Origin of the sequence: Pseudomonas sp. NFACC37-1 (assembly GCF_900101575.1) — a bacterium.
Taxonomy (GTDB): Bacteria; Pseudomonadota; Gammaproteobacteria; order Pseudomonadales; family Pseudomonadaceae; genus Aquipseudomonas; species Aquipseudomonas fluorescens_AA.
The window spans coordinates 286,237-335,700 of the sequence record NZ_FMUZ01000004.1 but is presented as its reverse complement, the minus strand read 5'-3'; the positions used below and the strand labels follow the sequence as shown (position 1 = coordinate 335,700).

The 49,464-nt window shown below is 61.6% G+C and carries 48 protein-coding genes and 1 tRNA gene (1 of these 49 only partly in view); 22 read left to right on the top strand and 27 right to left on the bottom strand.

What is annotated here, in order from left to right:
• Positions 1–440: 440 nt before the first annotated feature.
• From BLP82_RS07765 to BLP82_RS07735, 7 genes are all read left to right on the top strand, one after another.
• Positions 441–1,355 carry a glutamate/aspartate ABC transporter substrate-binding protein gene (locus tag BLP82_RS07765; RefSeq protein WP_060740928.1) on the top strand — a complete coding sequence of 305 codons (915 nt, stop codon included), beginning with the start codon at positions 441–443 and terminating at the stop codon, positions 1,353–1,355.
• 190 nt (positions 1,356–1,545) lie between these two features.
• Entirely contained in the window at positions 1,546–2,292 is a 747-nt protein-coding gene (locus BLP82_RS07760) for an amino acid ABC transporter permease (RefSeq protein ID WP_014339891.1), read from the top strand.
• Positions 2,292–2,963, top strand: coding sequence for an amino acid ABC transporter permease (locus BLP82_RS07755; RefSeq protein WP_092166460.1), 672 nt, complete (start codon positions 2,292–2,294; stop codon positions 2,961–2,963). Before BLP82_RS07760 ends, BLP82_RS07755 begins: the two co-directional genes overlap by 1 nt.
• A complete protein-coding gene (locus BLP82_RS07750; RefSeq protein WP_003204983.1) occupies positions 2,960–3,694 on the top strand; it encodes an amino acid ABC transporter ATP-binding protein in 735 nt (244 codons plus the stop codon). The genes BLP82_RS07755 and BLP82_RS07750 overlap by 4 nt, the downstream gene beginning before the upstream one ends.
• Before the next feature lie 158 nt (positions 3,695–3,852).
• On the top strand, positions 3,853–5,754 hold the full coding sequence (locus BLP82_RS07745) for a two-component sensor histidine kinase AauS (RefSeq protein WP_092166455.1): 1,902 nt from the start codon (positions 3,853–3,855) through the stop codon (positions 5,752–5,754).
• Positions 5,751–7,079, top strand: a complete 1,329-nt coding sequence (locus BLP82_RS07740) for a two-component response regulator AauR (RefSeq protein ID WP_053124572.1) — start codon at positions 5,751–5,753, stop codon at positions 7,077–7,079. The genes BLP82_RS07745 and BLP82_RS07740 overlap by 4 nt, the downstream gene beginning before the upstream one ends.
• Positions 7,080–7,103: 24 nt before the next feature.
• Positions 7,104–7,433 (top strand): GlpM family protein, encoded by a 330-nt coding sequence (locus BLP82_RS07735; protein ID WP_170842284.1) that lies wholly within the window; start codon positions 7,104–7,106, stop codon positions 7,431–7,433.
• 20 nt (positions 7,434–7,453) lie between these two features.
• Here BLP82_RS07735 and BLP82_RS07730 read toward each other — a convergent pair whose 3' ends face one another.
• Together BLP82_RS07730 and BLP82_RS07725 are read right to left on the bottom strand one after the other, a co-directional pair.
• A complete protein-coding gene (locus BLP82_RS07730; protein WP_092166454.1) occupies positions 7,454–8,068 on the bottom strand; it encodes an NAD(P)-dependent oxidoreductase in 615 nt (204 codons plus the stop codon).
• A gap of 202 nt (positions 8,069–8,270) precedes the next feature.
• Positions 8,271–9,149 carry an MBL fold metallo-hydrolase gene (locus BLP82_RS07725; RefSeq protein WP_092166450.1) on the bottom strand — a complete coding sequence of 293 codons (879 nt, stop codon included), beginning with the start codon at positions 9,147–9,149 and terminating at the stop codon, positions 8,271–8,273.
• A 113-nt stretch (positions 9,150–9,262) separates the two neighbouring features.
• On the opposite strand from BLP82_RS07725, the gene BLP82_RS07720 reads away from it, so the two are divergent.
• The 8 genes from BLP82_RS07720 (at position 9,263) to BLP82_RS07685 (ending at position 19,489) form a co-directional block, all read left to right on the top strand.
• Positions 9,263–10,168, top strand: a complete 906-nt coding sequence (locus BLP82_RS07720; protein WP_092166449.1) for a LysR family transcriptional regulator — start codon at positions 9,263–9,265, stop codon at positions 10,166–10,168.
• 216 nt (positions 10,169–10,384) lie between these two features.
• Positions 10,385–11,893 carry a sigma-54-dependent transcriptional regulator gene (locus BLP82_RS07715; protein WP_092166448.1) on the top strand — a complete coding sequence of 503 codons (1,509 nt, stop codon included), beginning with the start codon at positions 10,385–10,387 and terminating at the stop codon, positions 11,891–11,893.
• A 430-nt stretch (positions 11,894–12,323) separates the two neighbouring features.
• Positions 12,324–12,707: a glycine cleavage system protein GcvH gene (gene gcvH, locus BLP82_RS07710; RefSeq protein WP_060740920.1), complete on the top strand. Its 384-nt coding sequence runs from the start codon at positions 12,324–12,326 to the stop codon at positions 12,705–12,707.
• 10 nt (positions 12,708–12,717) lie between these two features.
• Positions 12,718–15,567, top strand: a complete 2,850-nt coding sequence (gene gcvP / locus BLP82_RS07705; RefSeq protein WP_092166447.1) for an aminomethyl-transferring glycine dehydrogenase — start codon at positions 12,718–12,720, stop codon at positions 15,565–15,567.
• A 199-nt stretch (positions 15,568–15,766) separates the two neighbouring features.
• Positions 15,767–17,143, top strand: coding sequence for an L-serine ammonia-lyase (locus tag BLP82_RS07700; RefSeq protein WP_092166446.1), 1,377 nt, complete (start codon positions 15,767–15,769; stop codon positions 17,141–17,143).
• 31 nt (positions 17,144–17,174) lie between these two features.
• Positions 17,175–18,299: a glycine cleavage system aminomethyltransferase GcvT gene (gcvT, locus tag BLP82_RS07695; RefSeq protein WP_092166445.1), complete on the top strand. Its 1,125-nt coding sequence runs from the start codon at positions 17,175–17,177 to the stop codon at positions 18,297–18,299.
• 394 nt (positions 18,300–18,693) lie between these two features.
• Positions 18,694–18,906 (top strand): cold-shock protein, encoded by a 213-nt coding sequence (locus BLP82_RS07690; RefSeq protein WP_003175786.1) that lies wholly within the window; start codon positions 18,694–18,696, stop codon positions 18,904–18,906.
• A gap of 94 nt (positions 18,907–19,000) precedes the next feature.
• Positions 19,001–19,489, top strand: a complete 489-nt coding sequence (locus BLP82_RS07685; RefSeq protein ID WP_060740916.1) for an RDD family protein — start codon at positions 19,001–19,003, stop codon at positions 19,487–19,489.
• A 203-nt stretch (positions 19,490–19,692) separates the two neighbouring features.
• Here BLP82_RS07685 and nadA read toward each other — a convergent pair whose 3' ends face one another.
• Positions 19,693–20,751: a quinolinate synthase NadA gene (nadA, locus tag BLP82_RS07680; RefSeq protein WP_003205010.1), complete on the bottom strand. Its 1,059-nt coding sequence runs from the start codon at positions 20,749–20,751 to the stop codon at positions 19,693–19,695.
• A gap of 307 nt (positions 20,752–21,058) precedes the next feature.
• On the opposite strand from nadA, the gene BLP82_RS07675 reads away from it, so the two are divergent.
• The 6 genes from BLP82_RS07675 (at position 21,059) to BLP82_RS07650 (ending at position 27,625) form a co-directional block, all read left to right on the top strand.
• Complete coding sequence (locus tag BLP82_RS07675; RefSeq protein WP_092166444.1) at positions 21,059–22,867, top strand: copper resistance system multicopper oxidase; 1,809 nt, start codon at positions 21,059–21,061, stop codon at positions 22,865–22,867.
• A 10-nt stretch (positions 22,868–22,877) separates the two neighbouring features.
• On the top strand, positions 22,878–23,780 hold the full coding sequence (locus BLP82_RS07670; protein ID WP_092166437.1) for a copper resistance protein B: 903 nt from the start codon (positions 22,878–22,880) through the stop codon (positions 23,778–23,780).
• Between the two features lie 42 nt (positions 23,781–23,822).
• The gene (gene copC, locus BLP82_RS07665) at positions 23,823–24,200 is read left to right on the top strand and encodes a copper homeostasis periplasmic binding protein CopC (RefSeq protein ID WP_092166436.1); all 378 of its coding nucleotides are present in this window, start codon (positions 23,823–23,825) and stop codon (positions 24,198–24,200) included.
• A 4-nt stretch (positions 24,201–24,204) separates the two neighbouring features.
• Complete coding sequence (gene copD / locus BLP82_RS07660) at positions 24,205–25,116, top strand: copper homeostasis membrane protein CopD (RefSeq protein ID WP_092166434.1); 912 nt, start codon at positions 24,205–24,207, stop codon at positions 25,114–25,116.
• Positions 25,117–25,397: 281 nt separating this feature from the next.
• Entirely contained in the window at positions 25,398–26,585 is a 1,188-nt protein-coding gene (locus tag BLP82_RS07655) for a cyanate transporter (protein ID WP_092166433.1), read from the top strand.
• A gap of 128 nt (positions 26,586–26,713) precedes the next feature.
• A complete protein-coding gene (locus BLP82_RS07650; RefSeq protein WP_060740910.1) occupies positions 26,714–27,625 on the top strand; it encodes a DMT family transporter in 912 nt (303 codons plus the stop codon).
• Between the two features lie 5 nt (positions 27,626–27,630).
• Here BLP82_RS07650 and BLP82_RS07645 read toward each other — a convergent pair whose 3' ends face one another.
• Genes BLP82_RS07645 through BLP82_RS07620 form a run of 6 tightly spaced genes read right to left on the bottom strand, consistent with a single transcriptional unit; the run spans position 27,631 to position 34,535 of the window.
• Complete coding sequence (locus BLP82_RS07645) at positions 27,631–29,046, bottom strand: amidase (protein ID WP_092166432.1); 1,416 nt, start codon at positions 29,044–29,046, stop codon at positions 27,631–27,633.
• Positions 29,047–29,048: 2 nt separating this feature from the next.
• On the bottom strand, positions 29,049–30,389 hold the full coding sequence (locus BLP82_RS07640) for an aspartate aminotransferase family protein (protein ID WP_092166431.1): 1,341 nt from the start codon (positions 30,387–30,389) through the stop codon (positions 29,049–29,051).
• The gene (locus BLP82_RS07635; RefSeq protein WP_092166420.1) at positions 30,367–31,491 is read right to left on the bottom strand and encodes an aminotransferase class III-fold pyridoxal phosphate-dependent enzyme; all 1,125 of its coding nucleotides are present in this window, start codon (positions 31,489–31,491) and stop codon (positions 30,367–30,369) included. Before BLP82_RS07635 ends, BLP82_RS07640 begins: the two co-directional genes overlap by 23 nt.
• Positions 31,492–31,499: 8 nt before the next feature.
• Entirely contained in the window at positions 31,500–32,381 is an 882-nt protein-coding gene (locus BLP82_RS07630) for a TauD/TfdA family dioxygenase (protein WP_092166419.1), read from the bottom strand.
• Positions 32,356–33,921, bottom strand: a complete 1,566-nt coding sequence (locus BLP82_RS07625; RefSeq protein ID WP_092166417.1) for an AMP-binding protein — start codon at positions 33,919–33,921, stop codon at positions 32,356–32,358. Before BLP82_RS07625 ends, BLP82_RS07630 begins: the two co-directional genes overlap by 26 nt.
• A complete protein-coding gene (locus BLP82_RS07620) occupies positions 33,918–34,535 on the bottom strand; it encodes a thermostable hemolysin (RefSeq protein WP_060740904.1) in 618 nt (205 codons plus the stop codon). Before BLP82_RS07620 ends, BLP82_RS07625 begins: the two co-directional genes overlap by 4 nt.
• 171 nt (positions 34,536–34,706) lie before the next feature.
• On the opposite strand from BLP82_RS07620, the gene BLP82_RS07615 reads away from it, so the two are divergent.
• The gene (locus BLP82_RS07615; RefSeq protein WP_092166415.1) at positions 34,707–35,642 is read left to right on the top strand and encodes a LysR family transcriptional regulator; all 936 of its coding nucleotides are present in this window, start codon (positions 34,707–34,709) and stop codon (positions 35,640–35,642) included.
• A 117-nt stretch (positions 35,643–35,759) separates the two neighbouring features.
• Here the strand turns inward: BLP82_RS07615 and BLP82_RS07610 are convergent.
• The 18 genes from BLP82_RS07610 to BLP82_RS07525 form a co-directional block, all read right to left on the bottom strand.
• Positions 35,760–35,835: transfer RNA gene (locus BLP82_RS07610), tRNA-Lys, on the bottom strand.
• A 63-nt stretch (positions 35,836–35,898) separates the two neighbouring features.
• Positions 35,899–36,573: a 7-cyano-7-deazaguanine synthase QueC gene (gene queC, locus BLP82_RS07605; protein ID WP_170842283.1), complete on the bottom strand. Its 675-nt coding sequence runs from the start codon at positions 36,571–36,573 to the stop codon at positions 35,899–35,901.
• A gap of 19 nt (positions 36,574–36,592) precedes the next feature.
• Positions 36,593–37,240: a 7-carboxy-7-deazaguanine synthase QueE gene (gene queE, locus BLP82_RS07600; RefSeq protein WP_072348921.1), complete on the bottom strand. Its 648-nt coding sequence runs from the start codon at positions 37,238–37,240 to the stop codon at positions 36,593–36,595.
• Positions 37,241–37,406: 166 nt separating this feature from the next.
• Positions 37,407–38,240 (bottom strand): tol-pal system protein YbgF, encoded by an 834-nt coding sequence (gene ybgF, locus BLP82_RS07595; RefSeq protein WP_092166411.1) that lies wholly within the window; start codon positions 38,238–38,240, stop codon positions 37,407–37,409.
• 6 nt (positions 38,241–38,246) lie between these two features.
• A complete protein-coding gene (gene pal, locus BLP82_RS07590) occupies positions 38,247–38,744 on the bottom strand; it encodes a peptidoglycan-associated lipoprotein Pal (protein WP_003178634.1) in 498 nt (165 codons plus the stop codon).
• Positions 38,745–38,796: 52 nt separating this feature from the next.
• Positions 38,797–40,098 carry a Tol-Pal system beta propeller repeat protein TolB gene (gene tolB / locus BLP82_RS07585; RefSeq protein WP_063324614.1) on the bottom strand — a complete coding sequence of 434 codons (1,302 nt, stop codon included), beginning with the start codon at positions 40,096–40,098 and terminating at the stop codon, positions 38,797–38,799.
• Positions 40,095–41,171, bottom strand: a complete 1,077-nt coding sequence (gene tolA, locus BLP82_RS07580; RefSeq protein ID WP_072408783.1) for a cell envelope integrity protein TolA — start codon at positions 41,169–41,171, stop codon at positions 40,095–40,097. Before tolA ends, tolB begins: the two co-directional genes overlap by 4 nt.
• On the bottom strand, positions 41,171–41,623 hold the full coding sequence (gene tolR / locus BLP82_RS07575) for a protein TolR (protein WP_161798348.1): 453 nt from the start codon (positions 41,621–41,623) through the stop codon (positions 41,171–41,173). Before tolR ends, tolA begins: the two co-directional genes overlap by 1 nt.
• 23 nt (positions 41,624–41,646) lie before the next feature.
• On the bottom strand, positions 41,647–42,342 hold the full coding sequence (gene tolQ, locus BLP82_RS07570) for a protein TolQ (RefSeq protein WP_014339916.1): 696 nt from the start codon (positions 42,340–42,342) through the stop codon (positions 41,647–41,649).
• On the bottom strand, positions 42,332–42,799 hold the full coding sequence (ybgC, locus tag BLP82_RS07565; RefSeq protein ID WP_003205037.1) for a tol-pal system-associated acyl-CoA thioesterase: 468 nt from the start codon (positions 42,797–42,799) through the stop codon (positions 42,332–42,334). The genes tolQ and ybgC overlap by 11 nt, the downstream gene beginning before the upstream one ends.
• Before the next feature lie 127 nt (positions 42,800–42,926).
• On the bottom strand, positions 42,927–43,988 hold the full coding sequence (ruvB, locus tag BLP82_RS07560; RefSeq protein ID WP_092166409.1) for a Holliday junction branch migration DNA helicase RuvB: 1,062 nt from the start codon (positions 43,986–43,988) through the stop codon (positions 42,927–42,929).
• Positions 43,989–44,597 carry a Holliday junction branch migration protein RuvA gene (ruvA, locus tag BLP82_RS07555; protein WP_053124616.1) on the bottom strand — a complete coding sequence of 203 codons (609 nt, stop codon included), beginning with the start codon at positions 44,595–44,597 and terminating at the stop codon, positions 43,989–43,991.
• A 114-nt stretch (positions 44,598–44,711) separates the two neighbouring features.
• Positions 44,712–45,236 (bottom strand): crossover junction endodeoxyribonuclease RuvC, encoded by a 525-nt coding sequence (ruvC, locus tag BLP82_RS07550; protein WP_014339919.1) that lies wholly within the window; start codon positions 45,234–45,236, stop codon positions 44,712–44,714.
• 253 nt (positions 45,237–45,489) lie between these two features.
• On the bottom strand, positions 45,490–46,236 hold the full coding sequence (locus BLP82_RS07545; protein ID WP_018614256.1) for a YebC/PmpR family DNA-binding transcriptional regulator: 747 nt from the start codon (positions 46,234–46,236) through the stop codon (positions 45,490–45,492).
• A 120-nt stretch (positions 46,237–46,356) separates the two neighbouring features.
• Entirely contained in the window at positions 46,357–48,132 is a 1,776-nt protein-coding gene (aspS, locus tag BLP82_RS07540; protein ID WP_092166408.1) for an aspartate--tRNA ligase, read from the bottom strand.
• Between the two features lie 75 nt (positions 48,133–48,207).
• Positions 48,208–48,429 (bottom strand): FmdB family zinc ribbon protein, encoded by a 222-nt coding sequence (locus BLP82_RS07535; protein ID WP_003178589.1) that lies wholly within the window; start codon positions 48,427–48,429, stop codon positions 48,208–48,210.
• 230 nt (positions 48,430–48,659) lie between these two features.
• Positions 48,660–49,001 carry a ribbon-helix-helix domain-containing protein gene (locus BLP82_RS07530; protein ID WP_060740898.1) on the bottom strand — a complete coding sequence of 114 codons (342 nt, stop codon included), beginning with the start codon at positions 48,999–49,001 and terminating at the stop codon, positions 48,660–48,662.
• 219 nt (positions 49,002–49,220) lie between these two features.
• Positions 49,221–49,464, bottom strand: partial view of a Dps family protein gene (locus tag BLP82_RS07525; RefSeq protein ID WP_060740897.1) — the 3' portion only. 227 nt of this gene lie beyond the right edge of the window; 244 of the gene's 471 nt are visible here — the last part of the coding sequence; its start codon lies beyond the right edge, outside the window; the stop codon is at positions 49,221–49,223.

The following is a 49,464-nucleotide window of genomic DNA, read 5'->3' as shown; positions in this document are numbered from 1 at the left end:
TCTCCCACGGTCTGTACTGCGGCTAACAGTCAGAATCGAGCTTTGTCCCTCCTCCTCCCTTCAAGTCCTACCATACAAGCGAGCTTGCTCGCGATGAGGCCAGCACATTCAACATCCATGGGACTGACACACCGCTATCGCGAGCAAGCTCGCTCCCACAATGAATCGGGGGCAAGCTCAAGCCATTCGGTTTTCCGAACACGACCCGCCAGTCAGTTCGGCTAACCGGATAAAACAGTCCGCCTAAAACCTGAAACAAAACATTAATCACCATCTAAAACAACAAGTTAAACAGGCCGACCTGGTCTGGCACGAGTCATGCTCTACACTTCTCGAGACGAATGCCTGTACGCCAACACACCAGGAGCTGCCAGGTATCTCGAAGTACTCAGGGCCGACAAACCGGCCGAAATAAAAAAAACAATGTCGAGGAAACATCGATGCGTATCGTTCCCCATCTCCTGGGCGCAGCCATTGCTGCCGCTCTGATCAGCACTCCGGTTTTCGCAGCCGAACTGACCGGCACACTGAAAAAGATCAAAGAGTCCGGCGTCATTACGCTTGGGCATCGCGACGCTTCCATTCCGTTCTCCTACATCGCGGACGCTTCCGGCAAGCCGGTCGGCTACTCCCACGACATCCAGCTGAAAGTCGTCGAAGCGATCAAGAAAGACCTGGACCTGCCCAACCTGCAGGTCAAGTACAACCTGGTCACCTCGCAAACCCGTATCCCGCTGGTGCAGAACGGCACGGTGGACCTGGAATGCGGCTCCACCACCAACAACGTCGAGCGTCAGCAGCAGGTTGACTTCTCCGTTGGCATCTTCGAGATCGGCACTCGGCTGCTGACCAAGAAAGATTCCAAGTACAAGGATTTCGACGACCTCAAGGGCAAGAACGTCGTGACCACCGCCGGCACCACGTCCGAGCGCCTCCTCAAGTCCATGAACGCCGACAAGCAAATGGGCATGAACGTCATCTCCGCCAAGGACCATGGCGAGTCCTTCCAGATGCTCGAAGGCGGCCGCGCCGTTGCTTTCATGATGGACGATGCCCTGCTGGCCGGCGAAGCCGCCAAGGCCAAGAAAGCCGACGACTGGGCCGTGACCGGTACACCACAGTCCTACGAAATCTACGGCTGCATGATGCGCAAGGGCGACGAGCCGTTCAAAAAGGCTGTGGATGACGCCATCAAGGCCACCTACGCTTCGGGCGAGATCAACAAGATCTACGAAAAATGGTTCATGCAGCCTATCCCGCCAAAAGGCCTGAACCTGAACTTCCCGATGAGCGACGAACTCAAGGCACTGATCGCCAAGCCGACCGATAAAGCGGCTGACGACAAGAAATCCTGATTTCTGACTAACCTTATCTCCTGAAGGGGCCCGGCCCTTTCAGGGGATGGTCACTCCCTGCTGGCAAATCTGGAAACACTCGAACCGGTGGCTGTCGAGCCGATCGCGTGTGCCTGGCCTCCAAGCCGGGCGGGAACGGAGTTTCCCCAGGCGGGCATTTGTATATCGAACGATCTGAGGGGAGACCCTAATGAATTACAACTGGGACTGGGGCGTGTTCTTCAAGTCCACCGGCGTGGGCAGCGAGACCTATCTCGACTGGTACGTAGCCGGCCTGGGCTGGACCATTGCTATCGCCGTCGTGGCCTGGATCATCGCCCTGCTGCTGGGCTCGGTGCTCGGCGTGATGCGCACCGTGCCGAACCGGCTGGTGTCGGGGATCGCCACCTGCTACGTGGAACTCTTCCGTAATGTGCCACTGCTGGTTCAGCTGTTCATCTGGTACTTCCTGGTGCCGGACCTGCTGCCCGCTGATATGCAGGAGTGGTACAAACAGGACCTGAACCCGACCACCTCGGCCTACCTGAGCGTCGTCGTATGCCTGGGCCTGTTCACCGCCGCCCGGGTCTGCGAACAAGTGCGCACCGGCATCCAGGCGCTGCCCCGCGGCCAGGAATCCGCCGCCCGAGCCATGGGCTTCAAGCTGCCGCAGATCTACTGGAACGTGCTGCTGCCCCAGGCCTATCGGATCATCATTCCGCCGCTTACCTCGGAATTCCTCAACGTCTTCAAGAACTCCTCGGTGGCCTCGCTGATCGGCCTGATGGAGTTGCTCGCGCAGACCAAGCAGACCGCCGAGTTCTCCGCCAACCTGTTCGAAGCCTTCACCCTGGCGACGCTGATCTACTTCACCCTGAACATGAGCCTGATGCTGCTCATGCGCATGGTCGAGAAGAAAGTCGCGGTGCCCGGCCTGATCTCCGTGGGGGGTAAATAATGGAATTCGACTTCACTGGCGTCATACCGGCCATTCCCGGCTTGTGGAACGGCATGGTCATGACCCTCAAGCTGATGGCTCTGGGTGTCGTCGGCGGGATCATCCTGGGGACGATCCTGGCGCTGATGCGCCTGTCCCATAACAAGCTGGTCTCCAACATCGCCGGCGCCTACGTCAACTATTTCCGTTCGATCCCGCTGCTGCTGGTGATTACCTGGTTCTACCTGGCCGTGCCATTCGTGCTGCGCTGGATCACCGGCGAAGACACGCCGATCGGGGCGTTCGGCTCCTGCGTCGTGGCGTTCATGATGTTCGAGGCGGCGTACTTCTGCGAAATCGTGCGGGCCGGCGTGCAGTCGATCCCCAAGGGCCAGATGGGCGCGGCACAGGCACTGGGCATGAACTATGGCCAGACCATGCGCCTGATCATCCTGCCCCAGGCGTTTCGCAAGATGACCCCGCTGCTGCTGCAACAGAGCATCATCCTGTTTCAGGACACCTCGCTGGTCTACACGGTCGGCCTGGTGGACTTCCTCAATGCTTCGCGGGCCAATGGCGACATCATCGGCCGCTCCAATGAGTTCCTGATCATCGCAGGTCTCGTGTACTTCACAATCAGCTTTGCCGCCTCGCTGCTGGTCAAGCGTCTGCAAAAAAGGTTCGCCGTATGATCTCTATCAAGAACATCAACAAGTGGTATGGGGACTTCCAGGTACTGACCAATTGCAGCACCGAGGTCAGCAAGGGTGAGGTTGTGGTGGTGTGCGGGCCATCGGGTTCGGGCAAATCCACGCTGATCAAGTGCGTGAACGCCCTGGAACCGTTCCAGAAAGGCGACATCGTGGTCGATGGCACCTCCATCGCCGACCCGAAGACCAACCTGCCGAAGCTGCGTTCGCGGGTGGGCATGGTGTTCCAGCATTTCGAACTGTTCCCGCACCTGACCATCACCGAAAACCTGACCATCGCGCAGATCAAGGTGCTGGGCCGCAGCAAGGAAGAAGCCACCAAGAAAGGCCTGCAACTGCTCGAGCGGGTCGGTCTCTCGGCCCACGCCCACAAGCACCCGGGCCAGCTCTCCGGCGGCCAGCAGCAACGGGTGGCGATTGCCCGTGCCCTGGCGATGGACCCGGTGGTGATGCTGTTCGACGAACCGACCTCGGCCCTTGACCCGGAAATGGTCAACGAAGTGCTCGACGTGATGGTGCAGCTGGCTCACGAAGGCATGACCATGATGTGCGTGACCCACGAAATGGGCTTCGCCCGCAAAGTGGCGAACCGGGTGATCTTCATGGACCAGGGCCAGATCATCGAAGACTGCAAGAAAGAGGAGTTCTTCGGCGACATCAGCGCCCGCTCCGAACGCGCGCAGCATTTCCTTGAGAAAATCCTGCAGCACTAAAACACCGCTCCCCACTGTGGGAGCGAGCTTGCTCGCGAATAGGGCAGCACATTCAACATCAATGTGGCTGACACACCGCTTTCGCGAGCAAGCTCGCTCCCACAAGGGATCGGAGTTGGCTTGTAGATTTGTGTTGTGGTTGACCCAAGGCTTCTGTGATGAAATGCGACCCCACCCTCTATCGCGCCGCGCCGCCATCACTCGCCGTGAAACCCCGCCTGATCCGCCATCTGTTCCTGCCGCCCCTGGTCATTGCGCTGATGATCGGCCTGGGTTACCTCGGCTTCTGGATCAGCGAGCACTATGGCGTACGTGGCCTCGCCGAGAATGGCGAGCGCCAGTTGGAGCTGCACGCCCGTGCGGTCGAGAGCGAGATCAGCAAGTACACCTACCTGCCCAGCCTGCTGGAGCTTGAATCGAGTGTCTCGCAATTGCTCGACGACCCCACGCCCGAGCATCGCAAGACCGTCAACGAATACCTCGAAGGCCTGAACCGGCGTAGCCGCAGCCGGGCCATCTACGTGATGGACACCACCGGTCGGGTGATGGCCACCAGCAACTGGCGCGATGTCGACAGTTACCTGGGCGAAGACCTGTCCTTCCGCGCCTATTTCCAGAACGCCGTACGCGGCCAGCCGGGACGGTTCTACGGCATCGGCAGCACCAATGGCGAACCCGGCTACTACCTGGCCCATGGCTTGGAGCAACAGGGCAAGATCATTGGCGTGGCCGTGGTCAAGGTGCGCCTAGAAGCCTTGGAAGAGCGCTGGCAGAGAGCGCGGCTGGAGGCGTTCGTCAGTGATGAGAACGGCATCATCATCCTGTCCAGCGACCCGGCGCGACGACTCAAGTCGGTGCGGCCCCTGAGCGACGAGACCAAGGAACGCCTGGCCCGCAGCCTGCAATATTATTGGTTCCCGCTCAATGAACTGGTGCCCCTGGCCCGGGAACGCCTGGCCGAGGGCATGGAGAAGCTGACCTTCCCGGCCAACACCGAACTGGTGTCCGACGAACGCGCCATCAGCTACCTGTCGCAGACCCGGCCCTTGAGCGATACCCCGTGGAATTTCACCTTGCTGACGCCCCTTGAAGACCTGCGTCGCCAGGCGATCAACCAAGGCATCCTGGTGGCCGTGGCCTTCGCCCTGGTGGCGTTCCTGCTGATCGCCTGGAACGAACGACGCAAGGTCATCGCCACCCGCCTCGCCGCCCGGGAAGCCTTGCAGGAAGCCAACAACCAGCTCGAGCGTCGGATTACCGAACGCACCACTGACCTGCGCGCCAGCAACGAACGACTCAAGGGCCAGATCCGCGAGCGGCGCCAGGCCGAAGAGACCTTGCGCCGGGCCCAGGACGAACTGGTCCAGGCCGGTAAACTGGCGGCCATCGGCCAGATGTCCACCAGCATCGCCCATGAACTCAACCAGCCGCTGGCGGCGCTGCGCACCTTGTCCGGCAATACCGTGCGTTTCCTGGAGCGCGGCCAGCTGGACATCGCCAGCACCAACCTCAAGACCATCAACGAATTGATCGACCGCATGGGCCGGATCACCGCCAGCCTGCGCGCCTTCGCCCGGCGCGGCGATGACCAGGGCCGGGCGAGCCTGGGCAAGGCCGTCGAGGCCGCATTGCAATTGCTGGGCGGGCGCCTGGAAAACCTGGACATCCAGATCCACAGCGGTTTCGATGACGTCCAATTGCAAATCGACCAGACCCGCCTCGAACAGATCCTGGTGAACCTGATCGGCAACGCCCTGGACGCCATGCAAACGCAACCCGAGCCGAAACTGTGGCTCGACGGCCAGGCCGCCGATGGCAAATATCGCCTGCGGGTGCGGGACAATGGTCACGGCATCGATGCCGAAGCCCGCAAGCATTTGTTCGAACCGTTCTTCACCACCAAACCTGGCGAACAGGGCCTGGGCCTGGGCCTGACGCTCTCGGCGAGCCTGGCCGCCGCCGCGGGTGGACACCTGGGCGTCGAGTACCCGCTTGAGCGTGGCACTACGTTTGTCCTCAATCTACCGTTGGTCAGCCTTTCACCTGCCGAGCCGCTATGAACCACGACCTGAGCGTACTGATCGTCGAAGACGACCCCCACGTCCTGCTGGGCTGCCAGCAGGCCCTGAGCCTGGAAGACATTCCCTGCATCGGCGTGGGCAGCGCCGAAGAGGCCTTGGAGCGAGTCGACGATAACTTTGCCGGCATCGTCATCAGCGACATTCGGCTGCCGGGCATCGACGGCCTGGAACTGCTGACTCGTCTCAAGGCGCGGGACCGCAGCCTGCCGGTGGTGCTGATCACCGGCCACGGCGACATTTCCATGGCCGTCGGGGCCATGCAAAAAGGCGCCTATGACTTCATGGAGAAACCCTTCTCCCCTGAGCGCCTGGTGGACGTCGCCCGTCGCGCCCTGGAACAGCGCAGCCTGGCCCGGGAAGTGTCATCGCTGCGTCGGCAACTGGCCGAACGCGATTCCCTGGAAGGCCGGATCATTGGCCGCTCGCCGGCCATGCAACATCTGCGCGCGCTGATCGCCAACGTCGCCGACACCTCGGCCAACGTCCTGATCGAAGGCGAAACCGGCACCGGCAAGGAACTGGTCGCCCGCTGCCTGCATGATTTCAGCCGACGCCACGACAAGCAGTTCGTCGCGCTGAACTGCGGCGGCCTGCCGGAGAACCTGTTCGAAAGCGAGATCTTCGGCCACGAGGCCAACGCCTTCACCGGTGCCGGCAAACGCCGGATCGGCAAGATCGAGCACGCCGATGGCGGTACGCTGTTTCTCGATGAAGTGGAAAGCATGCCCCTGCCCTTGCAGATCAAGTTGCTGCGCGTGTTGCAGGAACGCACCCTCGAACGCCTGGGCTCGAACCAGAGCGTGGCGGTGGATTGTCGGGTGATCGCCGCCACCAAGTCCGACCTGGACGAAATGGGCCGGTCCGGACAATTCCGCAGCGACCTGTACTACCGCCTCAACGTGGTGACCCTGGAACTGCCGCCCTTGCGCGAGCGGCGCGAAGACATCCTGCAATTGTTCGAGCATTTTCTCCAGCAGTCGTCCCTGCGCTTCGACCGCACGGTGCCGGAGCTGGACAACCAGACCCTGTCGAACCTGATGAGCCACGACTGGCCGGGCAACGTGCGCGAACTGCGCAACGTCGCCGAGCGCTACGCCCTCGGCCTGCCGGCGTTCAAGAGGTCTGGTGCCAGCAGCGGCAGCCAGGGCCTGGCCTTCGCCGAAGCGGTGGAAGCGTTCGAGCGCAATCTGCTGGTGGACGCCCTGCAGCGCAGCGGCGGCAACCTGACCCAGGCCAGCCAGGAACTGGGCATGGCCAAGACCACGTTGTTCGACAAAGTCAAAAAATATGGCCTGAGCCATTAACCGGATGGTGAACGTGTGGACCTGATTTTCAAGGCGGCGCTGGGTGCAGCCGTGGTGGTCATCCTGGCGATGCTGGCCAAGACCCGGAATTACTACATCGCCGGGCTGGTGCCGCTGTTTCCCACCTTCGCCCTGATTGCCCACTACATAGTTGGCAAAGGCCGCTCGGTGGACGATCTGAAGACCACCATCGTGTTTGGCATGTGGTCGATCATTCCGTACTTCGTCTATCTCGCAACGCTGTACGTCATGGTCGACCGCCTGCGCCTCGAAGCCTCATTGGCCGTGGCAGCCGTCGCCTGGCTGATGGCAGCGACGGTGCTGGTCACCGTTTGGGTGCGGGTGCACGGCTGATCCCTGTAAAAACCTACGGCTCAATAGCCGACGGTAAATCGCGTCCGCGAAAACTGCGGCGTTTCCACTTCATCGATCATCGCAATGGCGTAGTCGGCAAAGCTGATCCAGCTACGCCCGTCGGCGTCGAACAGCAGATGATCCTTGCCGACACGGAACTGGCCCGTGCGCTCGGTTTCCACGAACTCCGCCGAAGGCGAGAGGAAGGTCCAGTCCAGGTCCTGTTCCTTGCGCAGCACATCCAGGAACAAGGCACCGGCGCTGGCTTCGGCCAGGTACTCCTCCGGGAAGCCGTCGCTGTCGATCACCCGGCTGTTATCCGGCAGCAGCAACGAACCGGCCCCGCCGACCACCAGCAAGCGCTTGACCCCGGCGGCTTTCACCGGTGCGATGACCTTGTCGGCCGGCACGCTGGCAAAGTGCGTGGCACTGATCACCACGTCATGCCCGTCGATCGCGGCGATCAGCGCCTCGCTGTCCAATACGTCCAACTGTTTGCTGACCACCCCGGCCCTTTCGCCGATTTTCGCGGTGTTGCGGGCAATGGCCGTCACGCTGTGACCGCGGCGCAAGGCCTCTTCCAACAGTTGGCTACCCGCACGCCCGGTGGCGCCGATGATTGCGATTTTGCTCATGGTGTCTCTCCAGTGATTAGCGATGTTGAAATACATGCTCTTGTGGCGAGGGGATTTATCCCCGCTGGACTGCGAAGCAGTCCCCTAAATGCATCACATGCCACAGGCCTGATATAACTTGGTCAGCCTTCTTAGGACCGCTTCGCGGCCCAGCGGGGATAAATCCCCTCGCCACAACGGTGCTCCGATCACAGATCGGTATTCACCACTTCATCTCGCCCTTCGCCACCTTGGCACTGAGCTCCAGGGAGTTGTCTTCACCCAGGTCCGGATAGCGTAGTTTCATGGCATGGATCAGCGCGGCGGAATCCTTGGCCTTGGCGGCCTCCTCGTCGAAGGCCTTGATGTAATCGGCGGTGAATTTCACCGGGACCAGGGAGCGGGCGCTTTCGCCCAGGTAATGGCCGGGGATGACAGTGGCCGGTTGCAGCTTTTCGATAGTGTCCAGCGTCGCCAGCCAATCCTTGTGAGACTGCGGCGTCTGGGTATCGGCCATCCACACATGAATGTTCTCGGCCACCACGACACCGCCCACCACGGCCTTGATCGATGGAATCCACACGAAACTGCGGTCCGGCTGCGGACCATCGAGGCCGACGACCTGCAAGCGCTGGCCTTCCAGGGTCAGGCTGTCGCCCTTGAGCACCTGGGGCACGATGGCCTTGGCCGGCGCATCGGTTTTCAGGATCGGCCCCCAGTATTTCAGTTTGCCGTCCATGGTGTGCTTGATGTGTTCGACGGTCGGCGCCGACGCCAGCACCTTGGCCTCAGGGAACGCGGCGGTGAGGGTCTCCAGACCAAAATAGTAGTCTGGATCGCCATGGCTGATGTAGATCGTGGTCAATCGCTTGCCACTGGCGCGGATTTTTTCCACCACCTCGGCGGCCTGAGACATGCCGAATTGGGCGTCCACCAGAATCGCCTCTTTTTCACCGCTGACTAACACCGAAGTCACCGGGAAAACCGCCGCCGCGCCAGGGTTGTAGACGTCGAGCGTCAAGCCGGCGGCCCAGCTCTGGGCCGTGAAAGCCAGGGCGGCAGTTGCCAGCAGCAGGCGTTTGAGTGGGATAAAGCCGGTCATGTGTGCTCCGTTGTCGAAAAACCCGCCAGGGGAATGAGACGGAGCTTAGTTACCTGACTCGTTTCAAAAAATGCGATGCTGGAACATAGTTTGTTTCTGAAATCGGGCAAATCATGGATCGTCTACAAGCAATGCGGGTGTTCGTCACGGTGGTCGACCTGGGCAGCCAATCGGCGGCGGCCGAGCATCTGGACCTGTCGCGGCCGGTGGTATCGCGCTACCTGGCGGAGCTGGAAGATTGGGTCGGCGCCCGGCTGATGCACCGCACCACCCGCAAGCTGAGCCTGACGGCCGCAGGCTCCGAGATCCTACCGCGCTGCCGGCAGATGCTGGAGCTGTCCGGCGACATGCAAGCCGCCGTCGGCACCCCGGACGGCGCGCCACGGGGCCTGTTGCGCATCAGCGCCAGCACCTCGTTCGGCCAGGCCCAACTGGCGAGCGCCATGGCCGAGTACGTCAAGCGCTACCCAGGGGTGAGCATCGACCTGCAGATGCTCGACCGCACCGTGAACCTGGTGGACGAGCGCATCGACCTGGCGATCCGCATGAGCAACGACCTGGACCCGAACCTGATCGCCCGCCGCCTGACGGTCTGCCGCTCGGTGATCTGCGCCTCGCCGCGGTATCTGCACGAGCATTCGACACCGCTGCGCGTGGAAGACCTGAGCCGGCACAACTGCCTGACCCACTCCTACGTCGGCAAGAGCCTGTGGCATTTCGAGCAGGACGGCGAGCAGGTCTCGGTGCCAGTGCAAGGCAACATCAGCGCCAACGAAGCCAGCACATTGCTTCAAGCCACGATAGCCGGCGCAGGCGTGGCGATGCTGCCCAGCTACCAGGCCGGCGCCCACATCAAGCGCGGCGAATTGATCCGCCTACTGCCCCATGCCGAACCGCGCCGGATGAACATGTACGCGGTGTATGCCTCACGCAAGCACATGCCCTCGGCGCTGCGCAGCCTGCTGGATTTTCTGGTGCTGAAGTTTCCCGAGACGCCGGAGTGGGATGTGGGGTTGTAGCCAGTATTGGCCTCACCGAGCCCCCCTGTGGGAGCGGGCTTGCTCGCGAAGACGTAGTGTCAGCAAAGCAGATGTCGATTGATACACCGCTTTCGCGAGCAAGCCCGCTCCCACAGGAGTTCGATGTATTTCTCAAGCCTTGCACCAGGATTTCACCAACAGCCCGCCCCAAGGCATACTGGCCACCCTCCGCAACCCAGAACCCAAAACCGCCCCATGCGTATCCACGTCAGTTTCATCGACCGCGTCGGCATCACCCAGGAAGTCCTGGCCTTGCTCGGTGGGCGCAATCTCAATCTGGATGCGGTGGAGATGGTGCCCCCCAACGTCTACATCGACGCGCCGACCCTCAGCCCGCAAGTGCTCGACGAGCTGCGCGAGGCGTTGTTCAGCGTGCGCGGCGTGCAGGCGGTCACTGTGGTGGACATCTTGCCGGGCCAGCGTCGGCACTTGCAGCTCGATGCCTTGCTCGCCGCCATGACCGACCCCGTGCTGGCCCTGGACAGCGTTGGCAAGGTGTTGCTGGCCAATCCGGCGCTGATCGCCCTGTATGGTCGTGAACCGGCCGGGGAAAGCGTGGCCGAGCTGTTCAGTGACGAGGCATTGCTCGGCGCCCTGCTGGAAAATGGTTTCCGCCTGCCCTTACGGGAGGTCACCCTCAACGGCCAGACCTTGCTGCTGGACGCCACCCCCATCACCGACGCCGGCGCGCTGCTGACGCTCTATCAGCCCAATCGCATCGGCGAGCGTCTGTCAGCACTGCACCACGACCACGCCGAAGGTTTCGACGCACTGTTGGGCGAATCCCCGGCGATCCGCACCCTCAAGGCCCGGGCCCAGCGGGTCGCGGCCCTGGATGCACCGCTGCTGATCCAGGGCGAAACCGGCACCGGCAAGGAACTGGTGGCCCGGGCCTGTCACGCCATCAGCGCCCGTCACAGTGCGCCGTTCCTGGCCCTGAACTGCGCCGCGCTGCCGGAGAACCTGGCGGAAAGCGAGCTGTTCGGCTACGCCCCCGGCGCCTTCACCGGGGCGCAACGGGGCGGCAAGCCAGGGCTGATGGAGTTGGCGAACCAGGGCACGGTATTCCTCGATGAAATCGGCGAGATGTCGCCGTACCTGCAAGCCAAGCTCCTGCGTTTCTTGAACGATGGCAGCTTCCGCCGGGTCGGCGGCGACCGGGAAGTCAAGGTCAACGTGCGGATCCTCAGCGCCACCCACCGCAACCTGGAGAAAATGGTCAGCGAAGGCTCGTTCCGCGAAGACCTGTTCTATCGCCTGAACGTGCTCAACGTCGAGGTCCCGCCCCTGCGTGAGCGTGGCCAGGACATTCTGCTGCTGGCGCGCTACTTCATGCAGCAGGCCTGCGCGCAGATCCAGCGCCCGGTCTGCCGCCTGGCTCCCGGTACTTATCCGGCGCTGCTGGGCAACCGCTGGCCGGGCAACGTGCGGCAATTGCAGAACGTGATCTTCCGCGCCGCCGCCATCTGCGAAAGCAGCCTGGTGGACATCGGCGACCTGGACATCGCCGGCACCTCCGTGGCGCGCCAGGGCGATGTGGAAGTCGAAAGCCTGGAACAGGCCGTGGAAACCTTCGAGAAGCACCTGCTCGAAAGCCTCTACGCCAACTACCCCTCCACCCGCCAGCTCGCCAGCCGCCTGCAAACCTCCCACACCGCGATTGCCCATCGGTTGCGCAAGTATGGGATTTCCAACAAACCATAGCCTTGCTCGGTCCCCTGTGGGAGCGGGCTTGCTCGCGAAAGCAGTGTGTCAGTCAACATCTAATTAGCTGGCAAACCGTCTTCGCGAGCAAGCCCGCTCCCACAGGGGGGGGTCTGCGTCGTGGTCAAAATCGCGTCAAAAACGACCTCCACCTGTACTGAAAGCGCTACAGCGGAACGATATCGCTACACCTTGCGCTAACCTGCACCGTGCAAGGCTTTGATCCCACAACGATTTTTTCCAGGCCCACAGCTGTAGCGATTTCGCTACAGACAAGTCAATCCAAGACTCGCCAAAACCATTCAAGCCATTGATACATAAGATATTAATAACATTGGCCGCATTCTTGCTATGGATATAACCATTCGGCCGAGCCAAGCCTCGCGCCTTTCTTCGCGTCCACCAGACGAATCTGGCCCCAGGAGTTTCCATGAGCGAGTTGCGTTTCACTGAAGATCACGAATGGCTGCGCACCGAAGCCGACGGCAGCGTCACCGTAGGCATTACCGCTTTCGCGCAGAACGCATTAGGCGACGTGGTTTTTGTGCAACTGCCTGAATTGCAGGCCTATGACAAAGGCGCCGAGGCCTCTACCGTGGAATCGGTCAAGGCCGCCAGCGGTGTGTATATGCCCCTGGACGGTGAAGTGCTCGAAGTGAACGACAAACTCGACGCCAGCCCGGAACTGGTCAACGAAGATCCGCTGGGCGAAGGCTGGTTCTTCCGCTTTAAACCGACTGACGCCGATGCAGTGGCTAAGCTGTTGGATCAAGACGCCTACGATCGCCTGATCAAAGCCAACGCCGAAGCCTGAGGAGCGCACCATGACCGTTAATCTCGGCACCGCCAACGAATTCATCGCCCGCCACATCGGCCCGCGTTCCAGCGACGAGCAAGCCATGCTCGAACGCCTGGGTTACGACTCCCTGGAAGCGTTGAGCGCCAGCGTCATCCCGGAAAGCATCAAGGGCACCAGCGTGCTGGACATGGGCGACGGCCAGAGCGAAGCCGACGCACTGGCCTCGATCAAGGCCATCGCCGCCAAGAACCAACTGTTCAAGACCTACATCGGCCAGGGCTACTACAACTGCCACACGCCGGCACCGATCCTGCGCAACCTGCTGGAAAACCCGGCCTGGTACACCGCCTACACCCCGTATCAGCCAGAGATCTCCCAGGGCCGTCTCGAAGCGCTGCTGAACTTCCAGACCCTGATCAGCGACCTCACGGGCCTGCCGATCGCTAACGCCTCGTTGCTCGACGAAGCCACCGCCGCCGCCGAAGCCATGACCTTCTGCAAGCGCCTGAGCAAGAACAAGGGCAGCAAGGCCTTCTTCGCCTCCGTGCACAGCCACCCGCAAACCCTCGACGTGCTGCGCACCCGTGCCGAGCCCCTGGGCATCGACGTGGTGGTGGGCGATGAGCGCGAACTGAGCGACGTCAGCGGTTTCTTTGGCGCGCTGCTGCAATACCCCGCCAGCAACGGCGACCTGTTCGACTACCGCGAACTGACCGAACGCTTCCACGCCGCCAACGCCCTGGTGGCCGTTGCCGCGGACCTGCTGGCCCTGACGCTGTTGACCCCACCGGGTGAATTCGGTGCCGACGTCGCCATCGGCAGCGCCCAGCGCTTCGGCGTACCGCTGGGCTTCGGCGGCCCACACGCGGCGTACTTCTCCACCAAGGATGCCTTCAAGCGCGACATGCCGGGCCGCCTGGTCGGTGTTTCCGTGGACCGTTTCGGCAAGCCGGCCCTGCGCCTGGCAATGCAGACCCGCGAGCAACACATCCGCCGCGAGAAAGCCACGAGCAACATCTGCACGGCCCAGGTGCTGCTGGCCAACATCGCCAGCATGTACGCCGTGTACCACGGCCCCAAGGGCCTGGTGCAAATTGCCAATCGCATCCATCACCTGACCGCGATCCTCGCCAAGGGCCTGGGCGCGCTGGGCCTGAGCGTCGAGCAAGAGAGCTTCTTCGACACCCTGACCCTGCACACCGGCGCGCAAACCGCCGCCCTGCACGACAAGGCCCGCGCCCAACGCATCAACCTGCGTGTGGTGGACACGCAACGCCTGGGCCTGTCCCTGGACGAGACCACCAGCCAAGCTGACGTCGAAGCACTGTGGAGCCTGTTGGCCGACGGCAAGGCCCTTCCGGACTTCGCGGCACTGGCCGCCACCGTGCAAAGCCGCATCCCGGCCGAGCTGGTGCGCCAATCGGCGATCCTCAGCCACCCGGTGTTCAACCGCTACCACTCCGAAACCGAGCTGATGCGCTACCTGCGCAAGCTCGCCGACAAGGACCTGGCCCTGGATCGCACCATGATCCCGCTGGGTTCCTGCACCATGAAACTCAACGCCGCCAGCGAAATGATCCCGGTGACCTGGGCCGAGTTCGGCGCCCTGCACCCGTTCGCCCCGGCCGAGCAAAGCGCTGGCTACCAGCAACTGACCGACGAGCTGGAAGCCATGCTTTGCGCCGCCACCGGCTATGACGCGGTGTCGCTGCAACCCAACGCCGGTTCCCAAGGCGAGTACGCCGGCCTGCTGGCGATCCGCGCCTATCACCAGAGCCGTGGCGAAGACCGTCGCGACATCTGCCTGATCCCGTCCTCGGCCCACGGCACCAACCCGGCCACCGCCAACATGGCCGGCATGCGCGTGGTCGTGACCGCCTGCGATGCCCGTGGCAACGTCGACATCGAAGACCTGCGGGCCAAGGCCATCGAGCACCGCGAACACCTCGCCGCGCTGATGATCACCTACCCGTCCACCCACGGCGTATTCGAAGAAGGCATCCGCGAAATCTGCGGCATCATTCATGACAACGGCGGCCAGGTGTACATCGACGGCGCCAACATGAACGCCATGGTCGGCCTCTGCGCCCCGGGCAAGTTCGGCGGCGACGTGTCGCACCTGAACCTGCACAAGACCTTCTGCATTCCTCATGGCGGTGGCGGCCCGGGCGTCGGCCCGATTGGCGTCAAGTCGCACCTGGCACCGTTCCTGCCGGGCCACGCCAACATGGCACGCAAGGAAGGCGCGGTGTGCGCGGCGCCGTTCGGCAGCGCGAGCATCCTGCCGATCACCTGGATGTACATCCGCATGATGGGCGGCGCAGGCCTCAAGCGCGCCTCGCAACTGGCGATCCTCAACGCCAACTACATCGCCCGTCGCCTGGAAGAGCACTACCCAGTGCTCTACTCCGGCAGCAACGGCCTGGTGGCCCACGAGTGCATTCTCGATTTGCGTCCGCTCAAGGACAGCAGTGGCATCAGTGTCGATGACGTGGCCAAGCGCCTGATCGACTTCGGTTTCCACGCGCCGACCATGTCGTTCCCGGTGGCCGGCACGTTGATGATCGAACCGACCGAAAGCGAATCCAAGGAAGAACTGGACCGTTTCTGCGACGCCATGATCTGCATCCGCGAAGAAATCCGCGCGGTGGAAAACGGCAGCCTGGACAAAGACGACAACCCGCTGAAGAACGCCCCGCACACCGCGGCGGAGCTCGTCGGCGAGTGGACTCACTCCTACAGCCGCGAACAGGCGGTGTACCCGGTGGCGTCGTTGATCGATGGCAAGTACTGGCCGCCGGTGGGCCGGGTCGACAACGTGTTCGGCGACCGCAACCTGGTCTGCGCCTGCCCGTCGATCGAAAGCTACGCTTGACCTGTGAGGGGAGAAGGACCTTCTCCCCTCACAATCACCGCATTTCCCCTTGTGGGAGCGGGCTTGCTCGCGAAGGCGTAGTGTCAGCCAATCAAATGTTGACTGACACTACGCCTTCGCGAGCAAGCCCGCTCCCACAGGAGATCTACACCAATATCTTCAACCGTCGATCCTCATAAAAAGAAACCGGAGAAACACCATGTCGTTAAGCGTGTTCGACCTGTTCAAGATCGGTATCGGTCCTTCCAGCTCCCATACCGTCGGCCCGATGCGTGCCGCTGCCCGTTTCGCCGAGGGGCTGCGCCGTGACGACCTGCTTGAAAGCATTACCAGCGTCAAGGTCGAGCTCTACGGCTCCCTCGGTGCCACCGGCAAGGGCCACGGCAGTGACAAGGCCGTGCTGCTGGGCCTGGAGGGCGAGCATCCCGACACCGTGGACACCGAAACGGTGAACGCCCGGCTCCAGGAGATCCGCAGCAACGGTCGCCTGAACCTGCTCGGCCAACACGCCATCGAATTCAACGAAAAACTGCACCTGGCCATGATTCGCAAGCCGCTGGCCTTTCACCCCAACGGCATGATCTTCCGCGCCTTCGATGCCGCCGGGCTGCAAGTGCGCAGCCGCGAGTACTACTCGGTCGGTGGCGGCTTTGTCGTGGATGAAGACGCCGCCGGCGCCGACCGCATCGTCGAAGACGCCACGCCCCTGACCTTCCCGTTCAAGAGCGCCAAGGACCTGCTGGGCCATTGCACCACCTATGGCCTGTCCATCAGCCAGGTGATGCTGACCAACGAAAGCGCCTGGCGCCCCGAAGCCGAGACCCGCGCCGGCCTGCTGAAGATATGGCAGGTGATGCAGGATTGCGTGGCGGCCGGCTGCCGCAACGAAGGGATTCTGCCGGGCGGGCTGAAGGTCAAGCGCCGGGCCGCGGCGTTGCACCGCCAGCTGTGCAAGAACCCGGAGGCCGCCCTGCGCGACCCGCTGTCGGTGCTCGACTGGGTCAACCTGTACGCCTTGGCGGTCAACGAAGAAAACGCCTACGGCGGGCGCGTCGTCACCGCCCCGACCAACGGGGCGGCGGGCATCGTCCCGGCCGTGCTGCATTACTACATGCGCTTCATCCCTGGGGCCAGCGAGGATGGCGTGGTGCGGTTCCTGCTGACGGCCGCCGCCATCGGCATCCTGTACAAGGAAAACGCCTCCATCTCCGGCGCCGAAGTCGGTTGCCAGGGTGAAGTCGGCGTGGCCTGTTCCATGGCCGCCGGCGCCTTGTGCGAAGTGCTCGGCGGCAGCGTGCAGCAAGTGGAAAACGCCGCCGAGATCGGCATGGAACACAACCTCGGCCTGACCTGCGACCCGATCGGCGGGCTGGTGCAGGTGCCGTGCATCGAACGCAACGCCATGGGCTCGGTGAAAGCCATCAACGCGGTGCGCATGGCCATGCGCGGCGATGGGCATCACTTCGTCTCCCTCGACAAAGTCATCCGCACCATGCGCCAGACCGGCGCCGACATGAAAAGCAAATACAAGGAGACCGCCCGCGGCGGTCTGGCGGTCAACATCATCGAATGCTGACGCGCGCCATTCTCATTTTCCAGGAGCTGATATGTCCACCGAACAACTGTTGAAAACCCCGCTGCACGCCCTGCACCTCGAACTCGGCGCCCGCATGGTGCCGTTCGCCGGCTACGACATGCCGGTGCAGTACCCACTGGGCGTGATGAAGGAACACCAGCACACCCGCGATCAGGCCGGGCTGTTCGACGTGTCCCACATGGGCCAGATCCGCCTGAGCGGCGCAGGCGCCGCCAAGGCCCTGGAAACCCTGGTGCCGGTGGACATCATCGACCTGCCGGTGGGCATGCAGCGCTACGCCATGTTCACCAACGCGAACGGCGGCATCCTTGACGACCTGATGGTCGCCAACCTGGGCAATGACGAACTGTTCCTGGTGGTCAACGCCGCCTGCAAGGAACAGGACCTGGCCCACCTGCGTGCGCACATTGGCGATCAGTGCACTATCGAGCCGCTGTTCGAGGCCCGCGCCCTGCTCGCCCTGCAAGGCCCGGCCGCCGTCACCGTGCTCGCCCGCCTGGCGCCGGACGTGGCGAAAATGACCTTCATGCAGTTCCAGCGCGTCACGCTGTTGGGCGTGGATTGCTTTGTCAGCCGTTCGGGCTACACCGGTGAAGACGGTTTCGAAATCTCCGTCCCCGCCGCCGACACGGAAAAACTCGCCCGCGCCTTGCTGGCCGAGCCGGAAGTCGCGGCCATCGGCCTCGGTGCCCGTGACTCCCTGCGCCTGGAAGCCGGCCTGTGCCTGTATGGCCACGACATGAACACCGAAACGACGCCGATCGAAGCCAGCCTGCTGTGGGCCATTTCCAAAGTGCGCCGTGCCGATGGCGCCCGCGCCGGTGGTTTCCCCGGCGCGGAGAGCGTGTTCGCCCAACAACAGGGCGGCGTGAAGCGCAAACGCGTCGGCCTGCTGCCCCAGGAACGCACACCCGTGCGTGAAGGCGCGGAGATCGTCAACGAAGCCGGCGAGCCCATCGGCTCTGTGTGCAGCGGCGGTTTCGGCCCGACCTTGGGCGCTCCGTTGGCGATGGGTTACCTGGACAGCGCCTATGTGGCACTGGATACGCCGGTCTGGGCCATCGTGCGTGGGAAAAAGGTGCCTTTGCTTGTAAGCAAAATGCCATTCGTCCCACAGCGCTACTACCGCGGCTGATTGGTTGTTTCTATAAGTAACGCGGTTGCGTTATACGTGCACTAATGTGTCACGCAACCGCCATAAAAAGGTGCATATCTTTAGACATTCAACCGACCTTATAACGGTCGTAAACAATTGAACTAGCCTATCGAATAAGCCCTGCTCCGCAAGCGGCGTAAATGCGGACAAGCTGAGCAAATACGGGCCTCCCGGGGGGGTTGTTTTTTTATTCGAAGTTGGCGTAGAGTTTGGTCACTGTGTTTGCATGGGTCGCTTGGAATCGTGACCTGGGCAGTAGCTTATGAAGTTCGCTACATCCCGTTCGACGTCTCTTACTTTCCTGCAACCCAGCCCAGTACTCTTTCATGCGAAAGAGGCTGTCATCAATTTTAGCGTCAAAGGAAATAAGAAAATGTCTCAACGTCAGAGCGGTACCGTCAAGTGGTTCAACGACGAAAAGGGTTTTGGTTTTATCACGCCTGAAAGCGGTCCGGACCTGTTCGTGCATTTCCGCGCCATCCAGGGCAACGGCTTCAAGAGCCTGAAAGAAGGCCAGAAAGTCACTTTCGTTGCCGTGCAAGGCCAGAAAGGCATGCAGGCTGACGAGGTTCAAGCCGAGGCCTGAGGCTTTCGCACACTAAAAAGCCCCTGATTGATATCAGGGGCTTTTTTATGGGCGTAAATCCGTAAAATGGCTTCTTTTTTCAGCCGAGGCCGTCATGCCGAAACACCTGCTCACGCCCCAGGGCGACTTCCCCCCCGCCGGCCTGGGTCGTCGCCTGGCGGCGATGTTTTATGACTTTTTGCTGTGCACAGCGCTACTGATTGTCACCAGCGGTGCCTACAAGATGATCCAGATGGCGATCATTGGCGAAGAAAAAATGCGCGCCCTGACCGAAGCCGGTGCGCTGGACGGCGACCCACTGCTGTCCACCGTGTTGCTGTTCGTGCTGTTCGGCTTCTTCGCCAAGTTCTGGACCCACAACGGCCAGACCCTGGGCATGCAGGTGTGGTGCATCCGCGTACAGAACGCCGATGGCACGGCCATCAGCCTGTGGCAGGCGCTGTTGCGGTTCGTGGTGTCGATCGCGTCACTGCTGCTGGTGGGGTTGGGTTTCATCTGGGCGCTGTTCGACAAGCGCCAGCGCAGCTGGCATGACATCTACTCGGAAACGCAGCTGGTGCGGATTCCCAAGAAGACCAAGTAAAAAACACCACATCAGCGGATTGAAATACATTGTGGCGAGGGGATTTATCCCCGCTGGGGCGCGAAGCGGCCCTAAAACCTGACACCGTGCAATGTCAGGAAAAACAGAGGGGGCTGCTTCGCAGCCCAACGGGGATAAATCCCCTCACCACAGATAAATCCCCTCGCCACAAAAAAGCCTCGCAAGTCTCAATATCTTCTGTCTCAAGCATTCCCCGCCAGCTTCATCCGCGCCGCCTGGGTGAAGTCCAGCATGCGCTTGAGCGGGCGAATGGCCTGGGGGATCAGCGCCGGGTCGACGAAGATCTCGTTGGCACCTTCCTGCAAGCTCTTGAGCGTGCGCTCCAGGGTGTTCATGGCCATCCATGGGCAGTGTGCGCAACTGCGGCACGCCGCGCCGTTACCGGCGGTAGGGGCTTCGATGAAGACCTTGTCCGGGCACAGCTGCTGCATCTTGTAGAAAATGCCCCGGTCGGTGGCGACGATCAGCGTCTTGTTCGGCAGGGTCTGGGCCGCGGCGATCAACTGGCTGGTGGAGCCCACGGCATCCGCCAGCTCGATCACCGACGTCGGCGACTCCGGGTGCACCAGGATCGCGGCGTCCGGGTACAGCGCCTTCATGTCCTCCAACTGCTTGGACTTGAACTCTTCGTGGACGATGCAGGCACCGTCCCAGAGCAGCATGTCGGCGCCGGTCTTGCGCTGGATGTAAGTGCCCAGGTGCTTGTCCGGCCCCCAGATGATCGTCTCGCCGTTGTCCATCAGGCTCTCGACGATTTCCAGGGCGCAACTGGACGTCACCACCCAGTCGGCCCGGGCCTTGACCGCCGCCGAGGTGTTGGCATACACCACCACGGTGCGCTCCGGATGCTGGTCGCAGAACGCCGAGAACTCGTCCACCGGGCAACCCAGGTCCAGGGAGCAGGTGGCCTCCAGGGTGGGCATCAGCACGCGTTTCTCGGGGTTGAGAATCTTGGCCGTCTCGCCCATGAACTTGACCCCGGCCACCACCACGGTCTTGGCCGGGTGGGCATTGCCGAAGCGGGCCATTTCCAAGGAGTCGGACACGCAACCACCGGTCTCTTCGGCCAGGGCCTGGATGATCGGGTCACAGTAGAAGTGCGCGACCAGTACCGCGTCCTGAGCCTTGAGCTCGGCGGCGATGGCGGCGCGGTACCAGGCTTCTTGCTCGGCGGTCAGCGGCTTGGGCTGCTTGGCGTCGAGGTGGGCCTGGACCAGAAGGCGTTCGGAAATTTGCGTCATGTTCGCAAGACCTGCAAGCGCGTTTAGCGCGAAAGTCGAGTATACACCCGGCTCCGGACCACTCGGGTACCGCCGGGAAAGTGGGTATCAATCAGGCACGGGACAGCGTGAAGCCGGCAAGGCTACAGAATATCCCGCCGATGCAAAAGATCATTCTGACCTGTGCCCCGCCAGGCGACTTCGCGCCCCGCCAAACTGACTGAAATGTAATCACTCGCCTCGTCCGCCTGTGTCATCTTTCGCTCAAACCTGCACAGGGAGACCACCTCCCATGCACGCAGCGAATCGACTGACGGACTCTCATCGCATGCAAACAAAAACTTCCCGGCGAACCTTCGTAAAGGGCCTGACTGCCGGCGGCATCCTCGGCGGCCTGGGTTTGTGGCGCGCGCCCGTCTGGGCAGTCACCGGCCCGGGCCAGCCCAACGTGCTGAGCGGCACCGAATTCGACCTGTTCATTGGCGAAAGCCCGGTCAATTTCACCGGCAACCCCCGCACCGCCCAGACCATCAACGGCGGCATCCCCGGCCCGCTGCTGCGCTGGCGTGAAGGCGACACCGTGACCCTGCGGGTGCGCAATCGCTTGCAGGACACCACCTCCATCCACTGGCACGGCATCCTGCTGCCGGCCAACATGGACGGCGTTCCGGGGTTGAGTTTCAAAGGCATCGAGCCCGGCGGCCTGTACGTGTATCAATTCAAGGTCCGACAGAACGGCACTTACTGGTACCACAGCCACTCCGGTTTCCAGGAACAGTCCGGGGTCTATGGTCCGCTGGTGATTGACGCCAGGGAGCCCGAGCCCTTCCAGTACGAACGGGACTATGTGGTGATGCTCACCGACTGGACCGATGAAGACCCCGCCAACATCCTGCGCAAGCTCAAGAAGCAATCGGACTACTACAACTACAACAAACGCACCGTCGGCGACTTCATCGACGACGTGGGCAAGAACGGCTGGGCCAACACCGTGGCCGACCGCAAGATGTGGGCCGAGATGAAGATGAACCCCACAGACCTGGCCGACGTCAGTGGTGCCACCTATACCTACCTCATGAACGGCCAGGCGCCGGACATGAACTGGACCGGCCTGTTCAAGCCTGGCGAGCGCCTTCGCCTGCGCTTTATCAACGGCTCGTCCATGAGCTATTTCGACGTGCGCATTCCCGGCTTGAAGATGACCGTGGTGGCGTCCGACGGCCAATACGTCAAACCGGTAAGTGTCGATGAGTTCCGGATCGCCGTGGCCGAAACCTATGACGTCATCGTCGAACCCACCCAAGAGGCCTACACCCTGTTCGCCCAGTCCATGGACCGCACCGGGTATGCCCGCGGCACCCTCGCGACCAGGGCCGGATTGTCGGCACCGGTGCCGCCCTTGGACCCTCGGCCCTTGGTGACCATGGACGACATGGGCATGGGTGGCATGGACCACGGCGGCATGGGGCAAATGAACGGCATGGACCACGGCTCGATGCAGGGCATGGCGGGAATGGACGACAGCTCGATGCAAGGCATGGATCACAGCCAGATGCAGGGCATGGGCGACATGGCCGGCATGGATCACGGTGCCATGCAGGGCATGGACAACATGCTCGCGCACCCCGACACCGAGAAAGACAATCCCCTGGTGGACATGCAGGCCATGAGCGTCAAGCCCAAGCTCGATGACCCAGGCATGGGGCTGCGGGACAACGGCCGCAAAGTGCTGACCTACTCCGACCTGCGCAGCACCTTTCCCGACCCCGACGGCCGCGAGCCGGGCCGCACGATCGAGCTGCACCTGACCGGGCACATGGAGAAATTCGTCTGGTCGTTCAACGGCGTGAAGTTCGCCGACGCCGCGCCGCTGCTGCTCAAGTACGGCGAGCGACTGCGCATCGTGCTGATCAACGACACCATGATGACCCATCCCATCCACCTGCACGGCATGTGGAGCGACCTGGAGGATGAGAACGGCCAGTTCATGGTCCGCAAGCACACCATCGACGTGCCACCGGGTGCCAGGCGCAGCTACCGGGTCACCGCCGATGCCCTCGGGCGCTGGGCGTATCACTGCCATCTGCTGTTTCACATGGAGATGGGCATGTTCCGTGAAGTTCGGGTGCAGGAATGAGGAGCCGACCATGACCACTGTTTTTCAATACTCCACGGCACTCATTGCCAGCCTGGCCCTCGGGACCATCACCTCGACCTGGGCAACCAGCAACGACATGCCCGGCATGGATCACAGCCAGATGCCGGGAATGGACCACGGCCAGATGCAAGGCATGGACTCAATGCAGGGCATGGAACCCATGCAATCAGCGCCGACCAGCAGCCGCACACCGATCCCGGCACTGACTGCCGCCGACCGCGCCGCCGTCTACGAGGATCATGGCGGACATGCGGTGCATGACAGCGCCATCAACTCGTTTTTCCTCATTGACCAACTGGAATGGCAGGACGCCGATGACGGCAGCGCCCTGAGCTGGGATGCATCGGGCTGGATCGGCGGCGACATCGACCGTTTGTGGCTGCGCTCCGAAGGTGAACGCCTCAACGGCAAGACCGAAGAAGCCGAATTGCAGGCCCTGTGGGGCCACGCCGTCAGCCCCTGGTGGGACCTGGTGGCCGGCGTGCGCCAGGACTTCAAGCCAGGCGATCCGCAAACCTGGGCCGCCTTCGGCGTGCAAGGCATGGCGCTCTACAACTTCGAAGCCGAGGCCACCGCATTCATCGGCGAAGGTGGCCAGAGCGCGGCGCGCCTGGAGGGCGACTATGACATCTTGCTGACCAACCGCCTGATCCTGCAGCCCACCGCCGAAGCCAACTTCTATGGCAAGAACGATCCCACCCGTGGCGTCGGCTCGGGGCTGTCGGACACCGAACTCGGCCTGCGGCTGCGCTACGAAATTCGCCGCGAATTCGCACCCTACATTGGCGTCACCTGGAATCGGGTCTACGGCAACACCGCCGACTACGCCCGGGAAGAAGGCGAAGACCGCAGCGAGGCGCGCCTGGTGCTGGGCCTGCGCCTGTGGTTCTGACCTGTTTCACTAAAACTAAAACCAAGCTGTAGGAGTCCTTGCATGTCATTTATCAAAACCGCCGTCGCCTTGTCCGCCGGCCTGTTGCTCAGTGGCCTGGCCCAGGCCCATCCGAAACTGCTGTCCTCCTCCCCGGCCGAAGGCGCCGAAGGGGCGGCGCCGGCGAAGATCGAGCTGCACTTTTCCGAGAACCTGATGACCCAGTTTTCCGGCGCCAAACTGATGATGACCGCGATGCCGGGCATGGCGGCGCATTCGCCGATGCCCATGCCGGCCAAGGTGTCCGGCAGCGATGATCCGAAAACCATGGTCATCACGCCGAATGCCCCGCTTACCACCGGCACTTACCAGGTCCAGTGGCGCGCGGTGTCGTCCGACACTCATCCGATCACCGGCAACGTCACGTTCAAGGTGAAGTGAGTTGATGAGCGACTCGATCAACATCGCGCTGCGCTTTGCGTTGTACCTGGATTTGATGTTGCTGTTCGGCCTGGCTGCGTTTGGCCTCTATAGCCTGCGAGGCCAGGAGCGGGTCTCGGGCGAGCAGTTGCCTTTCGCGCCGCTGCTGCTGGCCACGGCGGTGCTGGGAGGCTTGCTTTCCCTGGCGGCCATGGCGTGCATGGCCTGGGCCATGAGCGGTGTTTCGGCGTGGGCCGAACTGTGGCCGCACCTTGAGATGATGGTTGTGCAAACCGATGTCGGCTTGAGTTGGACGGTGCGCATGGCGGCGCTGCTGCTGGCTGGTTTCGCCGTGACGCTCAATCACCGTTGGCCGAGCGCCAGCCTCGGCCTGGCCACGCTGGCCGGGGCCGTAGCGCTGGCGACACTGGCTTGGGCAGGTCACGGCGCCATGGACGAAGGCAGCCGTCGCAACTGGCACTTCATCACCGACTTCCTGCACCTGTGGGCGGCAGGTGGCTGGGTCGGAGCCTTGGCCGCGTTTGCCCTGCTGCTTCACCAGGCCGAACCCGCGTTGGCGGTGCTGGCCCGGACATTGACCGGATTCGAAACCGCCGGGGCGGTGATCGTGCTGGTCATCAGCGTGACAGGGGTGGTGAACTATCTGTTTATCGTCGGCCCGAGTGTCGAAGGGCTGCTGGACAGCACCTATGGTCAGTTGCTGGCGCTCAAACTCATCTTGTTCGCGGCCATGCTGGTGTTCGCCGCGCTGAATCGTTTTCACCTGAGCCCGCTGCTGGAACAGGCCCGACAGAGCGGCGAGCATGGGGTTGCGGTGAAGGCCCTGCGGCGCAGCATGGTCCTGGAGTTCGCCGTGGCGGTGGTCATCCTGGGGTTGGTGGCCTGGCTGGGCACGCTGAGCCCGGTGATGGAATAAGGGGTAGTGAACTACATTGTGGCGAGGGGATTTATCCCCGCTGGGTTGCAAAGCAACCCCCAAGCCTGAGCGCTCGGTGTGTCAGGCAAGTGCGTCCATACTTTTCAGGTCTGCTTCGCAGCCCAGCGGGGATAAATCCCCTCGCCACAAAAACTCTGATCCCTTCACTGATTACCATTACCTGCAGCATTTAATTTTTCAATACCCCCCGCCAGTTTTCAGTTTGCCCATAACAGGCCATCCCAGCCTAAATGATGCTTTGTTTTAACCAAGGCTCTGTTATGGAAAACGTTCGAACCTCAAGCACCCACGCCGTCTGGCTGATGGTCAGCATCGTGCTGGTGGCGCTTAACCTGCGGCCCTCGATGGCCGCGGTCGGGCCGTTGCTGTCAGCCATTCGCGGCGAGGTCCCCCTGAGCTTCAGCACGGCCTCGCTGCTGACCATGTTGCCGGTCATGGCCATGGGCCTGGCGATGTTCCTGGGCATGCGCATCGCCCTGCGCATCGGTGAGCACCGCACCATTGTCCTGTCGCTGTTGATCATCGGTATCGCCACCGCATCGCGCTTGTACCTGGACAGCGCCGCGGAGCTGATCGTCAGCGCGGTGCTGGCCGGACTCGGCATCGCCCTGATCCAGGCGGTGATGCCAGCACTGATCAAGTCGCGCTACGCCGACAACGTCTCGCTGTTCATGGGCCTGTATGTCACGTCGATCATGGGCGGCGCGGCGCTTGCCGCGTCGTTTTCGCCGTTTGTCCTGGCACAGACCGGCAGCTGGCGCATCGGCCTGGCGATCTGGGCGCTGTTGGCGTTGGTCGCCCTGGGTTGCTGGTACGCCCAGCGCTCAGCCGTGACCCCGTTACCCGCAGCCCCTGCCCAGCAGCAAGAGTCATTCTTCAGCAATTCCCGGGCTTGGTTGCTGGCGATTTTCTTCGGCCTGGGCACCGCCTCCTACACCTGTGTACTGGCCTGGCTGGCCCCGTACTACGTGGAAAAGGGCTGGAGTGAACAACACGCGGGCCTGCTGCTGGGGTTCCTCACGGCCATGGAAGTGCTGTCCGGCCTCGTCACCCCGGCGATTGCCAACCGCAGCCAGGATAAACGCGTGGTCCTCGCCGTGTTGCTGGTGCTGATCATGGGCGGCTTCTGCGGCCTGATCCTCAGCCCGGAACGCTTCAGCCTGTTGTGGCCTTGCCTGCTGGGCCTGGGCATCGGTGGCCTGTTCCCGATGAGCTTGATCGTGTCCCTCGACCACTTGGACAACCCGCGACGGGCCGGTGGCCTGACCGCGTTCGTGCAAGGCATCGGCTACCTGATCGCCGGGCTCTCGCCCTTGATTGCCGGGATGATCCGCGATCAGTTGGGCAGCTTCGAATGGGCCTGGTGGTCGCTCACCGTCGTCATGGCGTTGATGCTCCTGATGGTCCTGCGCTTCAATCCCAAGCAATACGCGCGGCATATCAGCTAGTCGTCAAAGACCGGCCACTCGCGCCCGGGGCTGCATTCGATGCAGCCCCGGTTTTGACAGTTCACCCATGACGGCAGACCGTTTTGCCCATCATGACGTTCCGATCCGCACACAGGAATAAGACCTTGATGAAAAACGTCGGTTTTGCCGCCGCTCACTGGGGCATGCTCATTTGGGCAATGCTGATCGCCTCGTCGTTCTTTGCCGCGGCCCAGGTCAGCCAGACGATCGACCCGATCCTGCTCACAGGCCTGCGGCTGCTGTTTTCCGCACTGATGTTCCTGCCGCTGCTGCTCCTGAAAAACACCTCGCCCATTTCCATCCGGGGCCTGCTGGCCCACGCCGTGCTCGGCCTGCTGTTGGCGACTTACTTTGGTTCGTTGTTCGAAGCGCTGCGCTACACCTCGGCGGTCAACACCGCGACGCTGTACACGCTGGTGCCCTTGATGACCTTGTTTTTCGAGGTATTCCTGCTGCCCAGTCCCAGCCTCAAGACCCGCCTGCTGCCCATGTTGGTGGCGGCAGTCGGCGCCGTGTTGCTGACGCTCAAGGGCTCGGCCCCGGGGCAAATGCCGGCGCTCTATCCAGTGCTGGTGTTCGGTGCCGGTTGCCTGGCGATGGCGTTGTATTCGCCGCTGAGCCAACGCTTCAAGGCAACAGCGTTGCAGGGCCGCGATCCGGTGGCGATGACGTTCTGGAACATGCTGTTCGGTTCGCTGTTCCTACTGGTGTTCTGCCTGATCAGTGGCGGATGGCGCAGCGGCCTGCAGTTGTCGACGCTGGACATCGGCTGGCTGGTGTACCTGGCCTTGTTCGGCACCCTCGCCACGTTCTGGTTGCTGCACCGGGCAATCGGGGTGATCTCGCCCTCCACGGTGATTTCCTACGTTTACCTCAACACCCTGTTCGTCACCCTGCTGAATTGGTTCTGGCTCAGGCAGCAACCGATGATGATCGAGATCATCGGCGCTGCGCTGGTGGGAGGCGGCATGCTGGCACTGGTGGTCAGCAGCCGTAACGCCAGAACCGTTACGGCTTGAGCCCCTCAGTACGTCGATACCGGGCGGGGCGAAACCGGGCTCCAGCGCTCCAGTTCCCGCTCAAGGAAAGCGGCCACCGCCAACAACCGTTCCTCTTGCCAGTGAGGCCCGACAATCTGAATGCCGATGGGCATCCCGGTGGCCGGGTCGACGCCGGCGCGGATCACCACCGCGGGTGAGCCGCTGAGACTGAACGGGAACACGAAGGCATACTGATCGCGGTCCTCCAGGGACGCCCCATGACGGAACGCGACATCCGGGAAGACCGGACAGATGAACAGATCGTGCTGCTTGAAGAACTTCGCCAACTGATAGCGGAAGGTATCGATCATGATCCAGTCGCGCTTGACTTCATCCACGCTCAATTCCACGGCCTCGCTCATGTCCAGCAACTGAGCGATCGCCGGGGTAAAGCTGCGTTTGTTCATGGACTCGAACAAACGCCGCCAGCCGCGTCCGGCGTCGGCGCCCGTGATGAACACCCGCCACAGGACATCGCAGGCTTCATCGAGCATCGGCGGCGCGACCTCGCTCACCTGCGTCACCACAGAGCTCAAGCACCGCTCGACCTGCTGCAACACCTGGCTCACCGCCGCGCTGACGGGGGTTCGGCTCGACGCCGAGAACAGCGCGATACGCAGGTCGGCCAGGGGCTCGCTGGCAGCGAACGGCACATCGACGGTGTCTGGGTCATGGCCGTCGGCACCGCTGATCAGCGGCCCGAGCAGCGCCAGGTCATCGACATAGCGCCCCATCACGCCAAAGGCCGAGGTCAGGTGAAACAGCCCGGAACGGTCATTGGGGAACTGGCCGGTCAAAGGCACCCGTCCCTGGGTCAGTTTCAGGCCGCAGATGCCATTGAAGTGCGCCGGGATCCGCACACTGCCGCAGGCATCGGACGCCAGCCCCGCGGGCGAACACCCGGCGGCGATGGCGGCCGCTTCACCGCCACTGCTGCCGCCCGCCGAGCGCAGCAGATCGTGGGGGTTGAGGGTGCGCCCGTAGATCAGGTTCTCGGTCTCGAAAGCCATGCACAGTTCCGGCACATTACTGATGCCCAGAATGATCGCGCCGGCCTGCCGAAGTCGGGCGACCGCCGTCGCATCTTCCTGGCTGACATCCCCCATCAGCTCCCCCACGCCGCGGGACATCTTGAATCCGCGAACATGGAGGACGTCTTTGACAGTGATGGGGATGCCATGCAGCGGACCGCTGATCTGGCCGATGCGCGCCATCTCGTCCGCCTCTCGGGCCTGGCGCCGCAGTTCCTCGACCGGCGCCAGTTGGATCAATGCATTGATCTGCCGGTTACGCTCGGCGATACGTTGCAGGTAAAACTCCAGCAACGTCACGCTGCTCAGCACGCCACGGCGCAGCAGGCCGGCCATTTCCCGCAACGTCAGCGTGTCGGGGTTGAACATACTCACGACGCCTCCTTGCTGCGCAACCACTTGTTGGGCAACTGATACATATTGCGCACCACCAGGGAAAACGCCTTCACCGCCAGTGCCGGACGTTGGTCGATGGCCTCCAGGGCCTCTTCGATCATCGCCAGCACATGCCGCAACGCTTCGGGTTCGATATTCAACGGCGGATAGAAGCGCAGCACCGGGCGTTCGGCCTTCTCATTCATCGAATGCCCGGCATGCACGCCACGCTTGCCCAACTCCATGCTCATCAAGGCTTCATAAACCGAGCCACGCAGGCGCAGCCCTGTCATCAAGCCGACACCCGGGACGTCTTCGACAATGTGCGGATAGCGCAGGGCCAGCCGTTGCAGACCGTGGCGCAACACGCCGCCGTTGACCCGGGACAGCTCCACCAGGTTGTTTTGCTCGATGTAATCGATGGCCGCGAGCGCCGACGCGCATGCGACCGGGTGCCCGCCGTTGGTGCGCGTATCCGGCTCGATATCACTGAGGGGGTACTGGGTGGCCAGGCGCTGGCTGTACATGGCACAGGCAAACGAGGTATAGCCGCCGGTCAAGCCCTTGGAGAGAATCATGATGTCGGGCACCACGTCATCGTATTGCACGGCGAACCATTTGCCGCAGCGACCGAAACCGGTCTGGATTTCATCGGCCACCAACAGGGTGCCGGTGGCGTCGCACAGGGCCCGGATGTTGGCCATGTAGCCCACCGGCGGCACCTGCAAATGGGCCCCGCCCAGAATCGGCTCGACGTACACCGCACACACGCCCTCGCCCACGGCCTTCTGCAACGCGGCGAAATCACCATAGGGCACGCAGGTCACGTCGGGAGGATCGATACCATAGCTGCCATGGTTCTGCTGCTGGCCCAGGATGCTCATCGCCGCCAGGGTCTTGCCGTGGTAGGAGCCGCTCATCACCACGATGCCACGCCGTTGGGGCTGGATCCGCAGCACATAGCGCAGGCTCTGCTCGACGGCCTCGGCCCCCGAGACCATGAATTGCACGTCGCCCCACTCCCCCGGCACCAACTGGCACAGTCGCTCGGACAAGGTGTCCTGCAGCGGATGACGCCGGCCTTCCGGCACCCAGGCCAGTTGATTCAATTGCGCCTGCACCCGCTCACGCACCATCGGGTTGCGATGCCCGACGATAAACACCCCGTAGCTGCACGCGCAGTCGATGAAGCGCTTGCCGGTGTGGTCAGTGACATGGATGCCATCGGTCTGCTGTTCGACAGTGGTCTTGCCAAGGCGATACAGCTTGGCCGCCGACGCACTCCAGTGGCGCTGGCAATCGTCCAGCAATTGTTCATGCGGCCTGAGTAAGGACATGGCTTAACGTCTCCTTGATGATGAGTGCGGCACGTTGGATCTGCTCGGGACGTGCAGTGATCGGGCAGCGCAAAATCACTTCGCGGCCACGGGGCGTACTGACATAGACCCCCTGCTGGTAAAGCGCCTCGCACAGCATGGCCGGTTGCAGGTCGTCGGCCAGCGGCAAGCTGACCCAGGCACCGACGGCCACAGCCCCCAATGACGCCAGGGCTTGTGCCAGGTACTGGCCGTTTTCCTGACAGTGCCGGGGCGAGTCGTGGGCTTGCACGTAATCCAGCGCGGCCAGGGCTGCCACACAGGCCATGGGATTACCGGCAGTGGTGCTGCCGTGTTTGGCCGGGCTGCTGCGCCCATAGACCTGCCAGGCCATGTGTTCGCTGCAGGTATAGGTGCCGATGGGAATTGCACTGCCGCCCAGGGGCCCGCCGAGTACAACGATGTCCGGAATCGGACGATAGCGCTGGAAGCCGAACAGCGAACCCAGGCTGCCAAGGCAACTGTGGGTATCGACCGCGATGACCGGTGCCGACGCTTTTGCCGCGCAAGCATGCAATTGCTCGATCAAATCGGCATCGAGCAACTGCAACCGGCCGTTTGCATCCGTGCGGGTATTGCTGTGGCACACCGCGAAGCAATCATTCCAGTCCACCGTGTCCAGGTCAGCCAGGTGACGGATCGCCACCCGCTTGAAGCCCAGGAACGCCTGGACACCCAGGTCGCCCTGCGCGGCATTGAGGCAGCGCCCGTACGTCAGCGAACCGTAGTCGCCGCCCTGGATGAACACGATGGTGTTGCCCTTGGGCTTGAGCCCTTTGCACAACTTCAAGGCGCCCTCGAACGCTTCGTCGCCAGAGCTGCACACATAAGAGCTGGCCAGCGGGGCGGGCAGCAGTTCGGCCAGGCGTCGGCACAAGGCAATCAGCGGTTCGGACATCAGCACCCGATTGGACAGGCCCATGATCTCTGCCTGGCGGGTGACCGCCTCGATCACGGGCGGCACCTGGAAGCCAAACCCGCCGGTCAGGTCAATGATCTGCCGACCCTCGCCGTCGAGGTAGGTCTCGTACTGCCCGCCGATAATCTGTTTGTTGTTTTTCATGAATGCTCTCAGCGATAGCTCAAGGCGTTGAAAATGCGTCGACGCTCGTCGACGATGGTTTCCCGACCGTGCATGACCCGACGGTTATCGATCATCACCATGTCGTGGTCACGCCAGCCAACCGGGTAGGTGTATTGGGCGGAAACCTCAGCGATTTCAGCCAGGAATTCGGCAGGGATCGGCTGCCCGGCCACCGTGTCGATGACCGGCGCCTCGTAATTGAAGGAAGGGCCCAGAATGCTGTTGGCAAAGGCCGGACGTTGGCTGAAGGGGGACGTCAGGATCGCCGACGTGCTGAAGGCGTAATGGATCGAGTCATCGGCCGGGTTGAAGGCAATCAGGGTTTGCGGGTCATCACCGATGATCTGCAACAGATCTTCGATCACGACGGCTGCCGGATCCGACAACGTTGGCGAGTAATGACAGACCAGCCGGCGCCATTTCTCCCCCGCCACGGTGCGGCTGTAGCGAATCGGATTTTCTTCAAAGAACGTGCGGCAGACTGGGGACAGTTTCTCCAGCACCCGTTCGCCATCGCACAGGGTGGTTTGCGAACCCTTGCGCGGTGCTTCCTGGCAATAGAACCAGGTCATGTCCGGCCAGAACGGTGAGTTGCCATTTTCGCAGTGCAGGCCAACCGCCTGGCGCCCGGCGTCCACCAATTGCGCCGCGCCACCGACCATGACCCGGGCTGGGTCCAGGCTCAACCTCGAACTGTTTTGCTTCACGTAGGCACTGAAATCCTCGGCGTTGTGGATACAGTTGCGAAACAGTACGACGCCGTAATGCCCCAGCAACTCATACAACTCAGCCTTGCCCAGGCTGGCGAAGTGGCGCGACTCAACGATGGAGACGTCCGGGTTCTCAAAGTGAAAGGCAGGTGTGCTCATTGGATGCATTCCTTTGCAGCGTGGAAAAAGTCGTGGCGATATCGGCGCGTTTCGGCCGCCCCGTAACGGTGTAGAGTTGCTCGAGCAACGGATCGTCCTGGGTCAACAACCAGAGCCGGTTCGGGCGTTCGATGTCAGAGAAGCGCCCCGCCGACCAGGCGAGCAGTTCATCGCGCGCCGGTGTCGACTCGACGCACAGCAACGCCACCAGGCCGTGCTGCTCATCGAAAAACACCGCTGCGTCGCTCACGCCGGGGTATTTGCGATACTCCAGTTCAACCTGCTCGGGGCTGACGTTGCGGCCATTGGGCAGGCAGATCACGTTCTTCTTGCGCCCGTGCACATAGAGGTAGCCATCGGCATCCAGCGCGCCCAGGTCACCGGTGTCCATCCAGCCGTCGTCCGACATGGAACAGGCACTCGGGTCCGTGCCTGAGTAACCGCTGAACAGCGAGCTGCTCTTGACCTCGATGGTCTGGTCGGCTCCGATGCGCACCTGGACATGGGGCAACGGCTTGCCAACGCTGCCGAGACGCTGCTGTTCGAAGGTATTCACACTGACCACCGACGCGTTCTCCGAAAGCCCATAGCCCTGGTATACCTCAATGCCTTGCTCAGCCAGGCCACGCAGGGCATCGATACTCACCGCCGCGCCGCCGCAGGTGATATGCGCGCCCGATTGCAGGTAACGCGCCAGCCGCTCGCCCTGCTCGCCCCCTTCGTTCAATTGCTCCAGGAAACGATTGATCATGACCGGCGGCACCGTCAGGGCCGTTGGCTGGACTCGCAGGATCCAGTCGACCAGGCGCTGTGCCGACGCCCCTGGCTCGCCGAGCAACGGTTCGTCCGCCGGCAGGAAGTGCACGGTGCCGCCCGCCAGCAGCGGCAGATATGCGGCGGTGACTTGCTCAAGCAGCAGACTCAGGGGTACCAGCGACAGGTAACGGCGATGAGCACCGACCGGCATGCTCTGGCGCAGCGAGGCGAGCACCGTGCCGACCGCCTGGTTGCTCAGGCGCACACCCTTTGGCCGACTGGTGGTGCCCGAGGTGTGAATGATCTTGCAGATCCAGTCACCCTCGCCGTCCGGCAGCCGCAGCAAAGGCTGTTCGATCACCGGCTCGTTGAGGCGGCGCAGGCGACTGTCGGCAAAATTCAGCTTCCAGCGCTGCGCCAGCGTTCGCTGCCCTGCCGCATCCACCAGAAATCCATCGCAGCGTGATGCCAGGTGTTCGGCCTGGGATTGACTGAACGCCAGTGGCAGCGGCAGTGCGGTGATCCCGGCGAACAGACAGGCCAGGTCGGCGACCAGCCAGTCGCTGCTGTTGCGCGTCGCAATCCCCAACACCACACGATCGCCATAGGCCGGCTCAGGGAAACGTCGCTGCAGCTCGGCTGCCAGGTTAAGGGCCCGGTGCTCCAGTTCGCCATAGGTCAGCGTCACCGACTCCGTGCCTGAATCCAACCAGTCCACCGCACAGACGGCCTGGCGATTGTCTTGCAACGCCCGTTGTAGCTGAGAGATAAACCCGCCGTTCATGGCTGCGCCCTCGCCATGACATCGCCGGGCAGTTGAGTGAATGAAGTATTGAGCGTCATGGCGGCGAAACGTGAACGTTGCGGGTCGACCCGGATGAAACCGGTGACGGGCAACTTGGCGTAATAGCTTCCCCAATTCTTGCCGCCGTCGTCGGCCAGGCGCGTTGGGTCTGCGGTCAGCAGGGGCTCGAAATCGATCTGGCAACTTTCCATCATTTGCCGGACGCGAGGTGTCACGGTGCACAACAGGTAATGCCCGCCCATGCACCAGGCCAACAACGGAATCATATTGACCAGGATCATTCCGGCCGTCAGGTGATGGGAGACCAGATTGCCGATTTCGACAATGTTCGAGCGCTCGATGGTTTTCTCGAAACGCTGGGACAAAATCTCGTCGATGGGCTGCGTCAGGTATTGCTCGGAAAACAGTATGCGGTGATCGGCAAAAGTAATACCGGCGCAGGCAAGAATACGATCCGCCGGATCCTGAGTAACCGCAAAGTACTGCGGATTCGGTTCAACCGAGGCCGAATAAGAACTTCGAAATTTATCCCTTACAACTTCTGTGGCTTGCACCCATAACGGTGTCTTAGTTTCTGCGACACGTATTTGCATATCGTCCTCCTCCGTCCATGTACAGGATTTCTACAAAAAGCGAGGCGAGCATATTGGGGAAATTTCCTACAGGCCATTTAAAAAATAAAATGCTTCCGCTAATATATAAATAAACGTCCCTGTCATAAAAACCGGGGATACTAGCCAACGGAATGCGCCAAGAAGGATCTTATGCTCAATAGTAATATGCTTAGAAAGCTGGATATGCAGGACTTGATGGTGTTTGTCGCGGTGTACGAGCAGAGCAGCGTCACCGAGGTGTCCGAAGCCCTGTGTGTCAGCCAGTCAACCGTAAGCTATTGCCTGAAGAAGCTGCGCACGAGCTTTGAAGATGAACTTTTTGTTAATACCCGTAGTGGCATGTTGCCGACAAGCAAAGCCACAGCCATGTACCCTCACATACTTAGTATCCTCAAGACAATAAACACATGCCACTCTGGTATTCCGGCATTCGATCCGACCCAGAAAGAGATAACCTTCAATGTCTGCGCACCGGAATACTTTGAACTCCTTATCCTACCTAAACTGGTCAAACGCTTTATTGGCAGCCGCTTCCCGGTCATCATTAATATCACTAAGTTTCACAGGGATATTCCAGCCGATGAGTTGATGGAGGGGCGCTTCGATCTGGTTATTTGTTTTGGCCCGAACTTCCATCGCGGCGTCAAGGGACTGCGCTCGCAAGTACTACTGGAAGATGAACTGGTTTGCGTGGTCGATAAGAACTTCACATTGGCGGAAGAGGCGTTCAGCCTGGAAACGTTCGTCGCCTGCCAGCACGTTTTTCCGACACCCTGGACATCCGACACCAACATGATCGATGGATGGCTCGCCCGGCAAGGCTATAACCGCCAAATTGTCGCTCGAGCCAACAGCTACGTAGCGGCATTGAACATGATCGCCGGTACCGACTTCATCCTGACCTTGCCGCGACGCATTCAAGCGCTGACCTGCGACAAGAACACGTTCGGCCACCGTCGCCCACCGGCAGGCCTACCGAACTTCACGCTGGACATGATGTGGAGCGAAAAACCGAGCCAGGACAGCGCCAACAGCTGGTTTCGCGAACAGATCATCAAGGTTTGTGCCGAGGACGGCCTGCTTTGACCCACCAAGAATCGCTCGAGTCGTCGAGCGGTTCTGGTTCTGACTTTTCATCAGGCAAAAAAAAATCCGGAAATCCGCACTTTCGTGGGCCTTCCAGACTTTTAAAACAGCTAAAAATGGTGGGTCGTGTGGGATTCGAACCTACGACCAATTGGTTAAAAGCCAACTGCTCTACCAACTGAGCTAACGACCCGCTGTGTGGTGGCGCGTATAATACTGATTTCTAAGGACTATTCAACACTTAATTTGAAATAAATCAAAAATAACGGGTTGGATCGCTCACACCCGCCGCCGCGAAGCCTTCTGCACGCAGGCGGCAGCTGTCGCATTTGCCGCAAGCACGGCCCTGATCGTCGGCCTGATAGCAGGAAACGGTGAGTCCGTAGTCCACGCCAAGCTTCACGCCCGCCTTGACGATGTCGGCCTTGCTGAGATTCTGCAACGGCGCCTGGATGCGGAAACCCTGCCCTTCCACGCCGGCCTTGGTCGCCAGGTTGGCCATGCGCTCGAACGCTTCGACGAACTCAGGACGGCAATCCGGGTAGCCGGAATAATCCACGGCATTGACGCCAATGAAAATGTCACGGGCGCCCAGCACTTCAGCCCAGCCCAACGCCAGGGACAGGAACACCGTATTACGCGCAGGCACATAGGTCACCGGAATGCCCTCGCCAGGCGCCTCGGGCACGTCGATGGAACTGTCGGTCAGGGCCGAGCCACCGATGCCGTTGAGGTTCAGGCCTATCACTTTGTGTTCCACCACACCCAAGTCCCGGGCAACCCGCTCTGCGGCCTGCAATTCAGCGCGGTGGCGCTGGCCATAGTCGAAACTCATGGTGTAGCAGCGGTAGCCTTCGGCACAGGCCATGGCCACGACCGTGGCCGAATCCAGGCCACCGGACAACAGGATGACCGCACGTTTTTCAGCCATGTTCGAATGTTCAGTCATCTCAGCGCCCCGGCTCGTCGTTCCAAAGATATTTATGCAGCTGCAGTTGCAGGCGCACCGGCAAGTTATCCGCCACCACCCAATCCGCCAGATCCCGGGCACTCAAATCGTGATGGCTCGGCGACAACAACACTTCGCCCGCCCGCTGGTCGAGCCCGTACTGGATCAACTTGGACACGGCCCAGTCGTAATCCTCCCGCGAACAGATCACGAACTTGACCTGATCGTTGGGTGTCAGCAGTTCGATATTCTCATAGCGGTTGCGGTGCGCTTCCTTGGAGCCTGGGGTTTTCAGGTCCACGACGCGACTGACGCGCGGGTCGACGGCCGAGATATCCAAGGCGCCGCTGGTTTCCAGCGAAACCTCGTAACCGGCATCACATAGCTGCTTGAGCAAGGGGATGGCGTTGGGTTGCGCCAAGGGCTCGCCGCCCGTGACACAGACATAACGCGGACGATAACTGGCCACTTGCTCCAGGATATCGTCGAGGGTTCGCACGGTGCCGCCACTGAAGGCGTAGGCGCTGTCACAGTATTGGCAACGCAACGGACAACCGGTGAGGCGCACGAATACCGTGGGCAGCCCAGCCGTTCGCGTTTCACCCTGCAACGAGTGAAAAACTTCGGTGATTCTCAATGTGTCTTGCATAGTCGCCACGGGCGTAACAGCTAAACAGGCTGTCCGCCTCCGTCAGGCACTTCAAGGAACCCCGCCAACGCGCAGATCCCAAAAAGCGTGTTTCATAAAAAGGGCGTGAATTCTAACGAAAAAACCCGCGACAGGCGCGGGTTTCTTCAAAACAGATCAAACCGGCTTACATGCGTTGCAGATCACGCTGGGCCAACTGAGCCGCGGATGTACCCGGATATTGGGCCACCACCTGCTGCAGAATGCCTTTCACCTTGTCAGCGTGACCGAGACGGCGCTCGACGTCAGCCAGCTTGTACAGCGAATCCGGCACCTTGGCATGCTTGGGATACAGCTGCGAAACCTTGGCGAACGCCTGGCCGGCACCTTGCAGGTCGCCCTTGGCCAGGTTCACTTCGCCCAGCCAGTATTGGGCATTGCCCGCGTACTGGCTGTTTGGGTATTTGCGCAGGAAAGCGGCAAAGGCCTGGCTGGCCTTGTCGAAATCCTTGGCCTTGATCAGGTCGAAGGCAGCATCGTAGTAGAGCTTTTCCTTCGCCGGATCAGCCGGCTCGCCACCGGCGGCAGGTGCTGCTGGAGCAGCTGCCCCCGCGCCTGCGGCTGCACCGGGGGCGTTCAAGTCGCCACCGGCTGGAGAATTCTCAGGAGTCGCGGCAGGTGCAACGCCGGATCCTATGCGCCGATCAAGATCCTGGTATCGCTCCAGGCTTTCCTGCTTCATGCGCGAAATATCATTTTGCAGTTCTTCGATCACACCCTGTTGGCGCGAGATCTGATCCTGCATTTGCTGCAGTTGGTTGAACAGCTGGCCCTGTGCCGAGACAGGGGCCGAAACCCCTCCCCCGGCATAGGCGCCGCTCGTACCGTAACCTGCAGGCGGATAGCTGCTCCCGCTATTGTTATAGCCGGCATCGTTATCGACCACAGGAACCGCAGCCCACGCCGCAAGCGGCGCGAGGCTGAGAGCCAGAACAGTTACAGCACGACGGCACGTTCGCATGACGAATTACTTACGCAGTTCGACGCGACGGTTTTGAGCCCAGGACTGCTCGTCGTTGCCGGTGGCAACTGGACGCTCTTCGCCGTAGGAAACCAGTTCCAGCTGAGCTGGGGAAACACCTTGCAGTACCAGGTAGCGCTGAACGGCTTTCGCACGACGCTCGCCCAGTGCCATGTTGTACTCACGAGTACCACGTTCGTCGGTGTTGCCTTCCAGAACAACGCGAGCGCCGTTCGCTTTCAGGTCCTTGGCGTGAACGTCCAGAGCGCGCATGGCTTCTGGCTTCAGGTCCGAGCTGTCGTATTCGAAGTAGAAGGTGGTGATTGCGCGCAGAGCAGCTTCTTCGCTCAGGGAGCCGTCAACTGCACCAGTGTTAGCGCCGTAACCAGCGTTTGGATCAACAGCGCCTTCACCGGCATTGTCGCCGCCTTTGGACGAGCAACCTACAGCTACAGCCATGGCCAGAGCCAGCGCAGCAAATTTACCAAACTTCAGCATTTCCATCGTGAAACTCCTAATGAACCCCAGTGTGTTAAGTAAAACGTATTGCGCCGCGTCAGTTCAGGTAAGGGGACCAGGACGGTTCTCTGACTTCGCCTTGTGCGGTAGGAAGCGGGAGCCTCACGCGTCCATTAATGGACACGAGCATCAAGACTCCCCGGCCCTGCTGGCGGGTGGCGTAGATTACCATGGTGCCGTTGGGCGCAACAGTGGGTGACTCGTCCAGAGTGCTATCAGTGAGGATTTTTACACTTCCGCGCTGCAAATCCTGGGCCGCCACCTTGAAATTGGTGAAACCGTCCTGGCGATGGATCATCACCAGGGTCTTTTCGTCCGCCGACAGTTTAGGGTTGGCGTTGTAGTTACCGACGAAAGTCACGCGCTCGGCACCGCCGCCACCGGCGCTGGTCTTGTAGATCTGAGGCTTGCCGCCACGGTCGGAGGTGAAGTAGATGGTCGAGCCATCCTTGCCCCAGAAAGGCTCGGTGTTGATGCCCGGGCCGTTGGTGACGCGGGAGATCGAGCGCGAAGCCAGGTTCATCACATAGATGTCCGGGTTACCGTCCTTGGACAGCACGAACGCCAGGCGCGAACCGTCCGGCGACCAGGCTGGCGCGCCGTTCAGGCCTTCGAAGTTGGTGATCTGCTCACGACGACCGGTGTCGATGTGCTGCACGAAAATACGCGGACGCTTCTGCTCGAACGAGACATAGGCGATGCGCTTGCCATCGGGGGCAAAGCGCGGCGACAGGATCGGCTCGCGCGATTGCAGCAGAGTCACCGCACGGGCGCCGTCATAGTCGGAACGCTGCAGGGTGTAGCGGGTGTTGTTCTCGGAGAAACGCTCGGCCGTCACGTAGAGCATGCGAGTGGAGAACGCGCCCTTGATACCGGTGAGTTTCTCGAACGACTGGTCGGCGATGTAGTGCGCCATGTCGCGCAGTTGATCGACGCTGCCCGACACGCTGCCGGTCAGCACTTGCTGCTCGGTGGCGACGTTGAACAGGGCGTACTGCACCTGCAGGCGACCGCCGGCCGGAACGATGCTGCCGACCATGATGTACTGGGCGCCCAGGGCCTTCCAGTCACGGTAGATGACTTCGCTGGCCTGGGTTGGCAGGCTGATCATGTTCTGTTTCGGAATCGGCGCGTAGTAACCCGAGTTGCGCAGGTCGTTGCCGATGATTTCCGCCATGTCGTCCGGCAGGACGTTACCGCCCTGCCAGCCGAACGGTACGACGGCGATCGGGGTGGCCCGGTCGCTGCCGCTGGTGACCAGGATGTTCTTTTCCTCTGCTACCGCTATCCCTGCCAGGCAGCAGATAACGACCAGCATTGATCGAAGAAGGTTTCTCACAAGGCTAGATCCTCAGGTGTGAATGTCATCTTGAATGAACGATAGGGAGCAAAGTCGCTCGGTTTCATTCCTTGCATTTCCGTCAAACGCCCAATGTTCTTGACCGCTGCGACCGCCGAAGCGTCGAACGGACCGTCACCGCTGGACTTGGCGACGCTGACCGAGGTAACCGTACCGTCGGGCAACATGCCGATTTGCAATACTACCGTCATGCCTTTGCGCGCCGAAGGTGGGCGAGCCCAACCTTCCGCCGCCCGGGCGCGAATCAGATCATCGTAGCTGCCGGCAACCTCATCACCCTGCTCATCGGCCAAGGCCTGCTGGCGCTCCGGCGTGTCGGAAAGCAAATCTGCCAAGGCCTGGGCCTTTTTGTCTTCGGCGGACTTACGCGCTGCGTCCTGGGCCTTTTTCTTGGCGGCGTCGGCGGCGGCTTTCTTCTTCGCGTCTTCGGCGACTTTCTTTTTCGCCTCTTCAGCTTCAGCTTTTTTCTTGGCGTCTTCGGCCGCTTTCTTCTTGGCGTCCTCGACGATCTTTTTCTTCGCTTCTTCAGCGGCCGCTTTCTTGGCCTCTTCTTCAGCGGCTTTCTTGGCTTCTTCTTCGGCTTTCTTCTTGGCTATATCAGCCAATTGTTTCTCTTCTGCCTTTTTGGCCTCGGCTTTCTTCGCGTCGTCGGCTTTCTTGGCTTCATCAGCCTTTTTCGCCTCGTCCGCTTTTTTCGCCTCATCGGCCTTCTTGGCTTCCTCGGCCTTTTGAGCCGCTTCCTCTTTCTTTTGTTCCGCGGCCTTTATCGCTTCCTGCTCGACCTTCTTCTGTTCCATCTGCTCGACTTCAGTCTGGCGCGCGGCGGATTTCTTCGCCTCACCGGCAAGCTTCTGGTTCGTCTGGGTCGTCGCCTGGCTTTTCGACTTGAGCTGGTACAACGTCGCCTGCACGATCGGCTTGGCCGGCGGCAACTCCGGGGTCATGGCAAAACTGACGAACAGCATGCCGAACACCAGCACATGCAGGCCGATGGCCAGGACACTGGGCCAGAAGTAGCTTTCCGAGGCGGACGGCTCTCGCTGTTGCTGCATCAGGGGGCCTCGGTGATCAAGCCAACATTACCGACCCCGGCTTTCTGCAGGCCGCCCATGGCGCCCATCACGGCACCGTAGTCGACGGTCTTGTCGCCACGAATGAAGACCTGGGTGCGCTTGCCGGCATCGTTGCCGACGCGAATGATCTTGGTCACCGCATCGGTCATCTGCGGCAAGGTCATGGCCCGGTCCTGCTGCTTCTCGGTGTCCACTTCACTGCCAAGGTTCCAGTAGTAGGTCTTGTCAGCCTTGATCGAAATGGTCAGTACCTGGGTGTTGTTGTCCTGCGGCAAGGCTTCGCTGGAAACCTTGGGCAGATCGACCTTCACGCCCTGATTGAGCATCGGCGCGGTCACCATGAAGATGACCAGCAGCACCAACATCACGTCGATGTAGGGCACCACGTTCATCTCGGCGACCGGCTTGCGCTTTTTTCGGGCTCGAGCGATTAAAGCCATTGGGAAATACCTGCTTATTCTTCGCTGGTGTGCACTTTACGGTGCAGGATCGCCTGGAATTCATCGGCGAAGGTGTAGTAACGGCCAGTCAGCATCTCGCTGCGGGCGGCGAAGCGGTTGTAGGCGATAACGGCCGGGATGGCCGCGAACAGACCGATGGCGGTGGCGATCAGTGCCTCGGCGATGCCCGGGGCCACGGTGGCGAGGGTCGCTTGCTGGGCGGAAGCCAGGCCACGGAAGGAGTTCATGATCCCCCACACGGTACCGAACAGACCGATGTACGGGCTGACCGAGCCAACGGTGGCCAGGAACGACAGGCCCTGCTCGAGCTTTTCTTCCTCGCGGGAAATGGCGACGCGCATGGCACGGGCCACGCCTTCCATCACCGCCTCAGGGTCGACGCCCGGCTGCTGGCGCAGGCGAGAGAACTCCTTGAAACCGGCACGGAAGATCTGCTCGACGCCCGAGTCCGGGTCCGGGTTGCTGCCGGCCTGGCGATAGAGCTTGGACAGGTCGATGCCGGACCAGAAGCGCTCTTCGAAGCTCTCCAGGGCGCGACGACCGGCGCGCAGCATGTTGCTGCGCTGAAAGATCATGATCCATGAGGTCACCGATGCGGCTACCAGGGTCAGCATTACCAGTTGCACCACGACGCTGGCATTGCTGACCAGGCTCCACATGGAGGAATGGTCGACGACGTTAGCTTCCACGCTTTATCTCCTGCTCTGAGTGTGTACCCGCGCCGCTCACGCCGGCAAAGGCCGCACGTAGAGCTTCGGGAATGGCCCGGGGTTTCAAACTATGGGTGCGCACACAGGCCACCAAAAACTGCCCTTCGCAGAGCAGCACGTTATCCGTAGCCCGCCTGACCTGCTGCTTGAAGCGCAGGCTGACACGGTTCAATTCGATGACATCGGCACTTACCACCAGTTCGTCGTCCAGTCGCGCCGGCGCGTGGTAACGCGCTTCGCTGGAATGCACGACGAATAACAGGTCCTCCCCTGCCAGCGCGGATTGGGCAAAACCCAGTTCCCGCAGCCGTTCGGTTCGAGCCCGTTCCATAAACTTGAGGTAATTGACGTAGTAGACGATGCCGCCAGCATCGGTGTCCTCGTAATAAACGCGACAGCGATGTGCGAACGACTCCAGCCCGTTTTGCGCGCGCATACTCTAGTGCTTACTCCTCAGGTTGCCAATCGGCCAGGCAACTGTTTTTTCATTCTCGAACGCATTGACGCTCCAGGCGTCGTCTGGGACAGCACGAACCGGAAAAAAGTCGGCGTACAGAGCTCGTTCAATCGTCCACGGCATCGAGGAATTCGTCTACCACCGGCATCTCGCCCATTCGTGTCGGGATGTTTAAGCCAAAGTGCAGATAAGCATGACGGGTCACCACGCGCCCGCGAGGCGTGCGCATGATGTAGCCCTGTTGGATCAGGTACGGTTCCAGCACATCTTCAATGGTGTGGCGCTCTTCGCTGATGGCCGCCGCCAGGCTGTCCACGCCCACCGGGCCACCGTCGAACTTCTCGATCATGGTCAGCAGCAGGCGCCGGTCCTGGTGGTCGAAACCACGTTCGTCGATGTCCAGCAGGTTCAGCGCCAGGTCGGCAATCGGCTTGGTGATGTGGCCCTTGGCCCGGACTTCGGCAAAATCCCGCACCCGGCGCAGCAAGCGGTTGGCGATCCGCGGCGTCCCCCGGGCACGCCGGGCGATCTCATAAGCACCGTCCGGGTCCAGCGGCAACCCGAGGATGCCCGCCGAACGGCTGACAATCGTCGCCAGGTCGGCGTTGTTGTAGAACTCCAGGCGCTGGACGATACCGAAACGGTCCCGCAGCGGGTTGGTCAGCATGCCGGCGCGGGTGGTGGCACCCACCAGGGTGAAGGGCGGCAGGTCCAGCTTGATGGAGCGCGCCGCCGGCCCTTCGCCAATCATGATGTCGAGCTGGAAATCTTCCATGGCCGGGTACAGCACTTCCTCGACGATCGGCGACAACCGATGGATTTCGTCGATGAAGAGTACGTCATGGGGCTCAAGGTTGGTCAGCAACGCCGCCAGGTCGCCCGGCCGTTCAAGCACCGGCCCCGACGTGCTCTTGATCGAGACGCCCATTTCCTGGGCAATGATGTTGGCCAGGGTGGTCTTGCCCAGGCCCGGCGGGCCGAAGATCAAGGTGTGGTCCAGCGACTCGCTGCGCCCACGGGCCGCCTGGATGAACAGCTCCATCTGCTCGCGCACGGTCGGTTGGCCGATGTAGTCGGCCAGGCTGACAGGACGAATCGCGCGGTCCTGGATTTCCTCGCGGTCACGGGGTACGCCCGTGGCGGCGATCAGACGGTCAGCTTCAATCACTTAAATCATTCCCTTCAGGGCACGGCGAATCATGTCTTCGGTACTCAGGCCTTTTTCCTTGATGGCGGAAATCGCCTTGCTGGCCTCCTGCGGCTTGTAGCCCAGGGAGATCAGCGCGGTGACTGCATCGTTTTCGGCGCTGACCGCCGGCACCGGCGCGTCCGGCTGGTTCGGCACCAAGGCGAACATCGCCGGCACCGCCTCCCAGGCCTTGAAGCGGTCCTTGAGTTCGACCAGCAGGCGCTCGGCGGTTTTCTTGCCCACCCCAGGCACCTTGGTCAGCGCCGAGGTGTCCTGGGACTGCACGCAGCGCACCAGTTCGTCGACTTCCAGGCTCGACATCAAGGCCAGGGCCAATTTCGGGCCGACGCCATTGAGACGGATCAACTCGCGGAAGAAATCCCGCTCGCGCTTGCCGACGAAACCATAGAGTAACTGCGCATCCTCGCGCACGACCAAATGGGTGTGCAGGGTCAGCGGCTCGCCGACCGACGGCAAGCGATACAGCGTGGTCATGGGCACTTCCAGCTCATAACCCAGGCCATTTACATCCAGAATCAGGTGCGGCGGCTGTTTTTCAGCCAGGGTGCCGCGCAAGCGTCCAATCACGTTTCAGATCCTTGGGTGTTGGCCAGCCCGCGGGCTGGCGAGTAACAGCCCGGGCAGGAAGGCCGACGACACAGGCGCAAGATGCTCGGGCTCACGAAGATTGCGCTGATGCTATCAGAGACGCAGGCGCCCGCCACGACTGCGTGCAGTCCCCAGGCCATGAGGCAACAGACTGGAACGGGTATGGGCATGGCAAATGGCGATGGCCAGGGCGTCGGAGGCGTCGATTTGCGGCTTGCTGACCAGTTTCAACAGGTGCATCACCATCATTTGCACCTGCTCCTTGTTCGCCGCCCCTGTGCCGACGACCGCCTGCTTGACCTGGGTCGCGGTGTACTCGGCGATCTCCAGGTTTTCCTCGGCGCCAGCCACGATGGCCGCGCCCCGGGCCTGCCCCAGCTTCAGGGCCGAATCGGCGTTGCGCGCCATGAAGACCCGCTCGATGCCCATGGTCACCGGGCCATAGGTCTGGATGACTTCGCGCACGCCGCGATAAACGATCTGCAAGCGCTCATGCAGCTCCCCCGCACCGGTGCGGATGCAACCAGAGGCGACGTACACGCAGCCGCGCCCGGTATCGCGAACCACACCATAGCCGGTGATGCGCGAACCAGGGTCGATACCAAGGATTAAAGTCATAGCGCCTGCGAAGAGTAATACGGTTACAAGTGAGGATACAGTAAGGGCTTAACCCAATGCCGGTCGCACAATAGATAAGGTCGAGCAATATGCCTGTGGCGAGGGGATTTATCCCCGCTGGGTCGCGCAGCGACCCCAAGTCCGGCAGCTCGGTGTACCAGACAGATTGAGTTGACTATTGGGGCTGCTACGCAGCCCAACGGGGATAAATCCCCTCGCCACAGGGTTCCGCTTGACGGATCACACTTGTGGATCAGCCCAGCTGTTCAGCCACCGACTCCGGAATATCGGCGTTGGAATAAACGTTCTGAACGTCATCCAGGTCTTCCAGCATGTCGATCAGCTTGAGCACCTTCTCGGCGCCTTCCAGGTCCAGTTCGGCACTGGTGGTCGGCTGCATGACGATTTCCGCGTCGGCGGGCTTGAAACCGGCCGCCTCCAGGGCATTGCGCACGGCATAGAAGCTGGCGAACGACGTGAACACGTCGAACGAGCCGTCTTCATGGCTGACCACGTCATCGGCGTCGGCCTCCAGGGCCGCTTCCGTCAGGGCATCTTCATCGAGGCCCGGGGCGAAGCTGATTTGACCCTTGCGCTCGAACAGATAGGCCACCGAGCCATCGGTGCCCAGGTTGCCACCACATTTGCTGAACGCGTGACGCACGGCGGCTGCGGTACGGTTGCGGTTGTCGGTCATGCATTCGACCATCACCGCCACGCCGCCCGGGCCATACCCTTCGTAGGTCAGTTCTTCAACGTTGTCGGCCTCGGTCGCACCCGCGCCACGGGCGATGGCCCGGTCGATGATGTCGCGGCTCATGTTGGCACCCAAGGCCTTGTCCAGGGCCAGGCGCAGACGCGGGTTGGAACCGGGATCGCCGCCACCCTGGCGGGCCGCGACCGTCAGCTCACGGATCCACTTGGTGAAGATCTTGCCTCTCTTGGCATCCTGACGTTCTTTGCGGTGCTTGATGTTCGCCCACTTGGAATGACCTGCCATAACTCGCTCCGTTTCTCTTTGGAACATTGCCCGCCCTGCGCGTGGGCAGTGGCCGGCAATCAGAAATATCGACCCCAATGAAAAGGCGCATCCGAAGATGCGCCCTCTCAGGTGCCAGCCTTACTCAGCCTTTGGCTGTTCACGCAGACGGATGTGCAACTCGCGCAACGCCTTGGCGTCCACCACGCCCGGCGCCTGGGTCATGACATCGGCCGCGCTCTGGGTTTTCGGGAACGCGATCACTTCACGGATCGACTGGGCGCCGGTCATCAGCATCACCAGGCGGTCCAGGCCGAAGGCCAGGCCACCATGGGGCGGTGCACCGTACTTCAGCGCGTCCAGCAGGAAGCCGAACTTCTCTTCCTGCTCGGCTTCGTCGATGCCCAGCAGGCGGAACACCGCCTGTTGCATTTCCTTGCGATGGATACGGATCGAACCGCCACCCAGCTCGGTACCGTTCAGGACCATGTCGTAGGCGCGCGACAGAGCGGTGGCCGGGTTGGCCTCCAGCTCTTGCGGCGAGCACTTCGGCGCGGTGAACGGGTGGTGCAGCGCGGAGAAGCTGCCGTCGTCGTTTTCTTCGAACATCGGGAAGTCAACGACCCACATCGGCGCCCACTCGCACGTCAGCAGATTCAGGTCGTGGCCCAGCTTGATGCGCAGCGCGCCCAGGGCTTCGCTGACAATCTTGGCCTTGTCGGCGCCGAAGAACACGATGTCGCCGTCAACCGCACCCACGCGATCGAGGATCACATTGAGGTTGGCTTCCGGAATGTTCTTCACGATGGGCGATTGCAGGCCGTCGACACCGGCGGCGCGCTCGTTGACCTTGATGTACGCCAGGCCCTTGGCACCGTAGATACCGACGAACTTGGTGTAATCGTCGATCTGCTTGCGCGGCATGCTGGCGCCGCCTGGAACACGCAGGGCCGCGATACGGCATTTCGGGTCGTTGGCCGGGCCGCTGAACACCTTGAACTCGACGTCCTTGAGCTGATCGGCCACGTCCACCAGTTCCAGCGGGTTGCGCAGGTCCGGCTTGTCGGAACCGTAGCGGCGCATGGCCTCTTCGAACGTCATGTGCGGGAACTCGCCGAACTCCAGACCCAACACTTCCTTGAACAGGTTGCGGATCATGCCTTCGGTCAGGCCCATGATGTCTTTTTCGTCGAGGAAGCTGGTCTCGATGTCGATCTGAGTGAACTCAGGCTGACGGTCGGCACGCAGGTCTTCGTCGCGGAAGCACTTGGCGATCTGGTAGTAGCGATCGAACCCGGCCACCATCAGCAGTTGCTTGAACAGCTGTGGCGACTGCGGCAGGGCAAAGAAGCTGCCGGGGTGGGTACGGCTCGGCACCAGGTAGTCGCGGGCGCCTTCCGGCGTGGCGCGGGTCAGGATCGGCGTCTCGACGTCGAGGAAGCCGTTTTCGTCCAGGTAACGACGGATGCTGGTGGTCATGCGCGAACGCAGGCGCAGCTTCTCGGCCATTTCCGGGCGACGCAGGTCGATGAAGCGGTAGCGCAGGCGGGTTTCCTCGCCCACGTCGGAGTATTCGTTGAGTGGGAACGGCGGGGTTTCCGACTCGTTGAGCACTTCCAGCTCGTAGCCCAGCACTTCGATCATGCCCGACGCCATGTTGGCGTTGCCGGCGCCGGCCGGGCGCAAGCGCACCTTGCCGGTGATCTTGACGACGTATTCGCTGCGCACGCGGTCGGCGGTGGCGAAGGTTTCAGCGCGGTCCGGATCGAACACCACCTGGGCCAGGCCTTCACGATCACGGATATCGAGGAAAATCACCCCGCCATGGTCACGGCGACGATGGACCCATCCGCAAAGAGTAACTTCCTGACCTTCCAGGCTTTCGTTCAGTTGGCCGCAATAATGGCTGCGCATCATGGTAGTGGTTTCACTTCTCGTAATTCGACATTCGGTTGGAGGCCCTGCCCGTGCAAGAACTCGCGCGTATTCAACTCAATCAGCTTTGTCGCCACCGGCCAGGTTTTTCTTGGCGCCGGTCTTGAAGTCGGTTTCATACCAGCCCGTGCCGCCGAGGCGGAAACCAGGCATGGAAAGCATCTTTTTCAGTTCCGGCGCCTGGCAGGCAGGGCAGTCGACCAGCGGTGCCGCGCTGATCTTTTGAATGGCTTCCATCTGATGACCACAGGAAGCACATTGATAGTCGTACATCGGCATGGGGTTGTCTCGGCGATCAGGTTACACGCGCAAAGGCGGGGCTTTGCGGCAAAGAGCGGGATTATATCCATTAAATGCGGCCTGTGCAGCCGTAAGACCGCACAGTCATTGCCGAGTGAACACCATGTAGGAGCTGACGAGTGCAACGAGGCTGCGATCTTGCCCCAGACACTTGAGTCCCAAGCGCAAGATCAAGATCAAGATCAAAAGATCGCAGCCCCCGGCAGCGCCTACGCCGCACCATGATCCATCCCGGTTTCCTTCAAACTGTGCACCACGCAGACCACGCGCACCAGCCCGCTGAAATTGCGCACCCCGCCATGGCGCAAGTGCACTTCCCTGTCCACATGGGACAGCAACGTGCTGATGGAGCAGCGGTTGAGCTCGGCCATGTCACCGAGGATATCCCAGTAGACCTGTTCCAGCCGCAGACAGGTGGCGAACCCGTTCAGGCGAATGGATCGGGCCAAGGGCCGGGCCAGTTGCATATCGAACCCCCGGATGAACGGGTCGACGCTGATGGGCTGAAAACGCCCCAGCCGCCCTTCCCCGGGTTCTTTTCCTTGAATCATACCGTTGACACTCCTTTGCCATACGAGCCTCTGGGTTGGAACAACCCATCTGTGGCTCTATGGAAGCTCAACGGCATCGCCAGTTCCAGACGACTTTATGACCATGGACGTAGGACAAGCCAACAGCAGGCCGGCGACGAATTACGCCGTCCTACACCCAGCGCGCAGGCGATATCGCCGTCGTGGCGAGGGAGCTTGCTCCCTCGCCACGACGCCCTATTAGTTTTCCAACAGCGCCCGCAGCATCCACGCGGTCTTTTCGTGAACTTGCATGCGCTGGGTCAGCAGGTCGGCCGTGGGCTCGTCGCTGACCTTGTCCAATAAAGGAAAGATGCCACGGGCCGTACGCGTCACCGCTTCCTGGCCCTCGACCAGTTGCCGGATCATGTCTTCAGCAGCAGGCACGCCTTCCTCTTCCTTGATAGAGGACAGCCGTGCATACACCGAGTAGGCACCCGGGGCC

What these genes read in the sequence shown, in the direction of transcription:
- BLP82_RS07700 (WP_092166446.1), top strand. Translation starts at nt 15,767, where the DNA reads ATGTCGTTAAGCGTGTTCGACCTGTTCAAGATCGGTATCGGTCCTTCC.
- copC (WP_092166436.1), top strand. Translation starts at nt 23,823, where the DNA reads ATGTCATTTATCAAAACCGCCGTCGCCTTGTCCGCCGGCCTGTTGCTC.
- BLP82_RS07715 (WP_092166448.1), top strand. Translation starts at nt 10,385, where the DNA reads ATGCGTATCCACGTCAGTTTCATCGACCGCGTCGGCATCACCCAGGAA.
- gcvT (WP_092166445.1), top strand. Translation starts at nt 17,175, where the DNA reads ATGTCCACCGAACAACTGTTGAAAACCCCGCTGCACGCCCTGCACCTC.
- BLP82_RS07690 (WP_003175786.1), top strand. Translation starts at nt 18,694, where the DNA reads ATGTCTCAACGTCAGAGCGGTACCGTCAAGTGGTTCAACGACGAAAAG.
- BLP82_RS07755 (WP_092166460.1), top strand. Translation starts at nt 2,292, where the DNA reads ATGGAATTCGACTTCACTGGCGTCATACCGGCCATTCCCGGCTTGTGG.
- BLP82_RS07535 (WP_003178589.1), bottom strand. Translation starts at nt 48,429, where the DNA reads ATGCCGATGTACGACTATCAATGTGCTTCCTGTGGTCATCAGATGGAA.
- BLP82_RS07640 (WP_092166431.1), bottom strand. Translation starts at nt 30,389, where the DNA reads ATGTCCTTACTCAGGCCGCATGAACAATTGCTGGACGATTGCCAGCGC.
- BLP82_RS07725 (WP_092166450.1), bottom strand. Translation starts at nt 9,149, where the DNA reads ATGACCGGCTTTATCCCACTCAAACGCCTGCTGCTGGCAACTGCCGCC.
- BLP82_RS07650 (WP_060740910.1), top strand. Translation starts at nt 26,714, where the DNA reads ATGAAAAACGTCGGTTTTGCCGCCGCTCACTGGGGCATGCTCATTTGG.
- BLP82_RS07645 (WP_092166432.1), bottom strand. Translation starts at nt 29,046, where the DNA reads ATGTTCAACCCCGACACGCTGACGTTGCGGGAAATGGCCGGCCTGCTG.
- BLP82_RS07530 (WP_060740898.1), bottom strand. Translation starts at nt 49,001, where the DNA reads ATGATTCAAGGAAAAGAACCCGGGGAAGGGCGGCTGGGGCGTTTTCAG.
- ybgF (WP_092166411.1), bottom strand. Translation starts at nt 38,240, where the DNA reads ATGCGAACGTGCCGTCGTGCTGTAACTGTTCTGGCTCTCAGCCTCGCG.
- BLP82_RS07750 (WP_003204983.1), top strand. Translation starts at nt 2,960, where the DNA reads ATGATCTCTATCAAGAACATCAACAAGTGGTATGGGGACTTCCAGGTA.
- nadA (WP_003205010.1), bottom strand. Translation starts at nt 20,751, where the DNA reads ATGACGCAAATTTCCGAACGCCTTCTGGTCCAGGCCCACCTCGACGCC.
- BLP82_RS07655 (WP_092166433.1), top strand. Translation starts at nt 25,398, where the DNA reads ATGGAAAACGTTCGAACCTCAAGCACCCACGCCGTCTGGCTGATGGTC.
- BLP82_RS07740 (WP_053124572.1), top strand. Translation starts at nt 5,751, where the DNA reads ATGAACCACGACCTGAGCGTACTGATCGTCGAAGACGACCCCCACGTC.
- copD (WP_092166434.1), top strand. Translation starts at nt 24,205, where the DNA reads ATGAGCGACTCGATCAACATCGCGCTGCGCTTTGCGTTGTACCTGGAT.
- BLP82_RS07620 (WP_060740904.1), bottom strand. Translation starts at nt 34,535, where the DNA reads ATGCAAATACGTGTCGCAGAAACTAAGACACCGTTATGGGTGCAAGCC.
- ybgC (WP_003205037.1), bottom strand. Translation starts at nt 42,799, where the DNA reads ATGCGCGCGCAAAACGGGCTGGAGTCGTTCGCACATCGCTGTCGCGTT.
- queE (WP_072348921.1), bottom strand. Translation starts at nt 37,240, where the DNA reads ATGCAAGACACATTGAGAATCACCGAAGTTTTTCACTCGTTGCAGGGT.
- BLP82_RS07730 (WP_092166454.1), bottom strand. Translation starts at nt 8,068, where the DNA reads ATGAGCAAAATCGCAATCATCGGCGCCACCGGGCGTGCGGGTAGCCAA.
- BLP82_RS07685 (WP_060740916.1), top strand. Translation starts at nt 19,001, where the DNA reads ATGCCGAAACACCTGCTCACGCCCCAGGGCGACTTCCCCCCCGCCGGC.
- BLP82_RS07675 (WP_092166444.1), top strand. Translation starts at nt 21,059, where the DNA reads ATGCAAACAAAAACTTCCCGGCGAACCTTCGTAAAGGGCCTGACTGCC.
- BLP82_RS07765 (WP_060740928.1), top strand. Translation starts at nt 441, where the DNA reads ATGCGTATCGTTCCCCATCTCCTGGGCGCAGCCATTGCTGCCGCTCTG.
- gcvP (WP_092166447.1), top strand. Translation starts at nt 12,718, where the DNA reads ATGACCGTTAATCTCGGCACCGCCAACGAATTCATCGCCCGCCACATC.
- BLP82_RS07720 (WP_092166449.1), top strand. Translation starts at nt 9,263, where the DNA reads ATGGATCGTCTACAAGCAATGCGGGTGTTCGTCACGGTGGTCGACCTG.
- tolA (WP_072408783.1), bottom strand. Translation starts at nt 41,171, where the DNA reads ATGCAGCAACAGCGAGAGCCGTCCGCCTCGGAAAGCTACTTCTGGCCC.
- queC (WP_170842283.1), bottom strand. Translation starts at nt 36,573, where the DNA reads ATGGCTGAAAAACGTGCGGTCATCCTGTTGTCCGGTGGCCTGGATTCG.
- BLP82_RS07545 (WP_018614256.1), bottom strand. Translation starts at nt 46,236, where the DNA reads ATGGCAGGTCATTCCAAGTGGGCGAACATCAAGCACCGCAAAGAACGT.
- pal (WP_003178634.1), bottom strand. Translation starts at nt 38,744, where the DNA reads ATGGAAATGCTGAAGTTTGGTAAATTTGCTGCGCTGGCTCTGGCCATG.
- aspS (WP_092166408.1), bottom strand. Translation starts at nt 48,132, where the DNA reads ATGATGCGCAGCCATTATTGCGGCCAACTGAACGAAAGCCTGGAAGGT.
- ruvC (WP_014339919.1), bottom strand. Translation starts at nt 45,236, where the DNA reads ATGACTTTAATCCTTGGTATCGACCCTGGTTCGCGCATCACCGGCTAT.
- BLP82_RS07760 (WP_014339891.1), top strand. Translation starts at nt 1,546, where the DNA reads ATGAATTACAACTGGGACTGGGGCGTGTTCTTCAAGTCCACCGGCGTG.
- BLP82_RS07625 (WP_092166417.1), bottom strand. Translation starts at nt 33,921, where the DNA reads ATGAACGGCGGGTTTATCTCTCAGCTACAACGGGCGTTGCAAGACAAT.
- BLP82_RS07630 (WP_092166419.1), bottom strand. Translation starts at nt 32,381, where the DNA reads ATGAGCACACCTGCCTTTCACTTTGAGAACCCGGACGTCTCCATCGTT.
- BLP82_RS07635 (WP_092166420.1), bottom strand. Translation starts at nt 31,491, where the DNA reads ATGAAAAACAACAAACAGATTATCGGCGGGCAGTACGAGACCTACCTC.
- gcvH (WP_060740920.1), top strand. Translation starts at nt 12,324, where the DNA reads ATGAGCGAGTTGCGTTTCACTGAAGATCACGAATGGCTGCGCACCGAA.
- BLP82_RS07670 (WP_092166437.1), top strand. Translation starts at nt 22,878, where the DNA reads ATGACCACTGTTTTTCAATACTCCACGGCACTCATTGCCAGCCTGGCC.
- BLP82_RS07745 (WP_092166455.1), top strand. Translation starts at nt 3,853, where the DNA reads ATGAAATGCGACCCCACCCTCTATCGCGCCGCGCCGCCATCACTCGCC.
- BLP82_RS07615 (WP_092166415.1), top strand. Translation starts at nt 34,707, where the DNA reads ATGCTCAATAGTAATATGCTTAGAAAGCTGGATATGCAGGACTTGATG.